Here is a 57,671-nt window from a genome sequence, read left to right on the forward strand (position 1 = left end):
CCATCATCACTTATTTTCATTGTATTATCATAAGTATTTAATGTAAAAGCAAGTGTATGGTTAAATCCATCTCTTGCCTTTGCCATATATTTATTGATAACACCATCTGTAGGTAAATGACACTCTACACAAGTAGCACGTTGCGCGTGAGAACTGTGTTGCCATGTCGCATACTGTGTATTCATAACATGACAGTTAATACATGCTTTGGGGTCTTTAGATAGGTATGAGAATGCTTTTGCAGCAACAATCAAGTATATAAAGAATCCAATAGCTATTAAAAATGCCAATATTGCGATCTTTTGAAGTGTAGTCTTAGTTTTCACACTTCCTCCTTTAGATAATACATCTTAAAGTTTTTAAAAACTCACCATTTTGCTAAACAAAGTTAAACACGAACAAAATCTAAATATAAGAGGAAGCTATACTAAAAATACAAATAGTTTATGTATACGTATTAATAAATATTATATTTAACCTTAAGTATTTATACTAGTTTAAAACTTTAGTAAGTCTTAAATACTATATTCTTCAAGTATTATATAGGGCAATGTTCTAATATGTTACATAGTAATAAATTATTATAAAAAAGTGATAAATTGATATATAAGAATAATATATAGTTATTTATGGGGATGGAAAATGGGTGTATACAGCATAAGTTATCTTAATTATAGCTTGTTTTGTTAAATGTATATAGCTAAGTACAAAAAAAGAAGAGAGAAATGATAAAAGGGTTTAAATCCCTTCTATAGTGCGTAGTTTAGTTTTACCAACCATTAAGTCAACAGTCATGAGAACTCTTTTAAATACAGACTCTTGTCTATACTCTAAATTGTGCTTTTTACAAATATCTTTTACGATAGGTTGCATTTTTTGATAAAAACTATGGGGCATGTTTGGAAACAAATGATGCTCAATTTGGTAGTTTAAAAAACCTTGTCCAAAGTCAATAAGGTCTGTTCCTGTATTGTAGTTTACACTTCCCATAATTTGACGTAGATAGTACTCACCTTGTGTTTTATGAGGTGTTGAAAATTGATAAATATCTTCAGCTGAATGATTTGGTACGATTACTAAGAATGAATGTAAATTTGCAAATGCTTCAGCAATAAGAATGAGAACAAAGGCACTTAAAACGGCTTCCATTCCACCAAAAGGAAAGAAAAGTAGAGGTAAAAATATAAACTGGAAAAGTCCATAAGGAAGTATATAACTTTTCCATAACTCTAAACCATTTTTTGTAAATGGTGTTAACTCATACTTAAGTGTAGGTTCTTCTTTTTTTGAGGCTCTTGCTTTATTTTCTAAAATTCTGAGTGTATTTGGTGCATAGTATGTAAGTTTCCATGTAAAAGCAAAAATATATACAAATGCATATTTCGCCCAAGTAGGAATTTTTGCTTCATGTAGCCACTCCAAATTTTTCTCTACATTATCTGGATCATCTGCCTCACCTAAGTGGTAATGATGCATAATGTTATGCTCAAATGCCCAAGCATCAGGTTTAATCCAGTCTAACCAATCTATCCATCTACGATTTCCAGATGCAAAGCCATCTTTGGTGTAGCGTTTTGGGATATTTGGTACTTTATCATATGCGCCATGTAGAATTGGATGTGTTACGTTTGACCAACGTGAAACATTCCCTACTCCAATAAGAAACGAACCCATAATCCCAATCCCCCAAAAAGCAATCCAGTGAAGAGGGTAAGCTGAGTAATCAAGGTAAATTACAAGTAAAATAAATGCAAAACCACTAAGAGTTGAAGCACGTCCCCAGCGTTCGAGTTTTAGTAAATGTTGAAAATCTTCTTCAGTTGTAGCACCAATAGTTTTTTTAATCGCATCTATGTCTTTTTGTAATTGCTTCTGATCCACGTCTTTATAATCAGTGTAAGTCTCTGCCATGGGTAACCTTATTAATATATTAGCCTGAAATTATATATAAAAAAGCTTAATATTCACAGTATATTTATAAATAATTCTTTTTAATAACAGATGTGATTATTTTTTGATAAAACACAGTATAATATATTTTATTCAATGAAAGTAGGGGATACATGAAAGTTTATAAGTCTAAGAATATTGCAGGTTATTTAGCAGAAGCATTTCTCAAAAATCCTTTAACAATGATTTTTGGTATTTCCATTTTATTACTTGGATATATATCCCTACTTGTAATGCCACGAGAAGAAGACCCTCAAATCGCAGTGAGTGGTGGGTCGGTTATAATCGCTCTTCCTGGAACATCACCTAAAGAAATTACGAATGTTATTATTAAACCTCTTGAACGTCGTATGAATGAGATTAAAGGTGTTGAACATATATACGGTACTGCTATGAATAATGTAGGTATGGTTAATGTACAATATTATATTGGAGAAGAGAGAGAATCTTCAAATTTAAAGCTTTATGATAAAGTGATGCAAAATATGGACTCCCTTCCAATGGGCACAATGCAGCCCCTTATTAAACCATTTGACATTGATATAGATATCCCAATTTTAAGTATTGCTTTTTTTAAGCTAGAAGATGAAAAGATTGATAACCTAAAATTGTATAAGACAATTCGTGATTTACAACAAGAAATCAATAGTTTAGAAAATGTTTCTAAAACTATTTTAAAAGGTGCAAAGAGTCCACAGTTTAACGTAATGATTGATTTGGATAAACTAGCAGCTTTTCATATTTCACTTGGTCAAGTAGCACAATCAATACAATCAATATCAAAAAATTCCCCTGAAATTGATGCTCCAACGCAAAGCAATGAGCTTATTGTTTTTGGTATAAAAAATGCCATTGAAGATATTGCTGATTTAAAAGATTTAATCATTGCGCAGTATAGAGGTTCTGCAATCTACTTAAGTGATATTGCAAAAATTACGTATAGTTACGATATCCAAAATTTTCAAAAAGTTCTTTTAAGTTATAGAGATACAAATGGAGAGTTTCGTAAAGCAGGTGATCAATTAACGCTTACGGTCGCAAAGCTGAAGGGAACTAATGCTGTTACAATTTCTGAGGATATTATTGCAAAGATTAGAGAATCTAAAGAGGAACTTCAAAGTCAAGGTGTTGGTTATATTATCACAAGAAATTATGGTATTCGTGCGAATGAAGCGGTAAATGAGTTGGTTCACCACCTTGTCATAACAATATTTATCATTGCTCTTATCCTCATACCATTTTTAGGATGGAGAGAATCTCTTGTTGTTACCATCGCGGTACCAATGATTTTAGCATTAACACTTTTTATTGCATATATGACAGACCAGACTATCAATAGAATTACACTCTTTGCTTTTTTACTTAGTCTTGGACTTATAGTTGATGATGCGATAATCGTAATTGAAAATATTCACCGTCATATGCACTTGGCTAAAAGTAAGTTTCAAGACTTTGATGATCTAATTGTTGAAGCAACTGATGAAATAGGTCCTTCTACAAATGTTGCAACAATAGCGATTATTTTGACAATGGTTCCTATGGCATTTGTTGGAGGGATGATGGGACAATTTATGTTACCCATACCACTTAATGTACCGATTGCTTTAGCAGTATCTCTTTTTGTTGCGTATGTATTTACCCCATATTTAGCTAAAATATTAATGAGACATAAGCATCAGGAGTGTGAGCTTGAAGGGCCCCAAGAGATTGGAGTTATGAGAAATTTTGGATGTAAACTAGAAAAGAATATTGGTATTGTTTATTACATGATAGTAAAAAATAAGTGGAGTTGGTTGCAATGGAAAAAATAGTTTATACTATCTTAGACAAGGCGTGGCTAAGACGTACGGTTGTAATCATAACATTAGTATTATTGGGTGCTTCATTTATGATGATACCTACAAAACTTGTTTTGGCTAAAATGCTACCAGGAAAAAGTGCAAATACTTTTACAATATATATTGATACACCAACAAACAGTTCTATTGCGCAGACTGAATCGGTTACGGAGTGTATTCAAGATGTACTTATAAAAGAAAAAGCTGTGATTGATTTGGAAGTGTACCTAGGTCAAGGTGCACCACTTGACTACGCAGGTTTAGTAAAGGGAAGTGATTTTAAACGAATGAAGTATCAAGCTGAAATTGTGGTTAATCTTACTCATAAAAATACTCGTGATGAAGCCTCATATAACATGATACACCGTATGCGTCCTTTGATTAATGATACTTGTAATCCTGTAGTACCGGGAAGTACTATACGTTTTGTTGAGATGCCAGCAGGTCCTCCAACTTTAGCGACAATCGCTATAGAATTGTATGGTAAAGATGATAAGCTTATGCGTAAAACCGCGGCTATAATAGCAGAGACTTTCAAGCAAACGGAAGGTCTCGTTGATATTGACACGATGGAAGATACTATTTATACTAAATACGAACTAGCACCGAATAAAGAGAAGATTATGATTAGTGGGCTTAATGTAGAACAGGTAAATAATATTATTTATCTTGCATTTAAGGGTATGTCAGTTGCAGTGAAAAATACGCGAGATCAACAAGATCAGATTCCAATTTTTGTCCGTCTATCTGAAGAGTCACATCGTTTTAGTGATAAATCAATAGAGGCACTTAACCGTAAATTGTCTTCATTAAAGTTGATGAATAAAATGGGTGTAATGGTTCCTCTTAAGGAAGTTGTTTCGGTGCATGAGGTTTTATCAAGTCCTACAATTTTTCGAAAAAACTTAAAAAACATGATTAGCATAACAGCTGAGTGTGACATGGTTAGTCAAGTATATCCTCTTCTTGAGGCAAGAGATGCTCTAGTAGAGAAACTTTCAAAAGATTTTAATGTAACAAAGGTTCCTGGAATTTCGACATTTATGTTTGATCTTAATCTTCAGTCAAAAAATTCAAATGAAAAATTGCTTCTTCGCTGGGATGGAGAAATGAAAGTATCTTTGGATACTTTTAGAGATTTAGGGGGTGCATTTATTGCAGCTTTAGTATTGATGTTTTTACTTATTGTAGTTTACTATAAGTCATTTGCATTGAGTGGTATCGTACTAGCCGGATCTTTTCTTTCCATAATGGGTGTTATCTCTGGACATTGGCTTACTGATAAAATCCAGCTTTTGATTACTGGAGATAACTTTTATCTTACAGCAACTTCATTAATTGGATTTATTTCTCTTATGGGAATTAGTGCCCGAAGTTCACTTTTATTAATAGATTTCTCTCGAGCATTAATCGCAAAAGGAATGGATACACACCGTGCTATTGCCGTAGCTACCGGAACACGTTCTAAACCAATTATGCTTACAGCTATAGCTATTATATTAGGAAGTCTTCTTTTATCGACTGACCCAATTTTTGGAGGCTTAGGTATTGCCCTCATTTTTGGTAGTATTGCAGCAACCTTAGTGTCATTATTTTTTATTCCAGTTCTTATGTACAATACTGATGCACTGAGTTGGCTGAAAAAAAAGCCAGAAGTTGATTCTTCCTCTCCTAGAAAACCTAAAGGTAAAACTAGTAAAGAGTCTGGTGAGAATGTAATTAATCTAATATAAACAGCAATTTGGATAAAATACAATAATTTTAATGTAATAATTATTGGAGATTTAATGAACGCAGCCAAATATATTTGGATGAATGGAAAATTTATAAATTGGGATGATGCAAAGGTACATGTACTTTCTCATACGATACACTATGGAAATGGTGTCATCGAAGGAACAAAAGCGTATAAAACTGAAAAAGGTTATGCGATTTTTCGTTTGAATGAGCACACTACAAGATTAAAAGAATCTGCAAAGATGACACTTATAGATATCCCTTATTCAGTAGAGGAGATGAATCAAGCCCAGATTGATCTAATCAAAAAGAATGATTTCGTAGGGGATAATGTGTATATTCGTCCTTTTGCATTTTTAGGCTACGGTGTAATGGGTGTTTATCATAAGGATGCTCCAGTTGAAACCGTAATGTCTGCTTGGGAATGGGGTGCATATCTTGGTGAAGATGGTTTAAAAAATGGAATTAGACTCAAAATTGCATCAATGACAAGAGCTGCTAATACTTCAAGTATGGGTAAAGCAAAAGCAACTGCAAACTATTTAAATTCACAAATGGCAAAATACGAAGCTATTGATTGCGGATATGATGAAGCACTTCTTTTAGATGACCAAGGTTATGTAGCTGAAGCGAGTGGAGCATGTTTCTTTATGGTTAAACACGGTGAACTGATTACTCCTCCAAATGATAACTCTTTAGCCTCTATAACACAAAAAATGGTTATAGAGATTGCAGAATTTCTTGATATAAAAGTTACACGTAGACGTATAACAAGAGAAGAAATATATGTTGCGGATGAAGCATTTTTAACAGGAACAGCAGCTGAAATAACTCCAGTTGCTAATGTTGATGCAAGAGAGATCGGTTGTGGTAGTCGAGGTCCTATGACTGAACAAATTCAAACAATGTATTTTGATATTGTATTTGGTAGATGTGAAACATTTGAGCATTACTTAACGTACATCGACTAATTAGCAAAAGGAACTTAGTTCCTTTTATCTAGCTGAGGCTAGTAGAGCCAGCTTTTAAAAAAAGCAAAATTTTTACAAGGAAACAATTTTATGAAGGATACGATAACAATGGCATCAGATATGAATGATTATTTTAACAAGAAAAAAAGCGAGAACGGTAGTGGCAAAAAAACTACTGGTGGTTCAGGTGGTGGAAACGGTGGCGGAAAAGGCCCAGAATTCCCAAAAATTAACTTAGATATGGGTGGAAAGTCTGGAATAATTTATTTTGTAATTGCAGTTATAATTATGTTAGTTCTAGCAAAACCTTTTACAATCATCGAAGAAGGACAACGTGGTATTTTAAGTACTAATGGTAAATACCAAGATCAAGCACTTTTACCGGGACTTCACTTTATTGTTCCAGTTATACAAAAAGTATATGTAGTTGACACTAAAGTTCGTATTATTAATTATGCATCACGTATAGAAGCTAACTCTGGAGCATCTGGAATTGGTTCAAAACCAGCTATTACAGTTCTTGATAGACGTGGTCTTCCTGTTACGATTGAACTTACTGTTCAGTATCGTCTTAACTCTCAGTTTGCAGCACAAACAATCTCTAATTGGGGATTCTCATGGGAAGATAAAATTATAAACCCTGTTGTAAGAGATGTTGTAAGAAATGTTGTTGGTAAGTATGATGCAGAGTCACTTCCTCAAATGAGAAATAAAATTGCAGCAGAAATCGATGAAGCAGTGAGAAAAAATGTTGTTGGCCTTAAAAATTCACCAGCAGATTTACAATCAGTACAACTTCGTGAAATTGGACTTCCTCAAAAAGTAAAAGAGCAGATAGAACGTGTTCAAGTTGCAAAACAAGAAGTTCAAAAAGCAGAACAAGATGTACAGCGTGTAAAACAAGAAGCACTTAAACGTGCTGCAGAAGCTGAAGGTATCGCGCAAAAGAAAAGAATTGAAGCACAAGGTATTGCAGATGCGGTAACGATTGAAGCTGATGCTCAAGCAAAAGCAAATATTTTAATTGCTAAGTCTTTAAGTAGTCAACTTTTACAATTAGAGCAAATTAAAATTCAAGGTAAATTTAATGATGCGCTTCGTGAAAACAAAGATGCTAAAATTTTCCTAACTCCTGGTGGATCAACTCCAAATATTTGGGTTGATACTAAAAACCTTAAGCAAAGAACTACGGCTAACTAAAACATGAATGAAGCAATACAAAGAGTAGATTGGGAGAAGTGTAAACTTCTTCCTGTTATCGTTCAGGACAATGCTAATGGTGAAGTTCTTATGATGGCTTATATGAATAAAGAAGCTTTAGAACTTTCTCTGTCTACAAAAATTGCACATTACTTCTCACGTTCTAAACAACGCATTTGGAAAAAAGGTGAAAGCAGTGGGCACACTCAATCTATACACTCTTTTAATCTTGATTGTGATAATGACACCCTTCTTCTAAAAGTAACGCAAGAAGGTGTAGCTTGTCATACAGGTAGAAAGTCTTGCTTTTTTACAGAACTTGAAACAGGTGAAGCACATAGTGATGTTGAAGTAAATACTGATGCAATGTACGGAGTGATAGATACTCTTTACCACACCATACAAGAACGTAAATATGCAGACCCTTCATCATCTTGGACAGCAAAACTTTTTGCAAAAGGTGACAACACAATTTTGAAAAAAGTTGTAGAAGAGGCTGGCGAATTTTGTTTTGCATACAAAGATAATGATGAGAAGGAAATGGTATATGAAGCAGCTGATTTAACATATCACATGTTAGTAGCTCTTGCTGCTAAAAATATTTCACCAGATAGAATCAAGCAAGAATTAGCGAGTAGATTTGATATGAGCGGGATAGCTGAGAAAAACTCAAGAGAAGACTAATTAGGACATATATATGAAGTCAAAGATACAAGCTTTTTTAGATACTTTAATCATGTATGATTATATTATTTTTGGAGCTAGCTTTGTTCTTTTTATCCTTTTTATTGTTCTTGGAATAGTTCTTCGTAAAAAGATAGCTCTTGCTATCATTTTAATACTTCTAGGCTTTATTATACTCATTATTACTCCAACTATTGGGCGTATACAAATGCATAACTTTTTATTCTCAAATATGACTACATTATCTTCGCAAAAAAGATTAGAATTCACAGAGGCCATTGTTGTTAAAGGGATACTAGAAAATACTTCTAGGTTTAATTTTAAGTCTTGTAAGATTACAGCAAATGTTCATAAAGTGAGTAAAAATACTCTAAAAAACTATATACTACAGTTTAAGACAATCAAGAAAATGTCGATTATAAAAGAAGATATTGCTAAAGGCAAAAGCGTGAATTTTAAAATTATTGTAGAACCTTTTACGTATTCTCGAGATTACAATATTACTTTAGGAGCGAAATGTAAATGACTTTACTTAATTACTGGCACTATATATTCTTAGGGATATCTTTTTTAATTTTTTTAATTGGTGTTATATCTGCTTTTAGACAAGAAAAGAAGTTGATTATACCAATGTTAATTACAGCTTTCTTAATCTCTACTCTCTTAGCTTTTTTTTCTGTTATGGTGGTAGATAAATACACAAAAAAAGTAAAAGTTGTTAAGATTAAAAATAAAAGATTACTTTCCACTGAGCGGATAATTTATAGTGGTATTATTAAAAATGTAGGTAATTACCCTATAGGTAAGGTTGTTTTAGAAATTAAGCTTGTAAATAAAGGCCATGCTACAGGAAATGTCAAAGGCGGTAACTTTTATAAGGCGAGTGGAATTGTCGATTTCTTTAGTGGTGGGATGGGTATGGCAAAATCAAAACCACAATCAATTACAAAAGAGTTTATAGTAGCCAAGAATCTTAAAGCTGGTGCTGCAAAACAATTTAGAGTTCACTTTAAATATCCTGGATATTTTAGAAGTGTTGCTGATTTTGTGGAAGTAAGAGGGAAGTAAAGCTAAGTCTTAGTATTTAAGACCTATTGGTTTTAATGCTTTATTAATATTTTTAATTTGCGTATTTTTATTTTTACACCAAGCTGGGGAAAGAAGTGAATCATCATCAATGCCGGCTGTTACTCTTTGAACAGAGACATTTTCAGGCTTTAATTGGATAGTTTTTATTAAAACGTTGAGATACTCTTCTTCGCTGATAGGTGTAAATTTACCAGAAGTGAATTCATTTGCTAAAGCAGTTCTTCTTACTACATAAAGCGGATGGTACTTTACCGAATCAATACCCCACTTGTAAGCTTCTTTAGCAGTGTCAATCATCATCTCTTTAGTTTCGCCTGGAAGACCAAAGATAAGGTGTCCACAAACATTTAAACCAGCATCTTTAGACTTTATAATCCATTCTTTAACATTTGCACTATCATGCCCACGATTAATTTTTTCTAATGTCTCATCGTAGATTGATTGGATACCAAACTCTATCCATATTTCTTTATCTTTGTTAAGTTCGCTTAGGTAAGAAAGAGTCTCTTCAGTAATAGAATCAGAACGAGTTCCAATACTGAGTCCAACTACATTCTCAAATGAAAGAGCTTTGTCATAGAGAGCTTTGAGTGTTTCAAAGGGAGCATAGGTATTTGTAAAAGATTGAAAGTATACAAGAAATTTTTGAGCGCCATATTCTCTTGCTTGTCTTGCAGATATGGATTCAAATTGCTGTGTGAGTTGTAGTAATTGTTTATCTAAAAAAGGGTTTTCTTTAGAATCTAAGTTTAAATGGAAACCCTTTAGTTCTTGTACTTCACCAGTACTTGCAGAAAATGAATCATTTTGACAAAACGTACATCCACCTTTAGCAACAGTTCCATCAATATTTGGACAGGTGAAACCAGAAATATTGATTCCAACTTTATAAACTTTAGAATTAAATTTTTCTTTTAGATAATTTCCATATGTATAGATTTGCTTCATTAAATTATATAGTTTCCTGTAAAACAAGCTGTACAATAGTTGTCAGTTGTAGCATTCACACTTCTTAAAAGTGAATTTTCATCAAGGTATGCTAAAGAATCAGCACCAATATAGTCACAAATTTCTTGTGTTGTCATATTTGCTGCAATAAGGTTTTCTTTATCTGGAGTATCAACCCCATAAAAACATGGATCTGTTGTTGGTGGTGAAGAAACACGCATATGAACTTCGCTTGCTCCTGCTTCTTTTAACATTCTAATAATTCTTTTTGAAGTGGTTCCACGTACAATCGAATCATCAATTACAATTACACGTTTTCCTGCGATTACGCCAGGCATAGGCGAAAGTTTCATTTTCACTTTAAGGTCACGTATCGCTTGTGTTGGCTCAATAAATGTACGACCAATGTAATGGTTACGCATAATTCCCATCTCGTAAGGTATCCCACTTTCTTGAGCATACCCTATAGCAGAAGGAACGCCACCATCTGGAACCGGAATAACAACATCAGCATCAACTGGCTGGATATGAGCGAGTTCTTTACCCATATTTTTTCTCATCTGGTAAACTGATTGTCCAAATACATTTGAATCAGGTCTAGCAAAGTATACATATTCAAATATACAATGCTTTGGTGTTGGCTCAAAAACTTTGATTGATTTAGGTTTTTTACCTTCTTCAAATATGAGAAGTTCACCTGGTTCAACATCACGGATGAACTCAGCTCCAACAAGGTCAAATGCACATGTCTCAGAAGCAACAATATAGCCACCATTTGGAAGACGACCTAAACTAAGAGGACGAAAACCATGAGCATCACGCATTGCGAACATTTTTTTTCTACTTAAAAAGACAAGAGAAAAGGCGCCTTCGATTTTTTGTACAGCGTCGATAATTCTATCTATAAGTTTATCTTTTTCGCTTTTAGCAATAAGGTGAATTAAGTTTTCTGTATCCATAAAGGTTTGAAAAATCGCACCTTTTTCGATGAGCTTATTTCGAACTTCTTCTGCATTTGTGAGGTTACCATTATGAACAATTGCCATTTCACCTAAGTCATATCTAGCAAATACCGGTTGAGCATCAAGTATTGAGTCATCTCCAGCAGTAGAGTAACGTGTATGCCCAATAGCACTTGAACCGCTTAATGTTTTTAGTTTTGCTTCATCAAAAACACGCATAACAAGACCACGTTTTTTAATAGTGTGAAGTTTTTTTCCATCAGAAGAGCTTATCCCAGCTGCTTCTTGACCACGATGCTGTAACGCATGTAAAGAGAAGTAAGCTAATTTAGAAGCTTCTTCATGACCGAATATACCTACCACTGCACATTTTTCATTCATATTTTCGAGCAAGTTGAAATCCTTAGAAAATTACTATCTTTAATTGATGCAATTATACTTAAAATATATATAAATAAGCTCAAGCACTAAAGAATTAGTTATATATATTTAGTTAAGCAATGGAACGAAATATGCTTTTTGATGTAAAATATCTAATACAAGGTAGGTCTATGAAGATTGTTTTACGCAATAATCTTATCCTTATCACTACAGATTTTGAGACACTTAATGTCTCTTGGATGAAAGATTTTTTAAATCACCACGCAAGAGGTATGCTTTTTTTACCAAAGGCAGTCCTCGTATTTAGAAATGAAACATTAACTGAAGTACGTGAAGATTTTCTTTGTCAGTTAAGTGAATACCATGCTTCGAAAAATGATTTTTCTCATGAATTTTTTCTTCGTTCTATGCTTAAGTATGGGAATCAACCTATAAAAATTGAACTTGAAGAACTAGAAGAGCCTGAAGTAGTTAAAGTTCAATTATATGCTTATGATAGAGATACGGTACTTATTTCTTTAGACACACCAAATTCTTGGGTCATTAATTATCTGCGTTCACAACTTGAAGTGTATGTTGAGAGAGGAACAGATGTTTCTTTAGTCATAGATGTGAAAGAATATAAGGCAAAAGCTAGATTGGAACGTGCTTTGAATAAGCGTCATATTTTACATTATCAAATCCAATATACCTATGACAATCATTTTATGTCTAAGTTATATTCTGATTTTGCAAATTTTAGTTTTGGGGATTTATGTAAAGAGAGTGAAGATAATGAAAATGTTCAGTTTTATACAATTTTAGAATGTCCAGTAGGTGCGAGTCAAGATGCACTCAAAAAAAGTTATAAAAAATTAACGAAAGTCTATCATCCAGATAAGATTTTTCATGAAACACCAAATATGGTGAAGCATTACACACAAAAGTTTCAACTTCTTCAAGAAGCCTATACAGCTCTACGTGTTGTTTCTTAAATAAATTCGTCTAAGAGTGCTGCTATAGTTTATAAAGAATTTTGGCTATATAAATTCTTCTAGAAGCTCTTCTTTTGATATGTTTTTCACAAGTGCTGCAAAATCAGAAGAAGAGTAAAGTGCCAAATCTTTTCCACTTAAGTTTGTTAACTCTTTAGAAAAGCCCCGTTTAGAAAAGAGAACTATTTGAGTCGGTGTGATTTCCAGTTTCTCACATTTCTCTTGTATCTTATGTAATTCTTTTTTGTTCACTTGATGGTTTGTCCACTTACATTCGCCAACATAAATCTTTTCATCATCGGTAATTGTGAGAATATCTATCTCAATATTCGCATCCCAATAACTTCCAGAACTTAAAATTTGAGAATCACGAATATGGTAGTTAAGTAATAATTCTGAGAGTTCTTCATATACTAAACTAGTATATGAGTTTTGTTTGAGTGCAAAGTCTTTAAATAAATTTTCATAGTTTTTCTCTAATATATCTTTCGTATGAGGAGCTATAAAATAAAACCAAAATCGAATAAATGGTTGTGTGAAAAGTACTTTATGTGAGATTCTATGTCTTGCAATAGAGCGTTTTAATTTCTTTTTTGGATTGAGACTCTGGGCAGGCTCTTCACGTGAGTACTCTATACTTATAAGACCTTTTTCTTGAAGAAAGTTTAATGCAGCACCACCATTTCCATTGTTAAGTCCAGCTCTTTTAAAAGCAGAAAATATACGTCTATCACCAATAGCAAGCGCACGTAAAAGTCGTTTGTTATTTGATTCATTTAATGTAAGTTCTTCGATTTTTTCGTTGAGAGTAGAAAAATTTTGTAGTATAAGTTCTTCTATAAGATAAGAAATTGGTTTAGTCGTATCAACATCCCAACCCAAACCACCAAATACAGCGAAGTAGTCTATTTGAGTTTCCATATCATCGGGGTAATTTCTTACATAAAAAGAACGAAATTGGTTTAAAAGTTTTGACATAAGTTTATTGTACCTTAGTTTTTTTAATAGAGCTCACTTCCCCACTTTAAAACATCTATCCCATACTTTTCTCTTAACTCCTGTGAAGAACTTGTAAGTTTTTTCATTTTTTGATCATCATAAAAGTTTAAAAGGGAAAGTTCTTTTTTTGAATCCCTTGTAAAACTAGAACACGTAATACTAAGCCTGATTACATGCAGTCTTTTTTGTGTATCTGCTTCGTTAAATAATTGCATACAAAGTGAGTCGAATTTTTTTTCAGTAAATACTTCAGCTAAAGATATGTTTTTATGCGATTTTTGATTCATTTCATAAGAAATACCCAGATGAAATACTGTAGGAATAACATTTAGTTTTAAGATGGCATAACTAAGGTGGCGAGCAAGTACATGCACTCTTCTTTTAAGTTCAACTCTATCATGTAGAGGATCTATAGTTCTTGAAATACCAATGGACTTTCTTGTATGTGTAGTTTTTATTGGCGCATCACTCAGTCCACTCACTCGATTATATAAATCTTTTGCATATGGTCCCCAAGACTCAACTGTTCCTCGTCTTTGTCTTAACTCTCCAAGTGTATGGATATGAACTGATGCCAGTTTTGATTTCATGCTTTTACCAATACCCGCAAAATTACCAACTAGTATTGGGTTGATAAAAGCGTCAAATTCATGCTCTCTGATTATTTTACATCCAAATGGTTTCGCATATGTAGTTGCAAGCTTCGCAATATATCTTGTTTTTGAAGCGCCTATGGATACTGGTAATTTTAAGACTTTTTTGATTTCATGTCGAAGATTATCTATGAACTGAGGTACATCTTCATCTTCTATCCATCCAGATACATCTCCATAAAACTCATCAATGCTGGCTTGCTCAATTAGGGGAATCCTTGCGCATAAGAATTGGTGAAGTTCATGGGAGAGTTTTTGATAAAGGGACATATTTGGTGCTTTTATGATTAAGTGAGGACATAACTCTAATGCTTCTTTAATGCTCATCGCAGTTTTGATACCATACTTTCTTGCTTCATAACTAGATGTAGTAAGAATACCACGAATACGACCATCCGCATCTTTAAACGCATTTATGTCATCATCGCTCTTTTCATAGGCTTTATAAAATGTAGGAACAAATGAACCGGAGTTTTCAAAGTTTACAGTTTGCTTTTTTGCTTCACGCGAGAATATTTTTGTATCACTTCTCCCTCCAATTGCCATGGCTTTATTCTCAAGGGAGGGATCAACAATTCTAGCAGCACTTGCGAAGAAGCAATCGATATCAATGTGTATTTTCAAAAAATAAGCCCCTTCTAACGGTTATTTTAAAGGTGTATTTATTTTTTATACACTTTGTAATGTTGTAAACTACTACTATTATTAATGAATAATAAGGGATTTTTTGAGAGAATATTAATTATATGGCAGATTGACATTTTTATCTATGTTGATTTGGTAGCCAATTTTTCGACTTCTTTGACTTTTATTGTTTTTTAATCGTTTGAACTTCTACATTTTTTTCACTCAATTTAGCTAAAATACTATAAATAATTAAAAAATATTCTTTAAGGTATCGCCTAGTGTCTATGTTCCAAAAATCAGTTTTAAAAAGTATCAAACGAGATGAAAGTATAGTTGCTCATAGATGGGCAGAATATCAAAACTTATTAAATCAGTTAGAGCTTGAAAAAATACCTAAAAAATTACAAAAATTTGATGAGTTTGTAAAAGAATATAAAAAAGTTAAGAAGTTAAAATTTGTGGATAAACTTGAAGAAAAAAACTTTAAAAATGAGTGGAAAGCACTTTTTGAAAATGACACTAGAATAGTGTTAGATTTAAAATCTCAAATTAAAACGACAGATAAAGAGATTAATAGTATGGTTTATGAGCTTTACGGACTTAGTGATGAAGAGATAAAAGTTATTAAAGGTGCTTAATATGAATTTAGATAGTATAATTGATAAGGTTTCACTATCAAAAGAAAAACAAGTATCTTTATTTATATTCTGTGTAATTTTAATTATAGTTTCAAAAAATGATTTTCTTGTAGAGTTCTTTCAGATAGAAAGTTTGCTACTTAATTTAATGCCAACGATAGCGGTTTTATTATTCTTCTTATTTGGAACAATCATTGGAAAACCTATATATGATTTTTTTAAGAATAAATATATTGGATATGTTAATAATAAGAATATGAATATATTTTTACAACAATTGACAAATGATGAAAAAGATATATTAAGATACTATCTTACAGAAAATAAAAGAACTCAATATTTAAATATTTCTGATGGTGTAATAAATGGTTTATCTACAAAGGGGTTAGTTTATCGTCCGTCAAATGTTGGATTACCTTATGGCACTGACATTGCCTACAATATTCAAGATATAGCATATAATATTTTACAAAAACATCCTGAATACTTGGACTAAAAATTTAAAAGGTAAATTATGATTAAAATAGAAGTTCGTTATGTTAATGGAGACATGAGTGAGTTTGAAGAAAATGATAGTTTTATATCTAATCTCAGAAACTTAGAAAGTAAAGGTCTTGTAGGAAAAGCATTAATTGATAGTTTGATAACTGATGACTGGGGTGTTCCTCCATCAGGCATTATTATAAAAGGAAAACGAAGCAATGGTGCTGTTATTAAAGAAGTTATTAACTACAATTAGCATTTATTTAAGTTGCTTTTTTTCTCCCAGGCTATGCTTGGGTGTGAAAATTTAACTACTTGACTTACACTATTTTGGTCTTAGATTATTAGAGCAAATATTATCTTTCCCTCTAACACCATCTCTCATATAAGACTTTTCTAAATTCCCTACTTTTTGCTATACAGCATAACTATAACAAAATAAATAATTTTAAAAAATTAAGAGATTTCTTTGAAATTCCTAAAATTAGGAAGTTTAGAAGAAAAAACAATCCCCTCAACAATCTTCAAAAAGGTAAATTTTTTATTTAAAGGACAAGAGATGATACAGGCACAAATTGAGAATGAGTTCATAGGTATAGACGGTATAAATGAGGTTAAGAAAATGTACAAAGAGTTAGCAAGAAAAGCTTCATCCTGATGTAGGAGGCTCAACAGAGCTTTTTAAAATACTAAATACAGTATATAACCATATTTTAGAAAATGGTATCAACTTTTCAAAAGATGGCCACTATGATATTACTATAACTATTATAATGTATAAATTCATAGATACTTCATTGTATGACAGGAAGTCATTTTTTTAGACACCTTTAAAAATCAATAACTATCAAACTGCTCTTGTATTTTTGCTAAATCGTGATGATGGGCATACAAAGGTTCCATACTACCAAAGCGTACACGTTGCTCAAAAGTGCTATTAATATTTTTGTAAATTATACCAAGAGGCATTGGTGTTCCTTCAAGTACTTTTTGGATAGCTGCACTAAGGTTACTACTATCGTGAGAGTCCTCTAATATATAGCTATTATCTTTAAACCATTTATATGTATTGGTTTTATTGAAGACTACACATGGCTGTAAAATATCTATAAGAGCATATCCCGGGTGTAAAAAAGCGGCTTTTAATATCTCTTTTGCATGTTTAATATCTCCTATATTAACACGGGAGACAAATCCAGCTTTTAAAGCTAACGCAACACTTAGAGGATTAAAAGGTTCACTACCGACACCATCAACCTGAACCTTACTTGTAAAACCTTTTTGACTTGTAGGTGAAGCTTGACCTTTAGTAAGTCCATAAACCATATTATTGTGAACAATGTGAACGATATTGACGTTACGACGAATCGCATGAAGAAAATGGTTACCACCTTCACCATACATATCACCATCGCCACCTTCAGCTATGACTGTTAACTGTGGATTAGCGGCTTTTAGGGCTGTTGCAACTGGTAAAGCTCTCCCATGTAAGACACCAAACATGTTTACATCAATATAGTAGGGCGTTTTCGCCGCCTGTCCAATTCCTGAAACGATAACCGTACTTCCTTTGTCCGCCTCTAATTCAGCAAGAATCTCTGTGACTAGCTTCAATATCCCAAAATTACCACATCCTGGACACCATGCTACATCTACATTTTCTCTATTAAATGAATTGCTCATGATAACTCCCTTAAAACTTTTACAATCATATCTTTAAGCTGATCAGCAAAAAAAGCGAAGCCATTAAACTGCAAAATTTGTTTGTCAATTTTAATACCATACATTTTTAGTCTCTGAGTAAAAGCTCCATCTGCATTGTTCTCGACAACTATTATATGTTTATAATTTCTAAGAAAGTTCAGATGTTCAGGGTTTAGTGGATGTATCCATGTAAAATGAACCTGAGTTAAGTGAGAATCATCAATCATCTTCAAGGCTTCAGAAATAGCACCCTGCGTGGATCCCCAGCCAATAACTGCAATATCTCCATCTCCATAACATTTTGGAGGGATAGCTTCTTCTATTAATGCTGTTTCTTTTTTTGAACGTTTTAAGGCCATTTGTACTCGTTTGTTATAATCTTCAGTGATTTGACTTCTTTCATCATGTTCATGACCCTCTGAACAGACAAGTCCTATACCAAAACCTGGAATTCCTCTCGGACTTACACCATTATCTAAATCTATATACCGTTTATATGTGTCTTTTGTTTTTGTAATGTAACGGCGTTGCTCATAGGATGCAAAATCAACATCTTCAATCATTGACATAGAATCAGCTAAATACTGATCAGTTAAAAATATAACAGGCAACTGGTATCTGTCTGCTAACTCAAAGGCAAGGTAGGCATAATCAATACATTCTTTAAGATTACCTGGTGCTAACAAGATTCTTTGAAATGCTCCATGACCTGAATGAAGTGCTAAATTTAAATCACCTTGTTCTGTTCGCGTAGGCATCCCGGTTGCTGGACCTGGTCTTTGAGCAAGATATATTACAGCTGGTGTCTCACTCATACCTGAGAGACTTAAAGCTTCACTCATCAGAGCAAATCCACCCCCAGATGTAGTTGTTAAAGCACGTGCTCCGCCATACCATGCTCCAAGCACCATATGTAAAGATGCTATTTCGTCTTCACTTTGTTCTACTACTATGTCAAATTCTTTTGACATGGATGCCATAAAGTTTAAGACACCGGTAGAAGGTGACATTGGATAAGAAGCGACAAAGTTACATCCTCCTGTTAAAAAACCAAATCCAGATGCTGTTGTTCCATCCATCAGGTGAAGTTTAGAAACTTCTTCTTTAGACACTCTTGGAATCTTGGGTAAGGTTGAACTATCTAGTTTCATTCCTGTTTGAAGGCCGATTTTAACTGCCTCAACATTTTTTTTATCTTCAGTAAAATACTTAGTTACACTTTCCAATAAAGGTTCTGCTTCAATGTTAAGTAATCCAAAAATCACACCACTAATATAGGTATTAGCATAACGTGGGTTACCAAGCTTTTTAACTGTTTCTTTTATAGCAATAGAGGTAGAATTTTTATCCCTTGATATCTCATCTGCTAAAATAAGTGTCAAGCTTGTACATCTATTTTCTGCATGTTTTAAAGCTAGATTATCTATGGCAATAAATATATCTACATCCCAGCACGCCGCTTTAATAGGGCAATCAGAGATGCGAATTAGTATAGTATTACTTCCACCGCGAACCCTTGACATATACTCCTTGCTAGAGAATACATAATATCCAGCATTTTTCAAAGAATTATTTAGGATTTTTTCTAGAGTTTCAATTCCTGTACCTGCCGCTCCTCCGATGAGTATAGAAATACTTGTGGATTTATTGTCATTATCTTTTTCTTTCTCTATTGATAGTTTTACGGGCTTTAAAGTGGATTCAGATAGAAAAGGAAGGTCAAATTTTTTGGCAATTGGAAGTTTGCCTACAATAGGTTTTATAGAATTAACTGTTTTGCTAACAACCTCTTCTTCTTCTTCTTCTTCTTCTTCTTCTTTGTAATTAGATTTATCTCCCCAGGTTATTTTACCTCCGTAGTACCCAAGTATGATGACATTTATACCTGTAACTAGGACTATGAAGTGGTAGGTAATACCTAGCGCAGATAGATCATAAACAACATTTGGATTTGTTACGTAAATCATAATTCCGATTATTCCAAGTAAGAGTGTTATCAATGAAACAATGATTTTTATAATAAAGGGGCGAGCTTTTGAAAGGTTATAATTAATCCACCAGCTTAAAAGGCCTGTTATCATAGCCAAAAGTCCTAAGACAGTGGCGACAAAAAAAGTATAATATACTGGGAGAGCATAAGCCTCTTTTGGATTAAAAAAGAATAATATGTCTAATACAGCTGCAAAAATATGTAAGACTATTGGAAAGTGAGATACCATTGGATGAGGATGGTATTTTTTATACCAGACTCTAAGTCTCTCTTTTAAAAGTTTTTTTGATTCTTTGTTAGTATGAGTTAAAGTCTTTTCTTCTTCAAAGACTGCGACAACTGGAAATTTTTCAAAAACATCATCCCCATGCGGTGCATTTTCCATCATAGGGGTTAAGTCCAATCCAGCATTATGCATACCTTCGTGCTCTCCATTTTTCCATAGACTACTCGAAGTTACATCGTATACCTTCCCTTTATAAGCAATATACGCTTTCTTGCCATTGCGACCGTTGTGTACGCTAAGTTCATCTTTTGTCATAATTAATCCTATAAAGTTAGGTTTGCTTGTACTATGCACAGAATAAATATGGTCCTAAGCTGGTGTTAATTTAAATATTTTTTCCTGAAATATAATATATTCTTATTATATTTTAGCTTATGAAAATAAAAAAGTATCAAAATAAAACATATTAGATTAAAGATGTAAGAATAATTTTTAAATATCTCATAAAAATCTTGCTACAATTCAATTATGAAATATATTTTAATGATTCTCATGCTTTTTTTGAGTGCTTGTAGTATAAAAAATTATGAAAAAACACAGGCAAAAATAATTATTATAAAATCTTTGAAAATTAAGTTTGCAGATATCGGATACCTGAGAAGTACTGATAAAGCGATAGAACTTGAGATGTTTATTGCTGGTCATGCAGTACAAAAAATACAGATTAACCATCTTATCTGTGTAAAAGAGGGCTGTATGAGTAAGGGTGGATTTAATGAGGATTATCTTCATCATTCATATCCAGATGATATACTACAAAATATATTATTAGGGCATGAGATTTATGATGGAAAGTCAAAATCTAAGACAGACTCAGGTTTTGAGCAAAAGATAGTAAATGACGATGTAGATATAAAATATAGAGTAAATGATAAAGAGATTTTCTTTAAAGATTCAAAAAATAAAATAATTTTTAAAATCAAGGATACCAAGTAGATGAAAGAACATACTAAATTTGTTGGAGCACATACGAGTGCAAGTGGTGGAGTTTTTAATGCAGTTAATAACGCAAATGAGATTGGAGCTAAAGCTTTTGCTTTGTTTACAAAAAATCAAAAAAGATGGGATGCAAAGCCATTTGATGCAAAAACTTTAGATACTTGGTTTGATGTTTTAGAAAAAAGTGGAATTCAACCTAAACATATACTTCCTCATGATTCTTATCTCATAAATCTTGGAAATCCTGATGCAGAGAAATTAGAAAAAAGTAGAGTTGCTTTCATAGATGAACTGGAACGTTGTGAGACACTTGGTCTTGATAGATTGAATTTTCACCCAGGAAGTCATTTAGTAAAATTTAAAGCAGCAGAAAAAAGAGACCCCGATTTTGTACAAAAAATAGAAAATGAATGTTTAGACCTTATAGCTGAATCAATAAATTACGCACTAGATAAAACTACTAATGTAAAAGCGGTGATAGAAAATACAGCGGGTCAAGGAACAAACCTTGGATATAAATTTGAGCACTTAGCATATATAATTGATAGAATTGAAGATAAATCCCGTGTAGGTGTTTGTATTGATACATGTCATATGTTTACAGCGGGATACGATATAAGAACTCGTGAAACTTATGACAAAACATGGAGTGATTTCGAATTAATAGTTGGTTCAAAATATTTAATGGGCATGCATATAAACGATTCTAAGCCACCGCTTGGAAGTCGTGTAGATAGACATCATTCACTTGGTTGTGGTGAAATAGGGCTTGATGCTTTTAGATTTATTATGAATGATTCTAGAATGGATGATATTCCACTTGTGTTAGAAACAATTGATGAGAGTATTTGGAAAGAAGAGATTGAGTTACTTTACTCATTTGTAAAATAAAAGGCAAAAGAAAAGAATGAAAAGTTTAGTAAATTTTATCTCTGCGCAAGATATAGAAAAGTCTGTAATCTTCGAACATTTAAAATGTTCGAAAACAGAAGCAAATATACTTCAGGATTTAGCTAAAAAATATATGACTGGTGAAGATGATGTATTAGTGTTAGATATTTTACAAGATTTATTTCCAAGTGACAAATACGAATATCTTGATAATTTATCGGAGATTAAAGAACTTTTAGAACTGGGTTGGTTACATCAACAAAGTTTTACACCGATTAAAATTTCTGAGGTAGCATCCATAGAGCTTCTCAATACATCAGTGGGACTTTCGTCATCATTTTTGAAACTATTAGAAATGGGTACCTTAGAATCTGATTTACCAGATATTAAACCTTATGGCGATCACTTAGAGTATTTACAAGATCAATTTTTTAGAATTGAGTTATACCAAAAGATGAGTACGATTCGTCAAAATGTTCATGAGCATTCATTGGGTATAGATAGAACACAAAATAAGCTGAATTTACTTGAAAAACGTATTGAAGAGAGAGTAGAACAAACATCTGAAAAACTCGTTTTAGATAAATTTTTTAAACAAAAAAAGATGGAACTAAAAGAACAGGTAATTTTTATAGCACTTTTACGTGAAGAATATAGCGCAACAGATACTTCTCTGCGTGAAATGAATGCTCTTATAGAACTCATTTCACTTGATGAATATGAAAGAATTAAAAACCGTTCTCTTCTTGAAGATGGATCAAATTTAATCAATGCTGGCATTATTGATTATGAAGAGATGTTAAATCCTTTTGGTGGAATATCACGTGCTTTTTACATTGTTGATGAGGTACTCCAAAGTATAATTCACCCACAAAAGAATAAAAAAGTAAGACGTTTAAAGCTCAATGCTCTCATTGATGAACAAGATATTTTTGAACTCATAGAACCTGATACATCTCTTGATGATGTAGTTTTAAACGAAAAAACTGAGGAAACACTAGAAAACCTCATGAGACAAATGGACAAAGAAGTAGTCGCGCGTTTAGTGGAGTGGGGAATTAAAGACAAAAAGAGTGGAATAGATGCGAGAATCATTTTTTATGGTGCAGCTGGGACTGGTAAGACTATGACAGCATATTCACTCGCTAAATCACTTAAACGTCAGGTTTTAGCTTTTGATTGTTCAAAAATTCTTTCTATGTATGTTGGTGAAAGTGAAAAAAATGTACGTAAAATCTTTGATACCTTTTATGATCTAAGTGAGAAGACGAAATCCGAACCGATACTTTTACTTAATGAAGCAGACCAATTTTTAGGTTCTCGTTCAAGTGGAAATATTACAGGTTCAGATCAAATGCACAACCAGATGCAAAATATTTTTCTAGAGCAAATCGAAAACTTCAAAGGTATGCTGATAGCTACAACAAATTTACTTGAAAATATTGATAAAGCATTTTCTAGAAGATTTAATTATAAGATAGAATTTAAAAAACCAAATGAACAACAAAGAATTGAGCTTTGGGAAATGATGCTTCCAGCAGATGCACCATATGATAAAGATATAGATATACCCGCACTTGCAAAGTACTCTTTAACAGGTGGTCAAATTAATTTAATTGTAAAAAATACAGCATATAAAGTTGCAGTAAGTGAAAAACCAATTTTTTATCAAAAAGATTTTATTAATGAAATAAATAGAGAAAAAGATGGTAACTTTGACAGTGAAAAATCAATGGGTTTTTTAAAGTAATAAGTGTGTAAATGTTCTAATTGATGAATATTTATACAGGTAGAAATCAATTTTTGTCCTTAAGTGTGTAATAATCCCACATATAAAGAATAAAGGATTTTCTATGAAAAGTAATATATTGAAATTAGTCGTAATATCGGGTCTTTTCGTAACACTTCAAGCTTCGAGTGATGGAAGCTATTTTAAAAAAGTACAAAAAGAAAGAGATCGAATTTCTGACAAGAGAGACTTAAAAGCAGAAGCTAGAAGATGGAATAATGATTTTGACAAGATGCTAAATAGACGTGCATTTATAGATAAATCTCGTGAAATTAGAACCTCAATACGAAAAGAGGTTCAGAGAATATTTTAAAACAATGCTATATAAAATATTGTTCTAAATATTTTATATAGCAACTTCTTCCTTAAAAAAAACAGTGTGTAAATTAGTGACACTAGTACCTCGTTTTATCTCCTAAATTTCTTTTTTTTAAAGCACTTTTAGTTATAGTGCAAGTAACTGTTTTTTCTTACATACCCTAAAACAGATCTAAGCTCCTAGTTAAGGTCTGCATATGTATGAAAACAAATATAAAAAGAACTTGATTCCAGGGGTTTAGTTCTTATAAAAAGGTAGGTTATATGGATCATATTGCTACAGCAAATCCGTATTTTGGTGTATTTGTACTGTTCGTAATCACATTTGGTGCATTTTATGCAACAACTGTATTGGCGCGTTTAGCATCTCGTGCATTAGCTGCAAAAGATAGCGAAAAAATTAAATTATCGGTTTACGAATGTGGACCAGAAGTAACAAGACAACCAAATAGAATTTCGCCACAGTTTTATCTGTTCGCACTTTTATTTTTACTCTTTGATGTTGAAATCGTGTTTATGTTCCCATGGGCAGTAGATTTTAAACTTTTAGGATGGTTTGGTTTTGCTGAGATGTTAATGTTTATATTATTATTAACTATCGGTTTTGTATACGCATGGAAAAAAGGAGCACTTGAATGGCACAACATAAAGTAAATTATTCACAAGATGGTGGACTTCCAGTTGCACTAACAAGTATAGATAAAATCGTAAACTGGGGTCGTTCAAATTCAATTTGGGCTCTTACTTATGGTCTTGCTTGTTGTGGTATTGAGATGATGGCTTCTGGAGCTTCAAGATTTGACTTTGACCGGTATGGTACGATTTTTCGTGCTTCACCACGTCAAGCAGATGTTATGATAGTTGCTGGAACACTTACAAAAAAACACGCTGAGTTTATTAAGCGTTTATATGATCAAATGACTGAGCCTAGATGGGTTATTTCAATGGGTTCATGTGCAAATACTGGTGGTATGTTTAATACATATGCAACTGTTCAAGGTTGTGACAGAATTATCCCTGTTGATTTATATCTTCCAGGTTGTGCACCTCGTCCTGAAACGCTTCAGTATGGTGTAATGCTATTACAGAAAAAAATCCGTGCTAATCATGCTTCTAAAGCGCAAAAAGCAAAAAGGTTAATGTAATGAGAGCGTATAAGCCTAAAGATAATGTGCAAGCAAAAGCATACTATACAGATAGATTTTACGTGTCTCCTCAGGTTCCTCGCCAAGATGCTGCTAGTGATGAAGTTTTTGCTAAAGATTTAGAAGCAATATCGTCTAAGTTTACAGTAAATGATTCTTACATAGAAGTGGGGCAAATGGTAATTTATATCAATGCTTCTGATATCTATGGCGTACTTGAACTTATGAGAGATGAATTAACGTATACGCAACTCACTGAAATGAGTGCAATAGACTGGATAGCAAAAGATAACACTTTTGAAATCTTTTACCAAATGTTAAGTATGACAAAGCGCAAGCGTATTCGTATTAAATATTCTATTAGAAATGGTCAAGCTGTTGATTCTGTAGAAAAACTTTTCAGATCAGCTGATTGGTCAGAGCGTGAAATGTTTGACATGTTTGGAATCGAAGCTAATAACCATCCATTTATGAAAAGAATTCTTATGCCATATGACTGGCAAGGAAATCCACTTCTTAAAACATATCCATTAATCGGTGATGAATTTGCTGCGTGGTATGAAGTAGATAAGATTTATGGAAAAGAAGCAAGGGAAATAATTGGCCCAGAACTCCGTGATACTGCAAGAATCGATAGATATGATTCAGAGCGTTTCGCACTTTTAGGGCATGAAGTACCTAAGGGAACTAAGATTACAGGTAATGAACCTAAAACTGAGAAAGCGTACCAAGAAGAAGGTGGCGTATTCTTAATTAAAAAATATGATAAAGATGAATCAACAATTGTTGATGATCCTCAAAGATAGGGTGGTAAAATATGGCACAAGTAAAAAATAGATTAACACCATTTTTTGAAAATATTACATTTGATAGAGATGATAATGAACTCGTACTAAACTTTGGTCCTCAGCATCCATCTGCTCACGGTCAGTTACGTTTAATGCTTCACCTTCAGCAAGAGCAAATTGTAAAAGCTCATCCAGATATTGGGTATCTTCACCGTGGTATGGAAAAGATGGCTGAAAACATGATTTATAATGAATTCATGCCAACAACAGATAGAATGGATTATATCGCTTCATCTTCAAACAATTACGGATTTGCATTAGCAGTTGAGAAACTTATCGGTTTAGAAGTTCCTCGTCGTGCTAAAGTTATTCGTATGATGCTTTTAGAAATTAACCGTTTAATGAGCCACCTTTTCTGGTTAGCTACAACAGCTCTTGATATTGGTGCAATGACAGTTTTTCTTTACGCATTCCGTGAAAGAGAATATTTGATGGATATTATTGAAGGATATTGTGGTGCGCGTCTTACGCATGCTGCAATTCGTATTGGTGGTGTTCCTTTAGATATTCAAGATGATTTTTTACACCAGTTAAGAACTTTTCTAAACAAGCTTCCTCAAAATATTAAAGATTATGAGGATCTTCTTGATTCTAACCGTATCTGGTTAATGAGAATGGAGGAAGTTGGTACTGTTTCCAAAGAAATGGCACTATCATGGGGTTGTTCAGGTCCAATGTTAAGAGCTTCTGGAGTACAGTGGGATCTTCGTAAAGAAGAGCCATATGAGCTATACGATGAAGTAGAATTTAATGTTCCTTGGTCTGACAAAGGTGATAACTTTGCTCGTTACCGTGTATACATGGAAGAGATGAGAGAATCTGCAAAAATTCTTTACCAAACAATAGAAATGTATGAAAGATGTGTAAAAGATGGACAAACTGATTTAATGGCTCACGCACCTAAATATATTTCAGCACCAAAAATAGATATTATGACTCAAAATTATTCACTTATGCAACACTTTGTTTTAGTTACACAAGGTATGAGACCACCAGTTGGTGAAGTGTATGTTGCAACTGAATCTCCAAAAGGTGAACTTGGTTTCTTTATAAACTCTCAGGGTGGACCATATCCATATAGATTAAAACTACGTGCTCCATCATTTTGGCATACAGGGATTTTAACAGACCTTTTACCTGGTCATTATATTCCAGATGTTGTTTCTATTATTGGTACTACTAATATTGTATTTGGTGAGGTTGATAGATAATGAAAAGATATGATTTAAGACATTTAAAAACAGAATTTCAACCAAGAATGAAAGAACTTCTTGGTACACATAAAGCCGGTGAAATAGCGATCTTTTTATTTGAAATAGGTGATTTTTCATCTGTTCAAGAATCTGCAGATTTAGTAAAAGAGTGTGGGTATGAACTACTTAACTCTTTAAAATTTAACGAAGTCGATTGGACTGTCGTAACAAAAAGATAGGAATTAGTTATGAGTAAAGTCTATTTTTCTACTTGGAATGGTGAACTGATTAACAATGTTGGTAAACCTGAAGAAGAGTGGGCAGAATCAGCATATAACTTACCAGCACAATACGATGACCATAGAGATTCTAAAGCTTTTATAGGTTGGGATGGTGTATCTTTATTTAATGAAGATGTGGATGTTATTCGTCTTGCAATGGAATATGCAGCGCAGTATCAAGTTTACTCTGAAGCTTGTGGAAGATGTGCACCCGGAAGATGGGGTGGACAAATTTTATATGATCAGTTAGATAAGATTGCTCGTGGCGAAGGTGCTGTGGCTGATTTAGATCACTTAAAAGAGATTGGTAAAAGTATGCAAATTACTTCAAAGTGTGAGATTGGAAAAACTGTTCCAAATCCTATACTTGATTTAATGACACACTTTGAAGATGTATTTATGGATTGTATCAACAATCAAAAACCATCAAAGCATTACGACAAAGATGCAAGCTATATAGCAAAAATTACAGCACCATGTACAGATGCTTGTCCTGCTCATGTTGATATCCCTGGTTATATTGAGGGTGTAAGAGATTTACGTTTTGATGATTCTCTTGAAGCAACACGTCAAACTATGCCACTCGCTCACGTTTGTGGTCGTGTTTGCCCCCATCCATGTGAAGATGCATGTCGAAGAACAAACCTTGATGAACCAATCTCAATTATGGCGCTTAAACGTCTTGGTGCTGATTGGGAAACTGATCATGGTTATGACTTTTTCCATCCAATGGATCAAAAACCAAGTAATGGTAAAAAAGTAGCTGTAATTGGTGGTGGCCCTGCTGGTCTTACCACTGCATACTACCTTGCAGCGGATGGTGTTGAAGTTGATGTCTATGAAGAGCTTCCCGTTCTTGGTGGTGAAGTTACTGTTGGTGTTCCAGAGTACCGTATGCCATGGGATAAGTACCTAAAAGATATTGAGTGTGTAAAAGATATGGGTGTAAACTTTATCATGAATCACAAGGTATCTGTAGATGATATGCTACGTTTTGAAAAAGAATATGATGCGACTATGATTGCATCAGGTACTCGTATTTCAAAGAAAGTTCGTTGTGATAACGAAAGAGCAGAAATACAAGGTTATTGGGGTGCTATTGATTTTCTTGATTGGGTAAATCTTTATGTGAAGTTTGATATTAAAACACCTATATCTGTTCAAAAACAACAGATGCTTAAAGATGATTTTGTTGACTTAACTGGTAAAGTAGTTGTTTGTGTTGGTGGTGGATTTACATCTATGGATGTAGTTCGTTGTTCTATCCGAGCAGGTGCTTCTCGTGTTATTATGGTGTATCGTCGTGATGAAAAAACTATTATACGTAATACAACGTATGAAGAGTATCATGAAGCAGTTGAAGAGGGTGTAGAATTTATGTTCCACTCTGCGGTTAACAAGATGAATGATGAAGGTGATATTTTAAAATCTCTTGATATTGATAAGTTTGAGCTTGTTCCTGATCCTGATGGCGGACGTGCTCAGCTTGTAAAAATTGATGGAGCTACTGAAAATATAGAAGTGGATTATCTTATCCCTGCGGTTTCTCAATCTGCTGATTTAGATTTTTTACCAGAAGACTGGCGCTTGGATATGACTTCATGGGCAACGATTAAAACAAATGGTAAAGACTACATGACATCTCGTAAAGGTATTTTTGCCTCAGGTGACTGTGAATATGGTCCAATGACAATAGTAAATGCTGTTGGTCAAGCTGTTCGTGGTGCATCTGTTATAAGTAGATATGTACATACGGGTGAAGTGACTTTAACTGATGATGAAATTATGGAAGACCATTTAGCTAAACTAAAAGTTTACAACAAGAAAGAAAAAATTGTTGGCTGGCTTCCAGGACTTCCTCGTGAACAAGCAGAAATAGTTGATGTAGATATCAGAAAGTTTAACAATGTTGAAGTAAATCTGGGCTATACACAAGAAGAAGCGATGAGTGAAGCTGATCGTTGTATGCGTTGTTACTACATCGCTATGGTTCAGGCGTAGGAGGTTGGATATGAGTAAAACAGTTAATTTTACTATTGATGGCCAGAATGTAGAGGGCCAAAAAGGCGAGACTATTTTACAAGTCGCGCGTAAAAATGACATCTATATTCCTACTATGTGTTACATCTCTAAAACTACACCTTGTGCTTCATGTAGAATGTGTTCTATTGAAGCTGAGGGACTTGATGGTGTAGTTCTTTCATGTAATACACCTCCAACTGAAGGTATTGCAATTACGACTAACTCTGAATTACTTGAAAATGAAAGAGTGAACATTATGAAGCTTTATGATGTAAACCATCCTTTAGAGTGTGGTGTATGTGATAAATCTGGTGAATGTGATCTTCAAAATAAAACTTTAGAATTCGATGTTGGACAACAAAATTTTGCTGCAAAAGATGTATCTCGTAAGGTAGAAAACTGGGGACTTATTAATTATGACCCATCACTTTGTATTTTATGTGAGAAATGTGTACATGTATGTAATGAAGTAATTGGCGATGATGCAATTGATGTGAAATTTGGTGGATATGGTTCTACTATTATTCCTAAAAATGCTGATAAGCTTGACTGTACATATTGTGGTGAATGTATCGCTGTATGTCCAGTTGGTGCACTTATAAGTTCAGACTTTCAATACACTGCTAATGCTTGGGAACTTAAAAAAGTACCTGCTACTTGTGCCCATTGTTCTGGTGGTTGTTCACTTGAGTATGAAGTCAAAGATGAAGGAATAACACGAGATGCTAGTATCTACAGAGTTAAAAATAATTTTGAATTTACAAATCTTTGTGGAGCTGGACGTTTTGGTTTTGATTTTGATAATAAAGCTACTAAAAATGAAGCTGATTTAGCAAAAGCTGTTGAAGCAATTGAGTCTGCTAAAGCTATTCGTTTTTCTTCAATGATTACAAACGAAGAAGCATATATGTTAGGCGAACTTAAAGAAAAGTTTGGAATGAAACTTTTTAATGAAGATGCACGTTTATATGCGAGCTTTATGAAATCATATAGCTCTGTTAGTGGTAAAAAACATCATAGTGGTTCACTTGATGCAATAAAACAAGCAGATGCAGCTATAGTTATTGGTACAAGAATAGCAACAGATAATCCAGCTGTACGGTATGCACTTACGACAGCATCACGTCACAATGGTGCAAAAATTGTATATGCGCATCCTATTGAAGATTCTCTGATGAAAAATACTGTAACACAGTTTTTAAAATACGAAGCTGCAAGTGAAGAAGGTGTTATGGCTCTTCTAGCGAATGCTATTTTAAAAGATACAGACTTATCTGATGAAGAAAGAGTGTTTTTTAATGATCTTGATTTAGGCTACTTAAGTGCTGAGAGCAATATCGGTGAAGAAGAATTTGCATTTATGATGAAGTCATTTACTCGTGCTAAGAATCGTGTTCTTATAATTGGCTCAGATATGATGGCACATTCACGTGCGACAAATATTGCAAAACTTGCAGCAATGATAGAAAAGTACAGTGAATTTTCTTTAGTTGTTGTGCCTGCGCAAGTAAATACTTTAGGTGTATCACTTATCAATTCTCTTGACGCGGATGAAGATATGGCTGATGATGTAGTCGGTTATAACGCTAAAGGAAATTTTGTTATTTCATCTTTAGAGTTTGCAAACTTAAGCATTCCATCATTAAATCAGCAAGAGGGAACATTTGTAAGTATTGACAACAAAGTACTTCCAACAAATGTTGCACTTGATTTTGATGGTTATACATTACGTGATATCGCTGAGGCTTGTGGTATTAAACATAAAAATACAATTGACTGTACTGCATCTTTAGATGTAAAATCAGGATTCAAAAAAATTGAGTTTGATGCATTAGAAAACTTTTTATCTGTATATGGAGATGACGAAAGAGGTTATATCCTTGATGAAGTTGAATGTAAGATGCATGGTTCATTAGAAGAAATAGAAGATTTAGCAGAGTTTAACGGTACTGTTATTTATCACTCTAATCCAGTTTTACAATTTAATGCGTATACTAACACTACAAAGCAGTTAGAACGTGACACATCGTTAAGAGGTTCTGCTCAATTTGCACAGATTGCAAAAATATCTGATGGTGAAAAGGTAGAAATAAATTTCGGATCACGTACGATTACTAGAGAGTTTAAATTAGATGAAGATTTAAAAGGGACTATCGCTTTAAATCCAACATTTGATATCGCAATAGACTCTAGTCTATACAGATTTGAAAAATCCAAAATAATGAGAGTAACAAATGAGTAATATTACAATCAATATTGATGGTAAAGAGATTCAAACGCAAGAGGGTACATTTGTTTTAAATGCTGCTCGTGCGAATGATATCTTTATTCCAGCAATATGTTATCTAACAAGATGTAGTCCGACACTAGCATGTCGTATATGTCTTGTTGAAGTTGATGGAAAACAAGCATATGCTTGTAATGCAAAAAGTAAAGATGGAATGAGCATTACTACTTCAACTGAAAATATTGAAAAAGAACGCCGTGCTATTATGGAAGTATATGATGTAAATCATCCTCTTCAATGTGGTGTGTGTGATCAATCTGGTGAATGTGAGTTACAAAACTATACATTAGAACTTGGAGTTGATTCTCAAAGTTATACAGTAAAAGATGTTGCAAGACCTTCACACGATTGGGGACACTTACATTACGATCCGGGTCTTTGTATTGTTTGTGAGCGTTGTGTAACTGCTTGTAAGGATATGATTGGTGATAATTCTTTAACTACTATTGCTCGTGGTGGTGATCCACTTGCTGCTGATTATAAGGCTGAAATGCCAAAAGATGCATATGCAATGTGGAATAAGCTCAACAAGTCAGTTATCGGTTTAACAAACGGTACAGATGTTCTTGATTGTACTTCATGTGGAGAGTGTGCAACAGTTTGTCCTGTTGGAGCACTTGTAGATACAGAGTTTATGTATAAAGCAAATGCTTGGGAATTAAAACAAGTTCCAGCTACTTGTGGTCATTGTTCTGCTGGTTGTCAAATCTCTTATGAGAAAAAAGTAACAAGTATAGAAAACCCTGAAGATAAAATCTACCGTGTAATGAATGAATGGAACTATGTTTCACTTTGTGGTGCTGGTAGATATGGATTTGATTATCAAAATACTGACGTAACTAAAGATGAAGCTGCGTTTGATGCTGCTATTGAAGCGTTTAAAAAAGCAGATACAATTAATTTTACTTCAACAATTACAAATGAAGAAGCATTGATACTTGAGCAATTAAAAGATAAATTTGGTTATAAGCTTGTTAATGATGAAGCAAAAGCTTTTCAATCATTTTTAGCTAATTATGCGACATTAAGTGGAAATCGTTTATATGGGTCAGATTTAAAAGAAATGGCAAGTAGTAACTTTATAGTTTCTATCGGAGCTGCTCTTAAAACAGACAACCCAAATGCTAGATATGCCTTTAATAATTCTCTTACAGTAAACAAAGGTGCAGGTTTATACTTCCACCCAGTAAGTGATCCAATTATTGATGGCATGGGTAAAAATCTTATGAGTATTAAGCATCAACCACTTCAAGAAGAAGCGGCTTTATATCTTGTTCTTGATTTATTTGCAGATAAAGAAAATTTACCTTCTGAAATTGTTGATTATTTAGCATCATTTCATTCTATGAAAACTATTACAGTGACTGAAACTGTAAAAGAAAAAGTTATAGAGATTGTTAAAGAGATGAAAGTTAATGAAGAAACTGGCGAAGAAGAGGAAGTGGAAGTAGAGAAATCTAAAATGGTTCCTAAAAAAGTAAGTAAAGATGTTGAAGTTGATGATAACAGACTTCTTTCACTTGTTGGAGCGCCTGAAGCTTTTACTGAAAATTTAGAAAAATTCTTGAAGAAGAAAGAAACTTTTTCATTAGTAGTTGGAGCTGATTTATATAATCATCCAAATGCTAAAAACTGTGCAAGATTAGTTGCTTTAATTGAAAAATACTCAGAGTTTAAAATTGTAATGATTCCAACTCTTACAAATACTCTAGGTGTTTCACTTATCAACACTTTATCAGATGAAGCTGGGTCTTACTCTATTGGGTACAACACTAAGGGTAATTTTACTCTATCAGCACTTGGTAATGGTGACTTAGATATGCCAGCAATTAATCAGCAAGAAGGAACACTTACTTCTATAAATAAAAGAGTGAACCCTACAAATGTAGCAATTGGGTACGGTGGTTATGTTTTAAATGATATCGCAAATGCTCTTGGTTTAGTTGCTGAGAATACGATTGATTATACAAGTGAATTACCAACTTCTAAAGGTTTTAAAGCTCAAAACTTTGATGATCTTCCAAATTATTATACAAACGCGGGTGAAGAGATGCGTGGGTATGAGCTTAAAAACATGGGTAGAAAATCTTCAGCAGATGAAAGTGTTACAAAAATTGATGAAGAAACTTCTATGAATGAAAATCTTATCTATCTTGCAAACCCTGTGAGACAGTTTAATGACTTTACAAATAAAACTACGTATCTAGAAGAGAAAAGTGGTATCTACATGAGTGAAGAATTCTTAAGTAACTCAGAACTTAACGCTGGAGACAGTGTAAAAGTGAAGAGTAACAACGGTGAAGTAACGGCAACTATTATTAGTGATAATAAAATTGCTGGAGATATTACTCTTATCCCTTCATTTGATTCAAATCTAAATTTAGAAGCTCTGTTTAGCGGTTACCGTTTTGCTACAGCTTCGATTATAAAGGTGTAATATATGGAAGTAGCATATTTAATAGAAACGATTATTAAAGTCGTTGTTGTTATGATTGTATTCTCTGCATTAGCAGGTATAGGAACTTATTTTGAAAGAAAAGTTCTAGCATTTATGCAAAGACGTCTTGGGCCAATGAATGTCGGACCTTACGGTTTACTACAATTTGGTGCAGATGCAATTAAACTTTTTACAAAAGAAGATATTGTTCCTACAAATGTTGTAGCACCTATATTTAAAATAGCTCCAGTAATAACAGCAGCAACTGCTTTTATAGCTGCAGCAGCTATTCCGTTTTTACCTCAATTTACAATTTTTGGATATACAGTGCATCCAATTATTGCTGATATCAATGTTGGTATATTGTATATATTAGGAGTGATGGGAGTTGGTCTTTATGGTCCACTTCTCGGTGGTATGGCTTCAGCTAATAAGTTCTCTTTACTTTCAGCTGCTCGTGGTGCTGCTGTATTTATCTCGTATGAGGTAGTTACTGGTTTATCAATACTTGCTCCAATTATGATGGTTGGTTCATTATCTCTTATTGACTTTAATGAGTATCAAGTAGAAAATGGCTGGATGGTTTTTAATCTTTACGGTGTTGGTTTCGTAGCATTTATTTTATTTTGGATTGCTGCATTTGCTGAGACTGGTCGTACACCATTCCACCTTATTGCAAATGATCACGAGATTGTTGATGGTTTTGGTACTGAGTATTCTGGTATGAGATGGGGTCTATTCTTCATCGGCGAGTATGCAAACATGTTCTTTATCTCATTTGTAATTCCACTTCTTTTTCTTGGTGGATATGGAGATGGTTCATTTTTAGGTGCTCTAGCGTTATTAGGTAAAGTTGCATTTTTCTTCTTCTTTTTCTTATGGACAAGAGCTGCATGGCCTGATGTTAGACCGGATCAATTGATGTGGTTATGTTGGAAAGTATTAATGCCAATTGCTGTAGTAAATATTCTTATTGCTGCAATAATTATGATATAAGGTGGTGAAGATGGAAGCATTCAACGACAGAAATGTAAGTAATAGCTACTTTAAAGTAGATATCGAAGATTATCCTACGGATGGTTGGGGTAAATTTAAGCGTGTTGTACAAAGAACTTTTAGAGGCGAACTCTTTGTTGGTCTTTGGGTTGTTTTAAGAGAGATGATTAAGTTTGATATTCATACTATTCAGTATCCTCTTGAGAAGATGCCAATTGGTCCAAGATATCGTGCTGTTCATGAAATGAAGAGATTATGGGAATCTGATGCTGAGAGATGTATCGGTTGTGGACTTTGTGAGAAAATTTGTATTTCTAACTGTATTCAAATGGATACAAAGATAGATGAAAATTCTCGTAAAGAGGTTTCAGAATACACAATTAACTTAGGCCGTTGTATCTTTTGTGGATACTGTGCTGAAGTTTGTCCTGAGTTAGCTATTACTCATGGGGGTGAATATGAAAATGGAAGTGATCAAAGAGAACACTACATTGATTATAACGGAATGTTAACACCACTAGAAATGATGACTAATGGTACTCAAAAAGAGTTTGAAGGTTTTGGTGCTATCACACCACATGAAGAAGAGCGTGTTAAAAAAACACCTCTTTCATATTAAGGAGATTGGGAATGTTTGAAGCTATAGCTTTTTATCTGTTTGCATTTTTAACAGCTTTGATGTTTTTTATTACGGTAACAACATCACAAGCATTACACGCATTAACTGCATTAGCAGCTGGAATGATATTTATATCAGCATTTTTCTTTATTCTAGGTGCTGACTTTTTAGGTGCGATTCAAATCGTTGTTTACTCTGGAGCTGTTATGGCTCTGTATGCTTTTGGTATGATGTTTTTTGATACTACAAGAGATGTGAAAGAGAAGCAAGGAAATAAGTATGTTGTTGCAGGCTTGAGTATATTAGCAGCCGTTTTAGTAGTTGTAATTTTTGCTGCTCCAATGGTAACTGATAATATTACAGCACTTTACCCAATGACTGAGGGTGTTGGTAATACTCAAGATGTGGGTATGGTTCTTTTTACGAAGTACCTTGTTCCTTTTGAAGTAGCTGCGATCATGTTACTTGTAGCAATGATTGCTGGTATTGTATTAGCTGGTAAGAAAATGGACACTTCACTTACTGAGATGAGTGAAGAAGAGATTGAAGAGACTAACCCAAGGATTTTTTCATGATGGAAATAGGACTTAATCATTATTTAGTATTATCAACTATTCTTTTTGGAATAGGTTTGATTGGTGTAATGAAAAGAAGGAATCTTCTTTTACTATTTTTCGCAACTGAGATTTTACTAAACTCTGTAAATATTGCTTTTGCTGCGATTTCACATTACTATGGAGACTTAACAGGTCAGATGTTTGCATTCTTTGTAATTGCAATCGCTGCTTCTGAAGTTGCGGTAGGACTTGGTTTATTAATTCTATGGCACAAACGTCATAGTAATATCGACCTAGATCAAATGTCAACGATGAAAGGATAATTGATGGAAATATATTTATATCTAGCACTATTTTCACCATTTGCAGGATCAATGTTTGCTGCTGTATTTGGAGCAAGTAAAAAAACTTTAATAGCTGGGTTAATCCCAAGTTTATTATTGTTTGTTTCTTTTGTTTCAAGTAGTATTTTACTACAACACATATTGTCAGGCGGTGAAGTAGTTCACGTAGAGATGATGACATGGATGGCAACGGGTAATCTTTATATACCTTTTGGTTTTGTTGTTGATCAAATTTCTGTAACTATGATGATGGTTGTAACTTTAGTTTCAACTATTGTTCACGTATACGCAATTGGTTATATGGATCATGATAAAGCATTCAATCGTTTCTTTGCATGGTTATCGGCATTTGTATTTTCAATGATGATACTTGTTATGAGCGATAACTTTGCTGGTCTTTTCATAGGTTGGGAAGGTGTTGGTCTTTGTTCATGGGCTCTTATCGGTTTTTGGTATCACAAAGAAAGTGCTACTTGGGCTGCAAACGAAGCGTTCATTATGAACCGTATTGCTGACCTTGGAATGCTTATCGGAATCTTCTTAGTATTTTGGAATACAGGTACTCTTCAGTACACTGAATCTTTTGCAGCAATGCAGTTCCTTGATCAAGAAACATTAACATGGATAGGAATCTTTCTTTTCATTGGTGCTATGGGTAAATCTGCACAGTTTCCACTTCATACGTGGCTTGCTGATGCGATGGAAGGTCCAACCCCCGTTTCTGCACTTATTCACGCTGCCACTATGGTTACTGCTGGGGTTTATCTTGTGGTTAGGTCAAATGAGTTATACGCACTTATCCCACATATTGGTTTATTTATCGCTTCTCTTGGTGCTTTTGTTGCAATTTTTGCAGCAAGTATGGCACTTGTAAATCGTGATATCAAAAGAGTAATCGCATATTCAACACTTTCTCAGTTAGGGTATATGTTTGCTGCTGCTGGTCTTGGTGCTTATTGGGTTGCATTATTTCACTTAATGGCTCATGCATTTTTTAAAGCATTATTATTTCTTGGTGCCGGTAATGTTATGCATGCAATGAATAGTGAGTTAGATCCATTTAAAATGGGTGGACTTGGAAAAACTATGAAGATAACGATGATAATGATGACATTAGCATCTGTTGCACTTGCTGGTATCTTTCCACTTGCAGGATTCTTTTCAAAAGATTTAATCTTAGAAGTTGCATTTATTGATCATCACTTTATTATCTATACAGTTCTTCTTTTAACTGCTGGTTTAACTGCATTCTATTCATTTAGAATTATTGCACTTATTTTCCACGGTGAAGATCGTCATACAGCACTTGGGTTTCACCCACATGAAGCATATAAGTTTATGCTTGTTGCGATGAGTCCACTTTTAATTCTAGCGATTATTGCTGGTTTTACTATGAAGATGCCTTATTTTGAAATGGTTACACAGTTACTTCCAGCTACAGAGTATCATGTTCATTCAGCTACTACGTATTGGATTATGACTATTGGTACACAACTTTTTGTAATATTGTCAATTTTCTTCGCATACAAAAAATATATGGCTCCAGGTATTAAAGTTCCAGATGGAACATCTAAAATGGAAAATAGTTTTGCGTATAAATTATTAATTAACCAGTATTATATTCCTTATTTTTATGAAGAATATCTTGTTAAGTCATATAGAGAATTATCGACTGTTCTTTGGAAACAAGTAGATATGAAAATAGTAGATGCAACTGTTGATGGGATAGCTAATGTTCTTCTTTCAACTGGAGAGAATACTAGAGCAATGCAAAGTGGTAATCTTTCTACTATGCTTAAATGGATGGTATCGGGTCTTGTAACTCTTTTATCATTAGCTGTAGTTTTTGGACTAGCAGTAAAATACTTTGATGAAATTAAAGTTTTTTCATCAAGTCTAGGAGCGTAATATATGTTAGATAATATTTTATCGATTTTAATTTTCTTTCCAGCAGTAGCAGGTATCTTTGGATTTATGATTCATAAAGATAGCATGCGTGCTTATGGTGTTTCTGTATCTATTATAGAATTTGCTCTATCATTATGGTTATGGTATTCATTTGATAATAATGTATCTGGTATGCAATTTATGGAGCAACTTCCTTTAGTTGAATCTTTTGGAATTAGCTACCTTTTAGGTGTTGATGGGATTTCTCTTTTCATTATCATTTTAGCAGCTTTCTTTACTATGATTGGTATTGCTTCTTTAACAGATACAAAAAATGTAAAGAACATGATCATTACTCTTTTAATGCTTCAAATGACAATGGTAGGTGTTTTCGCTGCACTTGATGCTATTTTGTTTTATGTGTTCTGGGAGCTTTCACTTGTGCCAATGTTATATATTATTGGTGCATGGGGTGGTCCATTACGTATATATGCATCTGTTAAATTCTTTCTTTATACATTTGCTGGTTCATTGGTAATGTTAGTAGGTATGTTATTTATGGCGTACTTCTATCAGCAAGCGACTGGTGTATGGTCTTTTGCTATTCTTGATTGGTATAGACTTATTCTTCCTGAGAATTTTCAATTATGGTTATTTGCAGCTTTCTTTATTGGTTTTGCTATTAAAGTTCCTATGTTTCCATTTCATACATGGTTACCATATGCTCACGGTCAAGCACCAACAATTGGTTCTGTAATACTAGCGGCAATTTTACTTAAAATGGGTACATACGCATTTATTCGTTTTTCACTACCATTGTTTCCAGATGCAGCAACATTTTTCATGTTCCCAATAGCAATACTTGCTATTATTATGATTGTATATACTGCAATGGTTGCATACGCTCAAGAAGATGTTAAACAAGTTGTTGCGTATTCTTCAGTATCACACATGGGTGTAATTATTCTTGGTACTTTTGCATTAAATGTTGAAGGAATTACAGGTTCAATCTTTTTAATGATTGCTCACGGTGTTGTTTCAGGTGCTCTGTTTTTACTTGTTGGTGTTATCTATGACAGACGTCATACAAAGCTAATGAGTGAATTTGGTGGTCTTGCATCAGTAATGCCAAGATACGCAACTATCTTCGGTTTAATGATGATGGCGTCAGTTGGTATGCCATTAACGATTAACTTTGTTGGAGAGTTTTTAAGTTTACTTGGATTCTATCAACAATCTCATATCTTAACTCTTTTAGCTGGAATTGCAATTATTGTTGGAGCTATCTATATGTTAGCGGCATACAAAAAAATGTTCTTCGGTGAAGTGACAAATGAAAAAAATAAAAACTTACCAGATGTTAATAAAAGAGAGTTAGTAGCTTTAATTCCATTGGCAATTATTACAGTATGGTTAGGGATCTATCCTAAACCAGTTTTAGAGCCAATTAACAATTCAGTAGAGTCAATTGTGCAATTGATGCATGATAAATCAATCACTGATGAAGCTAAAAGTAGAATCCCCAACCTTGTAAAAGGTGCGGCTACATCTTCTAAGGAGGCACACTAATGTTAGAGCCAGTAAATATTTCTTTAGAGTCATTAAATTTAGTGACTCTGTATCCAATGTTAATACCAGTAATTGGGGCACTTCTAATTCTATGTATAGATATATTTAAAGGTGGACTTGATAAAACATTATATGTTGCAATAAGTATCCTTTTCTTATTTATTGATTTTTCTGTTCTTTTAACTGCCTCAAATGTATTTGCAACTGAGGGTACAGTTATGGGTGTATTTGATATGATGCTTATTGATGGTTTAGCGATTCTTTCGCAGTTTATCATTGTTGGCGCATCTATCTTTTTTATTCCTTTAGCGTTATCAGGTAAAAAGTTTCATGAATCTTCATATCCTGAATTTTTTGCAATGTTCTTGTTCACAATTGCATCATTACAGTTTATGGTTGCGACAGATTCTTTAATCCTTATATTTGTAGCTTTAGAGACATCTTCATTAGCAATCTATACTATGATTGCTATGCACAATCGTGAGAAGTCATTTGAAGCAGCGGTAAAGTACTTCACTATGGGTGCACTTGCAGCTGGCTTTTACTCGTTTGGTTCAATGGTATTTTACGCACTTACAGGTTCTGTTGAAATTAACCAAATAGCTACAGTTCTTGCTGCTAATGACTACGCTGATATGCCTTATGTTTTAATTGCTACTGTATTTATGTTGGCTGCGATTGGATTTAAAGTAGCTCTTGTTCCTTTTCATACGTGGGCACCAGATATCTATGAAGGTTCTTCTGCGGCAATGGCAGGTTTTATTTCTATCGTACCAAAAATAGCACTTTTTGTAGTCGCTATGAGACTCTTTGAATTTTTAATTCACAGTGGTGTTGTTTGGCTAGAGATCGTTCTTTATATTGTTGTTGTTATTACTATGACGTTATCAAATATTTGGGCACTAGTTCAAAGTGATGTGAAGAGAATGTTAGCATACTCTTCTATCTCTCATGCTGGATTTGTTATGGCTGCAATATTGATTGGTACTACACAATCAAATACAGCGCTTTTCCTTTACTGGGTACTATTTAGTTTCACTAATCTTGGTGCTTTTGGTATGTTATGGATTACACGTCAAAAAGATTTACTTCCAGGTCAATCATCTGATCATGGATATGATAAGTTTGCAGGTATGATTAAGACTTCACCAATGGCAGCACTTGTTATGGGTCTGTTTATGTTAAGTCTTGCAGGATTACCACCATTTGCTTTATTTTGGGGTAAACTGTATATAATCTCATCTGCAGTAACTTCTGGGTACACAGTTTTAGCTCTTGTTATGGCATTAAACTCTGCTATCGCTGGATACTATTACTTAAAACTCATAGTATATATGTTTATGAAAGAGCCAGTTGATGGAATTACAGCTGATACATACGCAGCAAATGCTTCTCTAGCTTTAAAATCAATCATTGGTTTTGCAGCGATAGGAACTATATTTGCTTTTACAGCTTTAAATCCACTCTTAGAATTCATTACAGCATTTGTGTATAATAGCGGGTACTAAGACATAAAATAAGGGAGAAGAACTATTGTTGAAAATACTACTCTTCTCTCTTCTAACTTTCAATTTATTTGCACTAGAGTTATCGATAACTGGTGCAAAAGAAAACTTCTCTCCTTACTCTACACTTCACCTAGAAGAAAACACTCCTTTTCTTTGTCAAGAAACAAAAGATGATTTTGAAATCGTTACAAAAATAGTATGTGCTTTTACTAAAAAACCACCAAGAAAGATGAGACTTATACAAAACAGCTTTTTTAAAGTAGAAAATGTACTTAAGAAAAAAACTTTTTTTTTAATAATCACACCTTATTATAAAATAAAGCTCTATCCGATGATCTTTGACATGACGAAAAATAAAGCAATGTATCAAGTAGATGTATCTTTAGCCAAACACTGGATGATTGTGGGCTACAAGACAAAATTACCATTTATAAAAAAAGAACCTATTGTAGACTCTTCTATTAATTTTCCATTTGAACTCGAAACAGATAACTTACCATTTGTTGGAAGTTTAGATATTAAAGGGGATCCTGTACATATAAAAAGAGTAGGGGACGTAACAGATTATTTGAAAATTAAAAAACTCTACGAAGATAAAAAATATGAAAGATGTTTAGAACTTATTGAAGAGGTAATGGAAGGTTATCCGAATTCACTTTTTAATGCAGAATTAATTTTTTACAAGATTAGAGTGTATTCCAAGGTTAATGATCATGATAATGTAATTAAGATGTCAAAAATGTACTTAAAAGAGTATTCTTCAGATGAAAATGTTCCAGAGGTTTTATCTTTACTGGCATATTCTTACCATAAAGTTGGAATGAGTACGGATGCAGATTACTTTTTTGACAGGCTATTTAGTGAGCATGAAAATTCTGAGTACTCAAAATTAGGTTTTATTTATCTTGGTGAAATGCTAGAATCTTCCGGTGCATCATCCAAAGCAATAAGTTACTATAAAAGAGCTTTAAATGAGACTACTCGAGTTGAAACAGCAGCAATGGCTGCGTATAGCCTCGCAAAATATTATATCATGACAGGTAATATGAAAGAGGGTTCTAAGTATATTATGAAAATTGTCGATGCTAAACCAGCATTTTTTATTGATGATTTAGTAACAAGTATGAATCTTATGTATAAACTTGGCGACAATGAAGAGTATGTAACAGCATCGGCAATTGCAAAATCGATTACAGATGCTACAGACAAAAGACATGATGAACACGAGAACCTCATGAAAGAAAAAGCAATGTGGCTTACACACACTGAAGACAAAAATAAAGCTCTTGAGGCTTTAAATGAGTATATTGCACAGTATAAGTATGGTACATACGAAGAGATGATAGAAGTTGCAAAAGATGAGCTCTTTTTTGATACAAGCGATGGTAACTTTACTGTAAAGCTTACAGAATACAATTCCCTCATAGAAGAATATAAAAATGATACCATTGGCTATCGTGCTATATATGAGAAATCAAAACTTTTACTTGAGAATAGGAAGTTCTCAGAGGTGTTAGACTTTGAAGAAACGATACTCTCATTGGATGAAGATATGTATGTGGATACTGATGTAATCATTAAAGATGCGGCAGTAGGTGTTATGAAAATTGCACTTGGCGAAAAAAAGTGTCAAGAAGTTTTAGATATATCGCATGATTATAATGTAACTCTCTCTAATGATTGGGATAATGGAATATACGAATGTGCGATGATTGGATCTAATTTTACACTCTCTAAAGAAATTGCGAAAAGAAACTTAAGCTCAAAAAATATTGAGTTGAGAAAAAAATGGTTGTATCGATATATAAAAGTTGACTTTGAAACAGGAAACTATAGCGATATTATAGAGCCTGCAAAAGAATTAATTATCTTGATTGAAGATGAGAAAGAGTTGTTTTACAAAGATGTATATAGAATGTTATTTGATTCATATCAACGTTTAGAAGAGAAAGAGAAACTGCTTGACGTAATGATGAGAATTCAAGAAATATTTGGAAGTGACTATAGAGATATAGAACGTTACGTAGAAATTATGAGTATTGGGAATAAAAAGAAAGACAATGTGATAGTGATTAAATACGCTGAAGAAGTTATGAAAATTCAAAATACATCTTCTTCATATGCCCAAAGTCCATTTGTAGAGTTTACACTTTACCAAACATATTTGGATTTAAAAGACTTAGAAAAATCACTTAACGTGATAAAGTCATTAGATACAGTTGAATTGAACAACCGTGATCGAGCAAGACAAAAATACTTACTTGGTACAGTTTACTCGAAATTATGGAGAGAAGCTGATGCAGCTAAAGCGTATGATGGGGCTATAGAAGCTGATCCAGATTCAGCCTGGGCAAAACTTGCTATGAGTGCGAAGAATATATAACTCAATAGTTCAGTAATCATTTTGCAACTTTAATATAGTAACATCTTTTTTAACTATAATTGCAAGTAAAATACAAAGGTAAAATTTATGCAACATAAAGCAAGAAAAGCATTTTCACTTATAGAACTAATGATAGTAATTGTCATCTTAGGACTTTTAGCGGCAATGGTAATGCCAAGTCTTACTGGTAAGGGTGAAGAAGCAAAGCGTAACCTAGTTTGTGTTCAAATGAAATCTATTTATAATGGTGCGTTAGATATGTTTAAAGTAAATAATTCTTTATACCCATCTACAAGTGAAGGTCTTGAAGCATTAGTGGCTAATCCAGATAGCGATAAGTATTCAAATTATTCTTCTAGTGGCTACTTTAAAGATTCTAAACTTCCAAAAGATTCATGGGGAAATAATTTTATCTATCTTAATGATGATGGGAAGATAGAAATAATCTCTCTGGCTGCAGATAAGAAAGAGGGTGGTAAAGATGAAGCTGCTGACATTAAGATGAGTGGGTGTAAATAAGCTAGTGAAACATAAAGCTTTTTCTCTTATTGAGCTGCTTATTGTAATTATGATAATTGGAGTTGTTTATACTCTTGTTGTGGGTAATTTTAACAGTATTGCTGAGGAAAAGACAAAGCTAACTCTCAAAAATCTAAAAGAATATTTATTATCTATTGAGCATGAAGAAAGTGTCAAAATACTTTGTCTTGATGATTGTTCAGAATGTGATATTTTGGTTGATACTCAAAAATATAAGAGTATAGAAGATTTTGTAGATGAAGATATTAAAGTATACAGGTACGATGCTTTATATGGGTATACAAAGATAGAACAAGAAGTGTATTTTAATGTTGAAGATGTAGAGGAAGATGTTTGTTTTTCTTATGAAGTTGCTAAATCTGGGGTTGGTTCCCAAGTTTTAGTAGAATTTAAAGAGAAATTTTATGATTATACAAGTTACTTTAGTAAAGTACAAGTATATAGTTCGATGGCTGAAGCACAAGAGGCAAGAGAAGATTTGATGAGAGAAGTTAAGCAATGATTTTTAAATATAAAGGGATTGATTCTACAGGCAAAACAGTTAAAGAAAAGCTAGAAGCTATATCTTTAGAAGAAGCTAAAAGTAAGATTAAAGCCAAAAATATTATCTATCAGAGTATCGAAGAGGATTCCGCATCTCTATTTGATAACATTGACTTTACTAGAAAGTACAAAATATCAGCCAAAGAGTTGTCTGCGCTTTCTCGTGAACTGTCTATGTATATTCGTTCTGGTATTACAATTGTATCTGCTTTGAAAATAATCCAATCACATTATGAACAAAATAAAAAAATGAAACTTTTTTTAGTAACAGTGAGTACACACCTTGATGAGGGAAAAGATTTTTATACTGCATTAGAAACGCAAAGTGTTATAGAACTTCCAGAATTTTTTAAACATTCGATTAAAGTAAGTGAAAATGGTGGTTTACTTGATGATGTGTTGATGGAACTATCAAGATTTCTAAAAGAACAAGACAAAATAAACAAAGAAATCAAATCAGCACTTTCCTATCCTATGTTTATGGTAATTGTCTCTTTATTAATGATATCTTTTATGCTTACTTTTGTAGTGCCTCAGATTACAGGAATATTTGAAAGTATGGACCAAGAACTTCCAACACCTACTATAGTTGTAATAGCAATAGGAGACTTTTTTAGCAATAATTTTACAGCTATACTTGGATTCATCTTTATTATTATTGTTTCTTTTAGCATAATGATGCAGAAGAGTTACTCATTTAAGTACGGAGTTCATAAGATACTACTAAGAATGCCTTTATTTGGGGAGATTATTCAAAAAAGTGAACTTGGAAGGTTCGCGTATATGGCATCACTTCTTACTCGTTCTGGAGTTCCTTTTGTACAAACAGTTAATTTAAGTGCAAATATACTCAATAACCTTGTTATAAAAGAACTTTTTACTGATGCCTCTAAAACAGTAGTGGAGGGAAAGTTACTTTCTAAGGCTTTAAATGATTCAAATACAAAGATAGATTATGCATTTATACAGTCTATTGCATTAGGTGAAGAGACATCGGAAGTTGAAAATGTACTTACAAATATGTCCGAATTATATTTTGATGAAAATCGTGATAAAATTTCTACCCTTTTAACACTTTTAGAACCAGCTTTGATGTTGTTTGTAGGGGGTAGCATCGGTTTTATAGTCGCGGCAATGCTTTTGCCTATATTTTCTATGAGCATACAGTAGATGATAGCTAATAGAGGGATAGCACTCCTTGTAACTGTATTTTTCATTATGCTTATAACACTTAGTGTTGGAGTGGGACTAAAGTATATAAATGAGAGTGCAAAAAGTATTGAAAAAGAGCAGTTTCTTTTTCAAACTACGGTAATCTTAGATGATGTACTGCGTATACTACAAACATTAAAAGAATTAGAACAAGTAGGTTCCGCAGTAGATTTGTCAACATTTTTATTAACATCGGAAGTTATTCCATTCCAAAGTAATGGAGTTGAAGTTGTTATCAAATTTAGTAGTGCACGATCTAGAATAAATCCAAATGCTTTAAAAGATAAAGATAGATTAGATGCTTTTAAACTTTTCTTGAGTAGGAAATCTATAAATACTGTGTATGGGGACATTCTTGTAGACTCTATGAGTGGGGTAAAAGAAGATCAGACTTATGTGACAGATATTTTTAATGTACATCCTTATGCTTTTAGAGATTATATATCATCTTCTAAACATCTTCAAATGATTAATGAATTTTATGTAAATTCTTATCATGATGCTAACTTCAAGTATACAGATACGAAAGAGATTTTTTATACTTCAAAAGATACTAACAGCTCTATAGATTTAAATTTTGCTACGGCATCAACGTATGAGATACTTTTAGGGTGTGATACGATGAGAGCTCAAGAGTTAAGTTTAAGGGAAGATGTTTTTCAAACTATAGAAGAATTTAAATTAGAGTTAAGTGCTGAAGAACAAATAAATCTTTCAAAGTTTAACTCAAGTATTTTTGAGCATTATTTGGATGTAAATATACAAATTATGCATAAAGATAAAATCTCTAACATTAGATTTGAGTATAATACACAATTGAAAAAGGGGTCTAATTTTGTTTTTGAAGTTTAATCAGAAGATTGATACAATATTTTTAGACACGCACTCCAAAAAATTTGAAATAGAAGATAAAGTCAATGTTATTATATCTCCATCTTTATATTGGGTTAAAAAAGTTGCTTTACCTGTAAAATATATAAGAGATGTAAAACCTCTTTTAGTTTCTTTGTTTGAGGACATTCTCCCTACTGGGAACTATAGCTATCATGCATATAAAAAAGGTAATGACTTTTTTATATTTGCCTATGAAGATAAAGTGGTTTTAGATCTATTAAAAAACAAAGGGATCTCTTCTTCTCAGCTAAATAATATTTATTTGAGTCAAAGTGAATTTGATACTATTTCTAATCCTATAGCAATAGATGAAAATCAAAGTTTATACGTTAAAAATGATCTCGTGATTTTACTTCCTAGCTCTTTTTTTGATGCACAAGAAAGTTTAGATATAAATAATAGAACCCTTTCTAAACACAATATAAGACTTAATCAGTTTGGACATATTGTAAACAGTAAAAGTCTTTATACGTTGGTAGGGATATTTTCTTTACTTATAGTTTTACTCTCAGTAGAATTTTTTATAGTACATGATAAGACACTAAAGATACAAGACCTAAAAGATAATTTATTTACTAAGCACTCTCTTAAAGCAACAATGATGCAAAATAGGTCAATGCTTAAAGATTATAGCTCTTTACATGAAAGACAAATGAGAGTTCGCAAGTATATGGGATATATGTTATCTATGAACTTAGAAGATACTCAAAAAATTTCTTTAGTCCATTTAAAAGGCAAGAAGTTAATAGTTGAATTTACCGGAATTGTTAAAGGAACACAAGTAAAAATAGAAAAAGAATTAAACAAGCATGGCGTAAAGCTTAAAACACGTTTCAAGTCTGATATATGGCAAGTGGAGATGAGTGTATGAAAAATGTAAATCCATTACATATAATAACACTCTTATTAGTGCTTTTTATATTTGTAACTTTTGAATTATTCAAAGCTAAAGAAGAGTTACATAAAGCTAAAGAAAATTTTCAAGAGACTTCTGTATTAACAAATAAGCTTAAAGGATTGAATAAAATATATTCAGATAAAGAAGGTGTGAGAAGATCCATAGGAACAATTTTAAAACAATACTCTTTGAAGTCATCAAATATTAATCAATCCATAGGAAAAACAAGTATAACAATTACGGCGGAAAGTCTAGACACACTAGCTTTGAATTCATTGATGAGTAAGATTTTAAATGGTTCTTATAATCTTGCATCATTGAAAATTAAAAAAAGAAGCGATACGAAGGCTAGTCTGCATATGGAGATAAAATGGTAAGGATACTAAAAGTAGGTGGATATATTACTTTTTTTATTTTGGCACTTATGTACTTTATGCCAAAAGTTAGCAGCTATTATTATGTAGAACAGGAATTAGAAAAACACAAAATAATTTTATCCCATGAAGAGGTTTTAGATAATGGTTTTTCATTACAACTTAATCATGTGGATGTTTCTTTCGATTCTATAGAGAGCGCGAGTATACAAAGTGTAAAGGTCAAAGTCTTTGTAGCTTATAATTCTATATATATTGAAGATATTACACTTGAAAGTATTTTGGGATCATTTTTTCCTTTACACATAAAAGATGCTGAAATGAGTTACAGTATTTTTAAACCTCTCGAAGTTATGGCTAAGGCAAATGGAGATTTTGGTAGTGCTAGTGCAGAAATTCATCTGCTAGATAGAAATATAAGTGCAACTATAAGACCATCAAAATTAATGTTACAAAAGTATAAAAGAACACTTTTGATGATGAAAAAGCAAGAGAATGGAGAGTATATTTATGACAAAGCTTTCTAAGCCCTATTTATTAGGTGTTGCAACATTACTTTTAGTGCTTTTAGCAGTTGCAAAAGCTATTGCTTTACTTCTTTGGTGGTTTTTACCAAATGATGGAATTGAACTTAAAGTTGATGAAAATTATAGACCAAAGTATCAAAGAGTTGATTTTAGTAATATGATAACGACTTCTAATCGAAGGATAAAGACTCCAGTAACTCAAAAAAATCATACGAGCACTAACATTACTAATATGTTACTAAAAGGTCTTTATGGAAGTAAGTATAAGGGCTTTGCAATTGTAGCGTTGAAGTCTTCTCCTACCAAAACATCCGTAATATCTGTGGGTGAAGTATTTGCTGGTTATGAATTAAAAGAGATTTTAGCGGATGGTGTGGTTTTTAGAAAAAATACAAAAAATTACGTACTTAAAATGTTTGCAGGGAAGGGAAGGAAAAATGCTAAATCGTTTATAAAACCAGTGCAATATATTGACAATTCCCTACCTAAAAAAGTATCTAAATCAGATATAAAAGAGTATGCAAAGAATCCTAAAAAAATATGGAATGATATTGCCATTACTCAGGTTAAAAAAGGAAATAAAGTTGAAGGTTTTAAAGTTACCAGAGTGAATAGAAACTCTCAAATAGCTAAATTAGGACTTCAAAAAAATGACCTTATAATACGAGTAAATAATATGGAAATGACTTCTTATAAACAAGCTTTGAAGCTGTATAAAGAGATAGACACTCTTAAGAGTATCCAGATAGTTGTTTTAAGAAATAACGAAGAACAAGAGTTAGCGTATGAAATTCAATAGTATACAAAATATAAAGGTGTTTTTAGTATGATTAAAAGAAGGAAAAATATATGAGATTATTTATATTGTTATCAATTTTATTAACTATAGTAAGTGCTTCAGATGAGTATAAAATTATTATAGGGACGTATGGTTCTCAATCCAAAGCAAATAATGGACTGGAAAATATAAAAAATGCTTTAGCATCTGAAGAAAAGTACATTCAATTGCAAGAAAAGTATAATTTACAATTGATTGCTAGACACTCTGGTAATTCATTTATAACAATATTAGAACCATTTCCTGGTTTTAAAGCTTCAAATAGTCTTCTAAACATAATTAAAAGAACAAACCCTAGCGCCTTTGTTAATAAAATAAGTTCGGAAAAACTTGAAGATAACTATAATGTAGGAAAAAAAGAAACTGTAAAAAAAATGAGAGAGCAAGTAAATGTTAATTTTTCAAATTTAGAGATAGAGGATTTTATAAAATTAATATCCAAAGTAACACATAAAAATATCTTAATAAACAACAGTATCAAGGGTACGGTCAATTTTATTAGTACCACACCTGTTTATGACGATGAGTTGTTAGGTATTTTAGTTTCTGTTTTGGAGTCAAAGGGATTTACCCTTATAAGGGATGGATCCATATATAAAGTGATACGTTCTACTGAAGTTGCAAAACATAATGCACAGGTAAAGAAAACTGGACAAAAGGCATATGGCTCTCTTATGGTTACTCAGGTTATAAAAGTAGAGGGTGAAAATGTTGATGTTGTTGCTGCAAAAGTACGCTATCTTATCTCAAAAACAGCAAAATTAATGACAATGAAAGAATCAAACACTCTTCTAATAACTGACTACCCTAAAAATATAGAGACAATTAAGCAAGTTATGAAAGATATTGTTAGAAATAATAAGTCTATCGTCAAAGTTATTCATATAGAACATACTGATGCTAAAAAATTACATACGAAGCTTGTAGACATAGGAAAATCTTTATTCAATGACAAAATCATAAATGAGCAAGTAAAAATTATTTTAGATGACAGTATAAATGGACTTATAATAGTAGGGCTTGCAAAAAATGTTTTAAAAGTAGAAGAACTAGTAAAGAAACTAGATATAAAAGCCACAAACAATGAACAGATCAGGGTGTACAAGCTTAAAAACTCAGATGCTAAAGGGGTACTTACTACACTCAATGAGATAATCTCAAAACAAAAATTTGCAGATCCATCGAAAAAACCAAATGTTACTTTTAGTGATGAAATTAATGCAATTGTAATTGTAGGGAGTCCTATGATTATTAAAGGTATTGTTCAAATTATTGAAGAATTAGATAAAGAAAAATATCAAGTATATGTTACAGCCAGAATTATTAATATATACAAAAAAAATACAGAAGATTTAGGCATTAAATATGGCTTTGATGGGGCAGCAGTTTCTTCAAGTGGAGGTCTTTACCAACTCTCAACTAATATGGGTGGAACTAGTGTAAATACTTCTTTTCTAACAGCTGCAGGTATTACACTACCCTCTGCTCTAACTACTGGGTTCGGGTTACATGCAGCAATAGATTTTTTAGAGAAAAATGACGCTTCAAAGTCAATTTCTAATCCATCTATACTTTGTGTTAATAATAAAGAGTCATCTATATATGTAGGTCAAACAATATCTATTTCAAGTGGTAGTGTATCAACAGGAGGACTTACTGGTGTAACAAATAGTTTTAAACGAGAAGATGTAGGGCTTACTTTAAAAATTAAACCACGCGTTTCTTCTAAAGATAAAGTTACATTGGAAGTGGAAGCAATTTTAGAAAGTGTAGATAGTTTTGGTGATGCGGCAACTGGTGAACAACCTGTAACATCAAAGCAAGAAGTAAAAACACAGGTTATTTTACGTCATGCAGAAAGTGTTATCATTGGTGGGCTAGTGAAAAATGTTGATGTAGAAAATGAAAGTAAGGTTCCATTATTAGGTGATATTCCCTACTTAGGAGCTTTGTTTAAATCAAGCTCTACGGATGAGGAAGAAACAAATTTAGTTGTTGTATTAACTCCATATGTAATAGATAAAAGTGAAAATCTTTCAGAGCTTCAAAAACAACTTGGGTATGTGGCAAAACTCCAAAAAGAGTATAATGTAGAAGTATTTAAAAACCTAAAAGAGAAATCTAATCCAATTGAGCTTGAAGAAGTTGAGATTGATGATTTGGATGAATAGCTAAGATGTTAAAACTAGACCCTTGCCATGATTTACATTTGGAAGTATATGAGCCAGAAGAATTATCCACAGAGCTAAGCGTTAAAAATTCTCTTTTATTTAGTGAGGTAGATGGTAAAATTACTGCACTGATGTGTGAAAGATATCTTACTGATGCAAGTAACTACTACAATAAACTTGAAACAAAATATCCTTTAGTAATCCTTGACGAAGACTCGTATGATAGACTCTACAATAGATTCTTAGAGCTTCGTTCTGATAGAACGATGGAAACTATGCAAGAAGATACTACGGGTGATAGTGAAGAAGATATATCGCTAACAGATTTTTTACGTACATCTTCTGATATTTTAACGAGTGAAGAATCTGCGCCTATCATTAAATTCGTTAATGCTCTTTTTTATCAGGCTGTAAAAAAGAGAGCTTCGGATATTCATATAGAAGTACAAGAAAAGCGTGGTGAAGTACGTTTTAGAATTGATGGTATGCTTATTAAAAATGCGGATCTTGATAAAAAAATTGTGAACCTCATTGTAAGTCGCATTAAAGTAATCTCAAATCTCGATATCTCTGAAAAAAGAATTCCTCAGGATGGTCGTACACAGATTAAGATTGCTGGAGAATCACTAGATGTTCGGGTTTCTGTGTTGCCTACATTTTATGGAGAGCGAGTGGTAATGAGACTCTTAATGCAAAGTTCTCAAATTCCTGATATTACTGAACTTGGTTTCCATAACTCACTCATTGGTGAAGTAAAGAAATTACTCCGTGCATCTCATGGAATAATACTAGTAACAGGGCCAACTGGTAGTGGTAAGACAACCTCTCTTCACTCATTTTTACGTGAGGTTGAAGAACCTCATAAAAACCTTTTAACTGTTGAAGATCCTGTAGAATATAAATCAGATAATATCGCTCAAATTCAAGTGAATGAAAAAGCAGGGCTCACTTTTGCTTCTGCACTGCGTTCTATTTTACGGCAAGATCCAGACGTTATTATGATTGGTGAAATTCGTGATGAAGAAACAGCAGGAATTGCAATTCGAGCAGCACTAACAGGTCACTTGGTTTTTTCAACTCTTCATACAAATTCAGCTGCGGCTACAATTTCAAGACTCGCAGATATGGGAATAGCCCCCTTTTTAATCTCTTCTTCACTTTTGGGCATTCTCGCCCAAAGGCTTGTTCGTGTTTTGTGTGATGAGTGTAAAGTTGAAGACAGCATTGCTGAAGAGTTCGCAGATGATTATAATATTGATATTGACACAAAAATATATAAAGCTGAGGGATGTAGAGTATGTGGATATAGCGGCTATTCTGGGCGTCGATCGATTGGTGAATTACTTGTTATGAACGACAGAGTAAAAGAGCTACTCAAAACAACGACAGATGAGCATACCATTAGGACAGAGTTAGAAAAAGATGGTTTGAAAACTATCTCTTTACAATTACTACAGATGCTTAAAGAGGGTGGAACATCCTTGGATGAAGCGATTCGTATCGGTTTAGGAAATGACTAAAGAGATTAGTTTCAAAGATGGATTTACACTCATCGAAGTGATGATTGCAGTAATGATCATTTCTGTAGTTATTATGGCATTAATTCAAATGTATGCAAATAATACGCACATTTTTATCTCGCTTAAAAGTAAAATAAAAACAAATCAGTACAGCTCTTTTTTGATGGGGAATGAAAAGTATGGATTTGAAAATAAAAGTACAACTCTATATGATTTACTGAGTGATTTTGATATGCGAGATGAATTACGACGAAAACTTAAAAATACAAAAATAAAAGTAATATATTCGGAACTTGATGTGATTGATTTAAGTGAATCAACAGATGCAACAGACGAAGAGATAACAGAAACTCCAGAAATGTCTTTAGAGATAGGGACAAGTACGCTAAAAACAGATGCTTTTTCAGTTTCGCTGCTCAGGGTACGTCTTCAATGATACAAAGAAAAGCGTTTACTCTTATAGAACTTATTATCTCAATTTCTATTCTTTCTATCATGATGTTATATCTATACCAAAGTTACGCTTCCCTTAATCGTTCCAATGATATTGTGCAAAAAGATACACAAAATATCTTGAGTATGCAAAAGCTTAAAAAAGTTATTTTCTTGGATTATTCATTAGCCTTACATAAGAGTGTTAAGATTGTGCATCGTGATAGTAAAGAAGATTTTGTTTTTTTCCAAAGTTCACACTCTCTACATAAGCGATACAATCCATATATAGCGTATATAGTTAAGGCGAATAAATTGTATAGACTAGAATCATTAAAAGCTTTTAAAAGTTATGATTTGGGTGTGGATGCTGTATTTGATGTAGATTTTATTGGTGAAGTAGAAAACTTTAGAGTATATAAATCAACAGATCTGCAAAAAGAAAAATATTTGCTAGATATAGACTTTAAGAATATAGAAGATTTAATTCTTAAAGTCAGAGTTTTAAATGAGTTTTAGTTTGAGGAAGATTAGTTAAGCTCTAAACAATCGCTTATGCTATATAAGCCTGATTCTTTTTTTGATAACCAGCTAGCTGCTCTGATTGCACCTTTAGAGAATGTATTTCTTGATGTAGCAGTATGGTTTAGTTCTATAAATTCACCATCGTTATAAAAACCAACAGTATGGCGACCAACGATATCTCCACCACGAAGTGCCATGACAGCAATCTCATCTTTTGTTCTCTCACCGATGTTTCCATCTCTACCACTTACTCGTACTTTATTTATATCTAAGTTTCTACCCGCAGCAGCCGATTCACTGAGAGTTAATGCCGTTCCACTAGGAGCATCTTTTTTATGTTTGTGATGCATCTCTACGATTTCAATATCAAAGCCTTCTAAGGCAGATGAAGCTTGGTATACAAGCTTATTTAAGAGGGCTACACCTAGTGACATATTTGTAGCGTAAAGTATAGGCATAACTTTACTTGCATCTTGAAGTAAGTTAAGTTGATATGTATTAAGACCAGTTGTACCTATTACTAGCGGTTTTGGTATATCCATTGCAGTTTCAAGAAGCGTCTCACAAGCATCAGGAAGTGAAAAATCAACGACTACATCACATGAGTTTAAAAATGATTTCATATCTGTTGTAATGAGTATAGATGGGTCAATTGAAAAATCTAACTCATTTCTAACATATACAGTACTTACACTCATATCTGGAGTAACTTTTAAATCTTCTAAAAGAAGTTTCCCAACTCTACCACTTGCACCAAATACGCCAATTTTAATCATAAGTATTGCCTTTAAATAAATTTATTTATAATTTAGAATGATACCAAATCTTTAGTAGTGTTTTGATTAAAAAGTAGAGAAAGAAAATTCCCAAGTTGTACTTGGGACAGAAGAAGGGTTGATCTAGTCGTTTAGTAACTCATCAACATAAGAAATAGCTTGGAGTGCAGCAACTGCACCATCTCCAGCCGCGCTCACAACTTGTTTAGGAGCTGCTATACGCATATCTCCCGTTGCAAAAAGACCAGGGATTGAAGTATTCATACTAATATCTACAATTACTTGACCTTGATCATTCATATCGCATAAAAAGCTTCCATCTTCTTGGAGGAGAGTTTCATTATTTACATCATTCCCAACAAAAGTAAATACACCTGGAACTACAATGTCACGAATTTGACCATCTTTATTTTTAACTTTGAGTCCAACAACACCCATTTTATCACCATATACTTCATCTGGTGAAGAATTTAGTACAAGCTCAATATTTTCAGTTCTTTTTACTCTATCTATTGTATTTGGAGCTGATCGAAAAGTATCTCTACGGTGAACTAAATAAACTTTTGAACAGATTTTTGCTAGATATAGAGCTTCTTCTAAAGCAGTATCTCCACCACCAATTACAGCAACCTCTTTATTTTTATAAAAGAAGCCATCACATGTAGCACAGGTACTCACACCCTTACCAAAAAGCTCATCCTCCCCATTAAAGCCAACACGGCGAGGAGAAGAACCTGTCCCAATTATAACACTATGTGCATCAGTCGTTGTTCCATCTTCTTTATGAATTGTAAATAGCTTTTCATTTTTAGTTACACGAGTAACATTAACCATTTCATGTTTAAGACCGAATCTCTGACATTGCTCAGGCCATGAAGTCATAAGATCCATACCCGTTATTTCACCAGTCACTCCAGGATAGTTTTCTATTTCTGAAGAGTTCATGATTTGACCGCCAGGCATACCTTTTTCAAACATAGTTACATTTTCTAGTCCACCACGTGTAGCATAAAGTCCAGCAGTAAGTCCAGCAGGTCCACCACCTATAATTGCGCAGTCTAATATCATTTATTTTCCTATAAGCTATTTACTTGTTTTGATAATTCATTAAGATTATCTAGTTTACGTATCATACTGTCTTGTTTATAAAGAGTGTCTTTTGATTTCTTTATAAAAAAAATAGATGGAGATTCATAAATGTTAAATCTTTGAATAAAAGATAAAGAATTTTTTGTTCCAGACCTTAAAAAAGTAGTATTTGGAGTATTCTCACGTACTTTGTTGTAGTAGTCAATTGCGAGTATTGGTAGATTTAAATTTATTTTTGCTAGTTTTTCCATAGTGCCTGTTTCTTTTGAAGAATAAAAGATAACGATATATTTTTCTTGGTTTGGAATAAATACATCACTTTTTTCATAAAAAGTCCATTCTTCAAAGTCAATAAATTTGTATTCTGAGAATTTGTAGTTGAAGTATGCAAATGCAGCGGCTATCATTGCTGCCCCAAAAAATGAAGCTAACAATGTAGATAAAGAAAAAAGACTTTTCCCCTTTTTTCTAGGACGTAAAGTTTTTTTATCGATTACGCTAAAAGACCGTTGATCTTATCAGTAAGAGCTTGTTTAGATTGAGCTCCAACAACTTGGTCTACCATCTCACCATCTTTAAAGAACATGATAGTAGGGATTGAACGGATACCAAATTTAACAGCGATATCTTGCTCTTCATCTGTGTTTACTTTACAGATTTTAGCTTTTCCATCAAAGTCTTCAGCTAGTTCTTCAATAATTGGAGCGATCATACGACAAGGTCCACACCATGGAGCCCAAAAGTCTACTAAAGATACACCCTCTGCTACTGTTGCTTCATAATCTGCTGCTGTTAATTCTATATATTTACCCATTAATAATTCCTTTTGTAATTTTATTATATACACATTATACATATCTTAGCTTTAAATTACACTTTATACTTTAGTCTTTTTTTGATTCTAAAGCTTAGAATTAATGCATGAGAAAGATTTATTTTTAATTATTTAGGTGTTTTTTTATGTGGATGGTAAATACTGAAAGTTAGCTGAGATGCTAACTTTGATTATATTAATAAACTATTGTCGATCTTTGTTTTGCTCTTTCGGCTAGGTCAGAATCAAGTTTTTGAAGTTTTGCTTCCCTCAACGCAGCTTGTTCATCTCTTGAAGCTTCTTTCTTTGCTAACTCAGCTTCAAGAAGAGCTTCTCTTTTTGATTTTTTAATTTCAAATACATCACCAGTTTCAGTTTTAGACTCTTTTAC

At 33.0% G+C, this 57,671-nt stretch carries 57 protein-coding genes (1 of these 57 running past the window's edge); 44 read left to right on the forward strand and 13 right to left on the reverse strand.

The features are described 5' to 3' along the window. On the reverse strand, nucleotides 1-326 hold a 326-nt coding region (locus ACI9TV_RS01085), incomplete at its 3' end, for a NapC/NirT family cytochrome c (RefSeq protein WP_415248912.1). A 412-nt stretch (nucleotides 327-738) separates the two neighbouring features. Continuing rightward, nucleotides 739-1,911 carry a fatty acid desaturase family protein gene (locus ACI9TV_RS01090; RefSeq protein WP_415248913.1) on the reverse strand — a complete coding sequence of 391 codons (1,173 nt, stop codon included), beginning with the start codon at nucleotides 1,909-1,911 and terminating at the stop codon, nucleotides 739-741. Nucleotides 1,912-2,063: 152 nt separating this feature from the next. Between ACI9TV_RS01090 and ACI9TV_RS01095 the strand changes: the two genes are divergently transcribed. The 7 genes from ACI9TV_RS01095 (at nucleotide 2,064) to ACI9TV_RS01125 (ending at nucleotide 9,448) form a co-directional block, all read left to right on the forward strand. Next, nucleotides 2,064-3,761, forward strand: coding sequence for an efflux RND transporter permease subunit (locus ACI9TV_RS01095; protein WP_415248914.1), 1,698 nt, complete (start codon nucleotides 2,064-2,066; stop codon nucleotides 3,759-3,761). Next, complete coding sequence (locus tag ACI9TV_RS01100; RefSeq protein WP_415248915.1) at nucleotides 3,749-5,521, forward strand: efflux RND transporter permease subunit; 1,773 nt, start codon at nucleotides 3,749-3,751, stop codon at nucleotides 5,519-5,521. Before ACI9TV_RS01095 ends, ACI9TV_RS01100 begins: the two co-directional genes overlap by 13 nt. A 54-nt stretch (nucleotides 5,522-5,575) precedes the next feature. After that, nucleotides 5,576-6,496, forward strand: a complete 921-nt coding sequence (locus ACI9TV_RS01105; protein ID WP_415248916.1) for a branched-chain amino acid transaminase — start codon at nucleotides 5,576-5,578, stop codon at nucleotides 6,494-6,496. Nucleotides 6,497-6,604: 108 nt separating this feature from the next. After that, a complete protein-coding gene (locus ACI9TV_RS01110; protein WP_415248987.1) occupies nucleotides 6,605-7,696 on the forward strand; it encodes a prohibitin family protein in 1,092 nt (363 codons plus the stop codon). A gap of 3 nt (nucleotides 7,697-7,699) precedes the next feature. Beyond that, nucleotides 7,700-8,380: a bifunctional phosphoribosyl-AMP cyclohydrolase/phosphoribosyl-ATP diphosphatase HisIE gene (hisIE, locus tag ACI9TV_RS01115; RefSeq protein WP_415248917.1), complete on the forward strand. Its 681-nt coding sequence runs from the start codon at nucleotides 7,700-7,702 to the stop codon at nucleotides 8,378-8,380. 13 nt (nucleotides 8,381-8,393) lie between these two features. Next, nucleotides 8,394-8,906 carry a DUF2393 family protein gene (locus ACI9TV_RS01120; protein ID WP_415248918.1) on the forward strand — a complete coding sequence of 171 codons (513 nt, stop codon included), beginning with the start codon at nucleotides 8,394-8,396 and terminating at the stop codon, nucleotides 8,904-8,906. Continuing rightward, nucleotides 8,903-9,448 (forward strand): DUF2393 family protein, encoded by a 546-nt coding sequence (locus ACI9TV_RS01125; protein ID WP_415248919.1) that lies wholly within the window; start codon nucleotides 8,903-8,905, stop codon nucleotides 9,446-9,448. The genes ACI9TV_RS01120 and ACI9TV_RS01125 overlap by 4 nt, the downstream gene beginning before the upstream one ends. A 9-nt stretch (nucleotides 9,449-9,457) precedes the next feature. Here ACI9TV_RS01125 and ACI9TV_RS01130 read toward each other — a convergent pair whose 3' ends face one another. Continuing rightward, complete coding sequence (locus tag ACI9TV_RS01130; protein WP_415248920.1) at nucleotides 9,458-10,417, reverse strand: TIGR01212 family radical SAM protein; 960 nt, start codon at nucleotides 10,415-10,417, stop codon at nucleotides 9,458-9,460. Next, nucleotides 10,417-11,772 carry an amidophosphoribosyltransferase gene (gene purF, locus ACI9TV_RS01135; protein ID WP_415248921.1) on the reverse strand — a complete coding sequence of 452 codons (1,356 nt, stop codon included), beginning with the start codon at nucleotides 11,770-11,772 and terminating at the stop codon, nucleotides 10,417-10,419. The genes ACI9TV_RS01130 and purF overlap by 1 nt, the downstream gene beginning before the upstream one ends. A gap of 158 nt (nucleotides 11,773-11,930) precedes the next feature. On the opposite strand from purF, the gene ACI9TV_RS01140 reads away from it, so the two are divergent. Beyond that, nucleotides 11,931-12,734 carry a J domain-containing protein gene (locus tag ACI9TV_RS01140; RefSeq protein ID WP_415248922.1) on the forward strand — a complete coding sequence of 268 codons (804 nt, stop codon included), beginning with the start codon at nucleotides 11,931-11,933 and terminating at the stop codon, nucleotides 12,732-12,734. A gap of 45 nt (nucleotides 12,735-12,779) precedes the next feature. Here the strand turns inward: ACI9TV_RS01140 and ACI9TV_RS01145 are convergent, their stop codons facing one another. Continuing rightward, nucleotides 12,780-13,712: a DUF234 domain-containing protein gene (locus tag ACI9TV_RS01145; protein ID WP_415248923.1), complete on the reverse strand. Its 933-nt coding sequence runs from the start codon at nucleotides 13,710-13,712 to the stop codon at nucleotides 12,780-12,782. 23 nt (nucleotides 13,713-13,735) lie between these two features. Then, on the reverse strand, nucleotides 13,736-15,010 hold the full coding sequence (locus ACI9TV_RS01150; protein ID WP_415248924.1) for a Y-family DNA polymerase: 1,275 nt from the start codon (nucleotides 15,008-15,010) through the stop codon (nucleotides 13,736-13,738). A 287-nt stretch (nucleotides 15,011-15,297) separates the two neighbouring features. On the opposite strand from ACI9TV_RS01150, the gene ACI9TV_RS01155 reads away from it, so the two are divergent. The 4 genes from ACI9TV_RS01155 to ACI9TV_RS01170 all read left to right on the forward strand — a co-directional run bounded on the left by ACI9TV_RS01155 (nucleotide 15,298) and on the right by ACI9TV_RS01170 (nucleotide 16,792). Further along, nucleotides 15,298-15,651: a hypothetical protein gene (locus ACI9TV_RS01155; RefSeq protein ID WP_415248925.1), complete on the forward strand. Its 354-nt coding sequence runs from the start codon at nucleotides 15,298-15,300 to the stop codon at nucleotides 15,649-15,651. Between the two features lies 1 nt (nucleotide 15,652). Next, nucleotides 15,653-16,147, forward strand: coding sequence for a super-infection exclusion protein B (locus tag ACI9TV_RS01160; RefSeq protein WP_415248926.1), 495 nt, complete (start codon nucleotides 15,653-15,655; stop codon nucleotides 16,145-16,147). A gap of 18 nt (nucleotides 16,148-16,165) precedes the next feature. Then, nucleotides 16,166-16,390 carry a hypothetical protein gene (locus ACI9TV_RS01165; RefSeq protein ID WP_415248927.1) on the forward strand — a complete coding sequence of 75 codons (225 nt, stop codon included), beginning with the start codon at nucleotides 16,166-16,168 and terminating at the stop codon, nucleotides 16,388-16,390. A 213-nt stretch (nucleotides 16,391-16,603) separates the two neighbouring features. Further along, entirely contained in the window at nucleotides 16,604-16,792 is a 189-nt protein-coding gene (locus ACI9TV_RS01170; RefSeq protein ID WP_415248928.1) for a hypothetical protein, read from the forward strand. 179 nt (nucleotides 16,793-16,971) lie between these two features. Here ACI9TV_RS01170 and ACI9TV_RS01175 read toward each other — a convergent pair whose 3' ends face one another. Beyond that, complete coding sequence (locus ACI9TV_RS01175; RefSeq protein WP_415248929.1) at nucleotides 16,972-17,817, reverse strand: thiamine pyrophosphate-dependent enzyme; 846 nt, start codon at nucleotides 17,815-17,817, stop codon at nucleotides 16,972-16,974. Next, on the reverse strand, nucleotides 17,814-20,369 hold the full coding sequence (locus ACI9TV_RS01180; RefSeq protein WP_415248930.1) for a 2-oxoacid:acceptor oxidoreductase subunit alpha: 2,556 nt from the start codon (nucleotides 20,367-20,369) through the stop codon (nucleotides 17,814-17,816). Before ACI9TV_RS01180 ends, ACI9TV_RS01175 begins: the two co-directional genes overlap by 4 nt. A 213-nt stretch (nucleotides 20,370-20,582) precedes the next feature. Between ACI9TV_RS01180 and ACI9TV_RS01185 the strand changes: the two genes are divergently transcribed. From ACI9TV_RS01185 to ACI9TV_RS01340, 32 genes are all read left to right on the forward strand, one after another. Then, nucleotides 20,583-21,050 carry a hypothetical protein gene (locus ACI9TV_RS01185; protein WP_415248931.1) on the forward strand — a complete coding sequence of 156 codons (468 nt, stop codon included), beginning with the start codon at nucleotides 20,583-20,585 and terminating at the stop codon, nucleotides 21,048-21,050. After that, nucleotides 21,051-21,944, forward strand: coding sequence for a deoxyribonuclease IV (gene nfo, locus ACI9TV_RS01190; RefSeq protein WP_415248932.1), 894 nt, complete (start codon nucleotides 21,051-21,053; stop codon nucleotides 21,942-21,944). Between the two features lie 16 nt (nucleotides 21,945-21,960). After that, nucleotides 21,961-23,694 (forward strand): ATP-binding protein, encoded by a 1,734-nt coding sequence (locus ACI9TV_RS01195; protein ID WP_415248933.1) that lies wholly within the window; start codon nucleotides 21,961-21,963, stop codon nucleotides 23,692-23,694. Between the two features lie 103 nt (nucleotides 23,695-23,797). Next, a complete protein-coding gene (locus ACI9TV_RS01200; RefSeq protein ID WP_415248934.1) occupies nucleotides 23,798-24,046 on the forward strand; it encodes a hypothetical protein in 249 nt (82 codons plus the stop codon). Between the two features lie 269 nt (nucleotides 24,047-24,315). After that, a complete protein-coding gene (locus ACI9TV_RS01205) occupies nucleotides 24,316-24,705 on the forward strand; it encodes an NAD(P)H-quinone oxidoreductase subunit 3 (RefSeq protein WP_415248935.1) in 390 nt (129 codons plus the stop codon). Further along, entirely contained in the window at nucleotides 24,687-25,196 is a 510-nt protein-coding gene (locus ACI9TV_RS01210) for a NuoB/complex I 20 kDa subunit family protein (protein ID WP_415248936.1), read from the forward strand. Before ACI9TV_RS01205 ends, ACI9TV_RS01210 begins: the two co-directional genes overlap by 19 nt. Further along, the gene (locus ACI9TV_RS01215) at nucleotides 25,196-26,002 is read left to right on the forward strand and encodes an NADH-quinone oxidoreductase subunit C (protein ID WP_415248937.1); all 807 of its coding nucleotides are present in this window, start codon (nucleotides 25,196-25,198) and stop codon (nucleotides 26,000-26,002) included. Before ACI9TV_RS01210 ends, ACI9TV_RS01215 begins: the two co-directional genes overlap by 1 nt. Nucleotides 26,003-26,013: 11 nt before the next feature. After that, entirely contained in the window at nucleotides 26,014-27,255 is a 1,242-nt protein-coding gene (gene nuoD / locus ACI9TV_RS01220; RefSeq protein WP_415248938.1) for an NADH dehydrogenase (quinone) subunit D, read from the forward strand. Continuing rightward, the gene (locus ACI9TV_RS01225; protein ID WP_415248939.1) at nucleotides 27,255-27,476 is read left to right on the forward strand and encodes an NADH-ubiquinone oxidoreductase subunit E family protein; all 222 of its coding nucleotides are present in this window, start codon (nucleotides 27,255-27,257) and stop codon (nucleotides 27,474-27,476) included. The genes nuoD and ACI9TV_RS01225 overlap by 1 nt, the downstream gene beginning before the upstream one ends. Before the next feature lie 9 nt (nucleotides 27,477-27,485). Then, nucleotides 27,486-29,519, forward strand: a complete 2,034-nt coding sequence (locus ACI9TV_RS01230; protein WP_415248940.1) for an FAD-dependent oxidoreductase — start codon at nucleotides 27,486-27,488, stop codon at nucleotides 29,517-29,519. Between the two features lie 10 nt (nucleotides 29,520-29,529). Beyond that, a complete protein-coding gene (locus ACI9TV_RS01235) occupies nucleotides 29,530-31,782 on the forward strand; it encodes a 2Fe-2S iron-sulfur cluster-binding protein (RefSeq protein WP_415248941.1) in 2,253 nt (750 codons plus the stop codon). After that, nucleotides 31,775-34,264, forward strand: a complete 2,490-nt coding sequence (locus ACI9TV_RS01240) for an NADH-quinone oxidoreductase subunit G (RefSeq protein WP_415248942.1) — start codon at nucleotides 31,775-31,777, stop codon at nucleotides 34,262-34,264. Before ACI9TV_RS01235 ends, ACI9TV_RS01240 begins: the two co-directional genes overlap by 8 nt. A gap of 3 nt (nucleotides 34,265-34,267) precedes the next feature. Then, complete coding sequence (gene nuoH / locus ACI9TV_RS01245; protein WP_415248943.1) at nucleotides 34,268-35,260, forward strand: NADH-quinone oxidoreductase subunit NuoH; 993 nt, start codon at nucleotides 34,268-34,270, stop codon at nucleotides 35,258-35,260. Between the two features lie 4 nt (nucleotides 35,261-35,264). Beyond that, the gene (nuoI, locus tag ACI9TV_RS01250; RefSeq protein WP_415248944.1) at nucleotides 35,265-35,879 is read left to right on the forward strand and encodes an NADH-quinone oxidoreductase subunit NuoI; all 615 of its coding nucleotides are present in this window, start codon (nucleotides 35,265-35,267) and stop codon (nucleotides 35,877-35,879) included. Between the two features lie 11 nt (nucleotides 35,880-35,890). Next, the gene (locus tag ACI9TV_RS01255) at nucleotides 35,891-36,454 is read left to right on the forward strand and encodes an NADH-quinone oxidoreductase subunit J (protein ID WP_415248945.1); all 564 of its coding nucleotides are present in this window, start codon (nucleotides 35,891-35,893) and stop codon (nucleotides 36,452-36,454) included. Then, a complete protein-coding gene (gene nuoK, locus ACI9TV_RS01260; protein ID WP_415248946.1) occupies nucleotides 36,451-36,759 on the forward strand; it encodes an NADH-quinone oxidoreductase subunit NuoK in 309 nt (102 codons plus the stop codon). The genes ACI9TV_RS01255 and nuoK overlap by 4 nt, the downstream gene beginning before the upstream one ends. A 3-nt stretch (nucleotides 36,760-36,762) precedes the next feature. After that, nucleotides 36,763-38,688, forward strand: coding sequence for an NADH-quinone oxidoreductase subunit L (nuoL, locus tag ACI9TV_RS01265; RefSeq protein ID WP_415248947.1), 1,926 nt, complete (start codon nucleotides 36,763-36,765; stop codon nucleotides 38,686-38,688). Between the two features lie 3 nt (nucleotides 38,689-38,691). Continuing rightward, complete coding sequence (locus ACI9TV_RS01270) at nucleotides 38,692-40,236, forward strand: NADH-quinone oxidoreductase subunit M (protein ID WP_415248948.1); 1,545 nt, start codon at nucleotides 38,692-38,694, stop codon at nucleotides 40,234-40,236. Then, nucleotides 40,236-41,744 carry an NADH-quinone oxidoreductase subunit NuoN gene (gene nuoN, locus ACI9TV_RS01275; protein WP_415248949.1) on the forward strand — a complete coding sequence of 503 codons (1,509 nt, stop codon included), beginning with the start codon at nucleotides 40,236-40,238 and terminating at the stop codon, nucleotides 41,742-41,744. Before ACI9TV_RS01270 ends, nuoN begins: the two co-directional genes overlap by 1 nt. A gap of 25 nt (nucleotides 41,745-41,769) precedes the next feature. After that, nucleotides 41,770-44,127: a tetratricopeptide repeat protein gene (locus ACI9TV_RS01280; protein WP_415248950.1), complete on the forward strand. Its 2,358-nt coding sequence runs from the start codon at nucleotides 41,770-41,772 to the stop codon at nucleotides 44,125-44,127. A gap of 87 nt (nucleotides 44,128-44,214) precedes the next feature. Then, entirely contained in the window at nucleotides 44,215-44,646 is a 432-nt protein-coding gene (gene gspG / locus ACI9TV_RS01285; protein WP_415248951.1) for a type II secretion system major pseudopilin GspG, read from the forward strand. Nucleotides 44,647-44,650: 4 nt separating this feature from the next. Further along, nucleotides 44,651-45,169 (forward strand): type II secretion system protein, encoded by a 519-nt coding sequence (locus ACI9TV_RS01290; RefSeq protein WP_415248952.1) that lies wholly within the window; start codon nucleotides 44,651-44,653, stop codon nucleotides 45,167-45,169. Then, the gene (locus ACI9TV_RS01295) at nucleotides 45,166-46,380 is read left to right on the forward strand and encodes a type II secretion system F family protein (RefSeq protein ID WP_415248953.1); all 1,215 of its coding nucleotides are present in this window, start codon (nucleotides 45,166-45,168) and stop codon (nucleotides 46,378-46,380) included. The genes ACI9TV_RS01290 and ACI9TV_RS01295 overlap by 4 nt, the downstream gene beginning before the upstream one ends. Beyond that, nucleotides 46,381-47,274: a hypothetical protein gene (locus tag ACI9TV_RS01300; protein ID WP_415248954.1), complete on the forward strand. Its 894-nt coding sequence runs from the start codon at nucleotides 46,381-46,383 to the stop codon at nucleotides 47,272-47,274. After that, nucleotides 47,264-48,187, forward strand: a complete 924-nt coding sequence (locus ACI9TV_RS01305) for a hypothetical protein (protein WP_415248955.1) — start codon at nucleotides 47,264-47,266, stop codon at nucleotides 48,185-48,187. Before ACI9TV_RS01300 ends, ACI9TV_RS01305 begins: the two co-directional genes overlap by 11 nt. Continuing rightward, nucleotides 48,163-48,591, forward strand: a complete 429-nt coding sequence (locus ACI9TV_RS01310; protein ID WP_415248956.1) for a hypothetical protein — start codon at nucleotides 48,163-48,165, stop codon at nucleotides 48,589-48,591. The genes ACI9TV_RS01305 and ACI9TV_RS01310 overlap by 25 nt, the downstream gene beginning before the upstream one ends. Next, complete coding sequence (locus tag ACI9TV_RS01315; protein ID WP_415248957.1) at nucleotides 48,585-49,115, forward strand: hypothetical protein; 531 nt, start codon at nucleotides 48,585-48,587, stop codon at nucleotides 49,113-49,115. Before ACI9TV_RS01310 ends, ACI9TV_RS01315 begins: the two co-directional genes overlap by 7 nt. Further along, nucleotides 49,099-49,914 carry a PDZ domain-containing protein gene (locus ACI9TV_RS01320; protein WP_415248958.1) on the forward strand — a complete coding sequence of 272 codons (816 nt, stop codon included), beginning with the start codon at nucleotides 49,099-49,101 and terminating at the stop codon, nucleotides 49,912-49,914. The genes ACI9TV_RS01315 and ACI9TV_RS01320 overlap by 17 nt, the downstream gene beginning before the upstream one ends. Before the next feature lie 50 nt (nucleotides 49,915-49,964). Continuing rightward, nucleotides 49,965-52,124: a type II secretion system secretin GspD gene (gene gspD / locus ACI9TV_RS01325; RefSeq protein WP_415248959.1), complete on the forward strand. Its 2,160-nt coding sequence runs from the start codon at nucleotides 49,965-49,967 to the stop codon at nucleotides 52,122-52,124. 5 nt (nucleotides 52,125-52,129) lie between these two features. Beyond that, a complete protein-coding gene (locus tag ACI9TV_RS01330) occupies nucleotides 52,130-53,644 on the forward strand; it encodes a GspE/PulE family protein (RefSeq protein WP_415248960.1) in 1,515 nt (504 codons plus the stop codon). Next, entirely contained in the window at nucleotides 53,637-54,080 is a 444-nt protein-coding gene (locus ACI9TV_RS01335; RefSeq protein ID WP_415248961.1) for a type IV pilus modification PilV family protein, read from the forward strand. The genes ACI9TV_RS01330 and ACI9TV_RS01335 overlap by 8 nt, the downstream gene beginning before the upstream one ends. Beyond that, nucleotides 54,077-54,595, forward strand: a complete 519-nt coding sequence (locus tag ACI9TV_RS01340; RefSeq protein ID WP_415248962.1) for a prepilin-type N-terminal cleavage/methylation domain-containing protein — start codon at nucleotides 54,077-54,079, stop codon at nucleotides 54,593-54,595. Before ACI9TV_RS01335 ends, ACI9TV_RS01340 begins: the two co-directional genes overlap by 4 nt. Before the next feature lie 11 nt (nucleotides 54,596-54,606). On the opposite strand, the gene dapB is transcribed toward ACI9TV_RS01340, so the two are convergent. The 5 genes from dapB to ACI9TV_RS01365 form a co-directional block, all read right to left on the reverse strand. Continuing rightward, entirely contained in the window at nucleotides 54,607-55,377 is a 771-nt protein-coding gene (dapB, locus tag ACI9TV_RS01345) for a 4-hydroxy-tetrahydrodipicolinate reductase (protein ID WP_415248963.1), read from the reverse strand. 123 nt (nucleotides 55,378-55,500) lie between these two features. Then, a complete protein-coding gene (gene trxB, locus ACI9TV_RS01350) occupies nucleotides 55,501-56,442 on the reverse strand; it encodes a thioredoxin-disulfide reductase (RefSeq protein ID WP_415248988.1) in 942 nt (313 codons plus the stop codon). Between the two features lie 11 nt (nucleotides 56,443-56,453). Further along, the gene (locus ACI9TV_RS01355) at nucleotides 56,454-56,873 is read right to left on the reverse strand and encodes a hypothetical protein (RefSeq protein WP_415248964.1); all 420 of its coding nucleotides are present in this window, start codon (nucleotides 56,871-56,873) and stop codon (nucleotides 56,454-56,456) included. Nucleotides 56,874-56,959: 86 nt separating this feature from the next. Then, nucleotides 56,960-57,280: a thioredoxin gene (trxA, locus tag ACI9TV_RS01360; RefSeq protein WP_415248965.1), complete on the reverse strand. Its 321-nt coding sequence runs from the start codon at nucleotides 57,278-57,280 to the stop codon at nucleotides 56,960-56,962. Nucleotides 57,281-57,476: 196 nt separating this feature from the next. Further along, nucleotides 57,477-57,671 carry the 3' portion of a hypothetical protein gene (locus tag ACI9TV_RS01365; RefSeq protein ID WP_415248966.1) on the reverse strand. Its footprint extends 174 nt past the window's final position, so only the last 195 of its 369 coding nucleotides appear in the window; its start codon lies off the right edge, out of view; it ends in the stop codon at nucleotides 57,477-57,479.

The organism is Sulfurimonas sp., assembly GCF_047622445.1.
Taxonomy (GTDB): Bacteria; Campylobacterota; Campylobacteria; order Campylobacterales; family Sulfurimonadaceae; genus Sulfurimonas.

Excerpts from the sequence above, each read along its gene's own strand:
- ACI9TV_RS01090 (WP_415248913.1), bottom strand. The coding sequence starts at position 1,911 with ATGGCAGAGACTTACACTGATTATAAAGACGTGGATCAGAAGCAATTA.
- ACI9TV_RS01095 (WP_415248914.1), top strand. The coding sequence starts at position 2,064 with ATGAAAGTTTATAAGTCTAAGAATATTGCAGGTTATTTAGCAGAAGCA.
- ACI9TV_RS01100 (WP_415248915.1), top strand. The coding sequence starts at position 3,749 with ATGGAAAAAATAGTTTATACTATCTTAGACAAGGCGTGGCTAAGACGT.
- ACI9TV_RS01105 (WP_415248916.1), top strand. The coding sequence starts at position 5,576 with ATGAACGCAGCCAAATATATTTGGATGAATGGAAAATTTATAAATTGG.
- ACI9TV_RS01110 (WP_415248987.1), top strand. The coding sequence starts at position 6,605 with ATGGCATCAGATATGAATGATTATTTTAACAAGAAAAAAAGCGAGAAC.
- hisIE (WP_415248917.1), top strand. The coding sequence starts at position 7,700 with ATGAATGAAGCAATACAAAGAGTAGATTGGGAGAAGTGTAAACTTCTT.
- ACI9TV_RS01120 (WP_415248918.1), top strand. The coding sequence starts at position 8,394 with ATGAAGTCAAAGATACAAGCTTTTTTAGATACTTTAATCATGTATGAT.
- ACI9TV_RS01125 (WP_415248919.1), top strand. The coding sequence starts at position 8,903 with ATGACTTTACTTAATTACTGGCACTATATATTCTTAGGGATATCTTTT.
- ACI9TV_RS01130 (WP_415248920.1), bottom strand. The coding sequence starts at position 10,417 with ATGAAGCAAATCTATACATATGGAAATTATCTAAAAGAAAAATTTAAT.
- ACI9TV_RS01140 (WP_415248922.1), top strand. The coding sequence starts at position 11,931 with ATGAAGATTGTTTTACGCAATAATCTTATCCTTATCACTACAGATTTT.
- ACI9TV_RS01145 (WP_415248923.1), bottom strand. The coding sequence starts at position 13,712 with ATGTCAAAACTTTTAAACCAATTTCGTTCTTTTTATGTAAGAAATTAC.
- ACI9TV_RS01155 (WP_415248925.1), top strand. The coding sequence starts at position 15,298 with ATGTTCCAAAAATCAGTTTTAAAAAGTATCAAACGAGATGAAAGTATA.
- ACI9TV_RS01160 (WP_415248926.1), top strand. The coding sequence starts at position 15,653 with ATGAATTTAGATAGTATAATTGATAAGGTTTCACTATCAAAAGAAAAA.
- ACI9TV_RS01165 (WP_415248927.1), top strand. The coding sequence starts at position 16,166 with ATGATTAAAATAGAAGTTCGTTATGTTAATGGAGACATGAGTGAGTTT.
- ACI9TV_RS01175 (WP_415248929.1), bottom strand. The coding sequence starts at position 17,817 with ATGAGCAATTCATTTAATAGAGAAAATGTAGATGTAGCATGGTGTCCA.
- ACI9TV_RS01180 (WP_415248930.1), bottom strand. The coding sequence starts at position 20,369 with ATGACAAAAGATGAACTTAGCGTACACAACGGTCGCAATGGCAAGAAA.
- ACI9TV_RS01185 (WP_415248931.1), top strand. The coding sequence starts at position 20,583 with ATGAAATATATTTTAATGATTCTCATGCTTTTTTTGAGTGCTTGTAGT.
- nfo (WP_415248932.1), top strand. The coding sequence starts at position 21,051 with ATGAAAGAACATACTAAATTTGTTGGAGCACATACGAGTGCAAGTGGT.
- ACI9TV_RS01195 (WP_415248933.1), top strand. The coding sequence starts at position 21,961 with ATGAAAAGTTTAGTAAATTTTATCTCTGCGCAAGATATAGAAAAGTCT.
- ACI9TV_RS01200 (WP_415248934.1), top strand. The coding sequence starts at position 23,798 with ATGAAAAGTAATATATTGAAATTAGTCGTAATATCGGGTCTTTTCGTA.
- ACI9TV_RS01205 (WP_415248935.1), top strand. The coding sequence starts at position 24,316 with ATGGATCATATTGCTACAGCAAATCCGTATTTTGGTGTATTTGTACTG.
- ACI9TV_RS01210 (WP_415248936.1), top strand. The coding sequence starts at position 24,687 with ATGGCACAACATAAAGTAAATTATTCACAAGATGGTGGACTTCCAGTT.
- ACI9TV_RS01215 (WP_415248937.1), top strand. The coding sequence starts at position 25,196 with ATGAGAGCGTATAAGCCTAAAGATAATGTGCAAGCAAAAGCATACTAT.
- nuoD (WP_415248938.1), top strand. The coding sequence starts at position 26,014 with ATGGCACAAGTAAAAAATAGATTAACACCATTTTTTGAAAATATTACA.
- ACI9TV_RS01225 (WP_415248939.1), top strand. The coding sequence starts at position 27,255 with ATGAAAAGATATGATTTAAGACATTTAAAAACAGAATTTCAACCAAGA.
- ACI9TV_RS01230 (WP_415248940.1), top strand. The coding sequence starts at position 27,486 with ATGAGTAAAGTCTATTTTTCTACTTGGAATGGTGAACTGATTAACAAT.
- ACI9TV_RS01235 (WP_415248941.1), top strand. The coding sequence starts at position 29,530 with ATGAGTAAAACAGTTAATTTTACTATTGATGGCCAGAATGTAGAGGGC.
- ACI9TV_RS01240 (WP_415248942.1), top strand. The coding sequence starts at position 31,775 with ATGAGTAATATTACAATCAATATTGATGGTAAAGAGATTCAAACGCAA.
- nuoH (WP_415248943.1), top strand. The coding sequence starts at position 34,268 with ATGGAAGTAGCATATTTAATAGAAACGATTATTAAAGTCGTTGTTGTT.
- ACI9TV_RS01255 (WP_415248945.1), top strand. The coding sequence starts at position 35,891 with ATGTTTGAAGCTATAGCTTTTTATCTGTTTGCATTTTTAACAGCTTTG.
- nuoK (WP_415248946.1), top strand. The coding sequence starts at position 36,451 with ATGATGGAAATAGGACTTAATCATTATTTAGTATTATCAACTATTCTT.
- nuoL (WP_415248947.1), top strand. The coding sequence starts at position 36,763 with ATGGAAATATATTTATATCTAGCACTATTTTCACCATTTGCAGGATCA.
- ACI9TV_RS01270 (WP_415248948.1), top strand. The coding sequence starts at position 38,692 with ATGTTAGATAATATTTTATCGATTTTAATTTTCTTTCCAGCAGTAGCA.
- nuoN (WP_415248949.1), top strand. The coding sequence starts at position 40,236 with ATGTTAGAGCCAGTAAATATTTCTTTAGAGTCATTAAATTTAGTGACT.
- gspG (WP_415248951.1), top strand. The coding sequence starts at position 44,215 with ATGCAACATAAAGCAAGAAAAGCATTTTCACTTATAGAACTAATGATA.
- ACI9TV_RS01295 (WP_415248953.1), top strand. The coding sequence starts at position 45,166 with ATGATTTTTAAATATAAAGGGATTGATTCTACAGGCAAAACAGTTAAA.
- ACI9TV_RS01300 (WP_415248954.1), top strand. The coding sequence starts at position 46,381 with ATGATAGCTAATAGAGGGATAGCACTCCTTGTAACTGTATTTTTCATT.
- ACI9TV_RS01310 (WP_415248956.1), top strand. The coding sequence starts at position 48,163 with ATGGCAAGTGGAGATGAGTGTATGAAAAATGTAAATCCATTACATATA.
- ACI9TV_RS01315 (WP_415248957.1), top strand. The coding sequence starts at position 48,585 with ATGGTAAGGATACTAAAAGTAGGTGGATATATTACTTTTTTTATTTTG.
- ACI9TV_RS01320 (WP_415248958.1), top strand. The coding sequence starts at position 49,099 with ATGACAAAGCTTTCTAAGCCCTATTTATTAGGTGTTGCAACATTACTT.
- gspD (WP_415248959.1), top strand. The coding sequence starts at position 49,965 with ATGAGATTATTTATATTGTTATCAATTTTATTAACTATAGTAAGTGCT.
- ACI9TV_RS01330 (WP_415248960.1), top strand. The coding sequence starts at position 52,130 with ATGTTAAAACTAGACCCTTGCCATGATTTACATTTGGAAGTATATGAG.
- ACI9TV_RS01335 (WP_415248961.1), top strand. The coding sequence starts at position 53,637 with ATGACTAAAGAGATTAGTTTCAAAGATGGATTTACACTCATCGAAGTG.
- ACI9TV_RS01340 (WP_415248962.1), top strand. The coding sequence starts at position 54,077 with ATGATACAAAGAAAAGCGTTTACTCTTATAGAACTTATTATCTCAATT.
- dapB (WP_415248963.1), bottom strand. The coding sequence starts at position 55,377 with ATGATTAAAATTGGCGTATTTGGTGCAAGTGGTAGAGTTGGGAAACTT.
- ACI9TV_RS01355 (WP_415248964.1), bottom strand. The coding sequence starts at position 56,873 with ATGATAGCCGCTGCATTTGCATACTTCAACTACAAATTCTCAGAATAC.
- trxA (WP_415248965.1), bottom strand. The coding sequence starts at position 57,280 with ATGGGTAAATATATAGAATTAACAGCAGCAGATTATGAAGCAACAGTA.